We start from the raw sequence: 57,671 nt of genomic DNA on the forward strand, positions 1-57,671 counted from the left end.
GTGGTGATCAAGCCCAGTACCACCCGTTGGTCTCGCCCGTTAGCCGCAATTTTAGCTAACGGCTCAAACCCGCCAGAGCGTTCGTCGTCGTATTCCAAGAAGTACCCGTCGATGTGTAACTGGGCCAGGTAATCGGCCACGGGATCGTAGGCCCCCGCCCCGGCCCAGTTAGAATCGTAGTTGCCCCGGCACACGTGCATGGTCAGCGTCAGGTCGGCCGGCTTGTGGTCGGCAATCGCGTTGATGGCCGTGACCGCCGCTTCACATAACGGCTTGAGGTCGGGATTGATCACCTTGTCGGAGAAACTGGCCCACATCCCCCACGACGTGTCGTCGAGTTGGAGGTACCGGCACCCCAAATCGTAGAAGTGCTGGATGGTGTCCTGATAGGCCTGGATCTCATCGGCAAGAAACGCGTCAAAGTCGTGATGGTAATACTCATCGTAAATTTCGGCGTCCTCGTTGGGGAACAGGACCGATGGGCTGGGGATGGTTTGCTTGGCGGTCACGTCATCCGGGACGATGCGGTTCAGAAACTCGAAACCCTTGAAGAACGGGTGGTCCGGATTGTACCCGATCTTTCCGGTAATCTTGATGCCGCCTTTCCGTGTTTCCTGCCCGTTGAAGATGAAGCCGTGGTCCGGCGTGAAGAAGTCGGCCCCGGTCAAGCCGGCCAGAAAATCGAGGTGCCACCAGCTACGTCGAAACTCGCCGTCGGTCACGTCCGTCAAGCCTAAGTCGACTTCCTTGGCCACCAACCGTTTGATTTCGGCGTCTTCCACCTCAGTCAACGCGGCTTGGTCCAGCTTCCCGGCGGCAAAATCGGCGCGGGCCTGCTTGAGGCGCTCGGGCCGTAAGAAGCTCCCGACGATATCGAAACGGTTGGGATAAGTTACTTGAGTCGTGGTTGATGCTGACATACGATCATCCTCCTTGAAATTCGTGCTGAGTCAGTGTGCGTTTTCGTGATGGAACGTCATGGGATATGAGGTGGCTTGGGTTAGGGGTAATAGGATTCAGGGGAATTTTTGCGTCGCCATCTGCGGCTGCTGAAACGTGCTTACCAGGGGCAACGGGTTCCGCTTAATCCCGATAACGGCTTCATCCCCAAAGACCGGGGATAAAGTCGTTATCGGCCTTAATGCTCGCCCGCTGACCGCCCCTGGACGCACTCTACAAAAAAACGCCCCCGACTAATCTCTTAGTCAAGGGCGAAATTCTCGCGGTACCACCTTAATTTTTACCCAGCTCACGCCAGATAACTCACTAAGTACAGCCAAAGCTATACTCGGGTTCGCTAATGGGAACCAGACCAATACCGCTTAACCTTAAGGCTCACCGGTATATCGCTCAAAGACCATTCTTCACGCTTGGACCGTCACCCCTTCACATCACCCAGGGGTTCTCTTGGCACGGTCGGCAGCGTTACTCATCTTTTCACCGCGAAATCTCATTTAGTTTTCATTGCTGTCTCATTTGAATGTCATCAATTTAAAACTTATTGACCACGCTGTCAAGCGTCTCTCGACAAAATCCTAACTGATCAATCGGGTGATTCCCCCGCATAAACCGCGGCCCTAAGCCGTTAGGACCACTCCCCAATCATTTTAAATTTATTTTGCTTTCCCGGGGGTCACGGGATTCTGGGGCGTGACAATCCCCGCCGAGCTGGCCACTACCCACCCGGGGGTGCCCAGCTTCTTAAACGCCGCGCTGGTCCCGGTCACGATCACGCCAGCAAACTCTGCATTTGCCAACGACCGGTAGCGCTGCGCGTACTGACCGCCATATCGGAAAAGGGAAAAGTCATTAAACGTCAGCTCCCGCGGATAACGTTGGGCCGCCGTGGTCAGCTTCTGCCGAAAGTCGCGGTATTGGCGCGGCGTCAACCGCCCCGTCACTTCGTCATCCTGATTACGGGACTGAACGCCCAAAAAGTCATTGTCCAGCGTCACGGCCCCGCGCGGTAACCCGATCCAGAACCAAGCAGCGGTCAGTCCGGCAGGCAGCTGTTGGCGGATTTCCCGGTAGGTCATGGGCCGCTTAAAGGTAAGGGCCACCTCCCCCACCATCCGTTGCGTCCGCGCGACCTGACCAAGTTCCTGGGTCTCCGTGATGGCCTGGGTCCGTTTTTCCCGCGTCGTCAGGTGTTGATTAAAAAACTCTGGTATCTTCTGCTGGGTCTCTACGTCGTACAGCCCGCCCTGCGGTCCCCGCGTCGCCTGGTCGACCACCGGACTGGTACTGCCCCGCAACGCATAGTTCGCGACCGCCGGGGACCAGGCGACCGACTGCCCGGCGATACGTTTGTAACGGTGGCTCATGACCTGGCCCCCAAACGCCGTCGGGTTTACCAGGTAATGATCATTGGCCAAAATGTTCGGGGCCTTGACCTCAGCGATGGTCCATAAATAGTCACTCCGACGCTGCGAATCTCGCCCCGTCAGGTGTTGGACCAACTGGTACCCCCCCACCAACATCATCAAACTCACCCCTAACGCCACCAAAACGGTGAAAACCCACCGTTTGCGCTTGACCCGGCGAGCTAAGGTCGTTAAATCTACTTCAGTTTTCATGCTGCTGACTCCTCATCATTTTTTCTAGTTTTCGGTGCAAACGATGTAACCGCATCTTGATGGCGGCCACCGTGGTCTGATTCAAAGCGGCTAACTGTTTGATTGAGTGCTGCGCCAGGTAACGGTCCACCAGCAGGTCTCTGTCACGGGGCTTCAAGCGGTGTAAGGCCGCGGCCAGTTCGGGTTGCGCCGTTAATGCGGCCGCATCGCTGGGCGCACTGGTCGGCAGTGCCGGTCCCAAAAACTGGGTTACCAATTCCTGATAGCGCCGGTGCCGCCGATACCCATCCAGGTAAGTCGACCAGGCCATCCGGTACAAGTACGGCCGCAGTTGATCACGCGGTAGGAACAGGTCGGCCTCGAGAACCTTCACAAACACGTCCTGAACCACGTCTGCGGCGATTTCCGGGTCCACGCCCCGATGACGCAGATAATGCCGCAAATCGCCCGCTAGCTGGTCAAGCAGCTGCTCATATTGTCGTAAATCCATGGTTCCTCCTCCCCCTACCCGAACAACGAACGACTGACGGAAAAGTAACGGTCTGGGACCAAAGTATACGAAGAAGTGGGGCTAACGGGGGAAAAACGCAAAAACGACGGGCAACTCGTTAAATTTCGGCAACCCCACGGAGCGTGGCGGTCCCGAAAAGCCATTATTTTGGCCGAAAAAAAAGCCCCCTGCCAGTGGCAGGAGGACTTCAGAACTTGCTTTAGTTGTTGGTAAGACCGTACTTCTTGTTGAAACGGTCGACCGCACCATCGGCTTGAGTAAACTTTTGCTTACCCGTGTAGAATGGGTGAGAATCGGAAGTGATTTCAACCCGGATCAATGGGTAGGTGTTACCGTCTTCCCATTCAACCGTTTCGTCAGACGTTGCCGTCGAACCGGACAAGAACTTGTAACCAGTAGAAGAGTCTTGGAAGACAACTTCCCGGTATTCTGGATGGATACCCTTTTTCATAATGTAATACGCTCCTTTTGCCCTAGCCCATTGACTGGACCAGAGATTGATTTTAATCGTCAACCGTCACATTATAGCATGAAACGGCCTACTCAGCAATGCCTAATCTTGACCGTCCTCAACTAAAGTGGCTGCGCTTTGAATACTCACGTCGGCATTCAGCGCCGTCAGTTTTTGAACGATCCGATCGTAACCCCGCAAAATGTTGTCGGCGTTATCGATCACCGTGGTGCCCTGCGCCATTAATCCGGCGATGACCAACGACGCCCCCGCCCGGATCTCGCCGGCTTGGACCTCGCTACCCACTAGATGGGTCGACGGATCGACCACAATCATGTCGTTTTCGGAGCGAATATTGGCGCCCATCTTCCGCAACTCGGCAATGTGCTTGATGCGTTTCGGGTAGATGGTGTCGATGACCACACTACTTCCCTTGGCGCACATTAACAATGGCGTTAAGGGTTGTTGCAGGTCGGTCGCAAATCCCGGGAACGGCATGGTTTTGACCTGAATCGGCTTTAAATTTTCTGAACGCGGCACAAAAATACTGTCCTCGTCGATTTCCAAATTAACGCCCATTTCGATCATCTTGGCCGTAAAGGACTCCAAGTGTTCGGGAATCACGTTTTTGACCACGACCCCGTCACCAACGGCCGCCGCCATGGACAGGTAGGTTCCGGCTTCGATGCGATCGGGGATGATCGTGTGGGTGTTCATCGCCCGCAACGTGCTGACCCCTTCGATGCGAATCACGTCGGTCCCGGCTCCCCGCACGTGGGCGCCCATGTTGTTCAAGAACGTTGCGATATCAATGATTTCGGGTTCTTTCGCGGCATTTTCAATCACCGTGGTGCCCTCGGCTTTAACCGCTGCCAAAATAGAATTGATCGTGGCACCGACCGACACCACGTCCAAAAAGATCCGGGCACCGTGTAAGCCGGCGGGACCGGTGGTGATGTGGACGGTATTGTCCCGTTCACTGACCGCGGCACCTAGCGCCTTAAAGGCCTTGATGTGCTGGTCGATTGGCCGCGGCCCGATGTTATCCCCACCGGGAAAACTCAAGGTCGCGCGTTGAAAGCGGCCCAGTAATGAGCCCATAAAATAGTATGATGCACGTAAACTCTTAATTGCTTTACTTGGTAATGGGGCCTCCACGATTTCCGTTGGGTCAATAGTCAGGACCCCGTCTTCAAACGTCGAGTGGACGTTCATGGATTTTAAAATCAGCATCAAGTTGTGCACATCCAAGATATCCGGAACCATATCAAAACGAACCGGCGTGTCCGCTAAAATTGCGGCCGGGATGAGTGCGACTGTGCTGTTTTTGGCGCCACCAATGGTAACCTCTCCGGTTAGGCGTTGGCCGCCATGAATTATCATTTTTTTCATCGTGATGCGATCCTCACTTAAACTTATCTCTCATAGATGACTCCATACAGTCAGCTATAATGATAAATAATGCGCGGCAAAAAGACAACCGTTTCCCGAGATTTCACCAAAATTGTAATATTGCGAAGCACAAAAGCCGAGCCGAAGCGGCTAAAAATCGGGTTAAAGCGGTTACACGGCCCGAACAACCGTTAAATTCTGAGAAAATGATGATAAACCGGTGGCCGGGTTTTTGTCGCGGGTTCCAGAATTAGGGTTTTAATGAGACGTTGAACGTCCCGCTACCTTCTACTATACCCGGCTGACCTTTAAAGGAGCCTAAGCGACGCTCGGTTTGATTTCCGTATGGCCGGTAACTTACCTTGCAGCGGGCGGAATCTACAAGGAAGTCATTTAGTGACCCCAACGTTACCGGATTCGTCAAGAATAAACGGATCAAACCTGATGCCCAACAATTTAAACAACCGCAAGCAAATTAGCCAATAATCAATCGTTATGACACAAAAGAGGCTAGGCGTCGAACAAAAACTGTCCGGCTCCTAGCCCCTTCATTTAACTTAAATCAATCGTGTTAGTCTTGAACTTCCTTGCTGGCCGCCGCGATAAAGTCACGGAACAGACCTTCGGGACGGTTCGGCCGAGAGAGGAATTCTGGGTGGTATTGTGCCGCCACGAAGAACTTCTTTTCTGGCAATTCAATCACTTCAACCAGGTGATCGTCAGGTGACGTCCCGGAGAAGACCAGCCCCTTGGCCGCCATTTCGGCACGGTACTGGTTGTTGAATTCATAACGGTGACGGTGACGTTCCTGGATAATATCCTGGTTATCGTACGCCTTAGCCGCCACACTACCCTTCTTTAACTTGCAAGGGTACAAGCCCAACCGTTGCGTCCCGCCCATTTCGTGGACGTCGGCTTGGTCGGCCATCAGGTCAATGATCTTGTGTTGGGTGTCCGGATCCATTTCCGTGGAGTTCGCGTCCTTGTAACCCAGGACGTCGCGCGCAAATTCGATGCTGGCCACTTGCATCCCCAGGCAGATTCCCAAGAATGGCACGTCTTGTTCCCGAGCGTACCGAATGGCCGTAATCATCCCTTCGATCCCCCGGTCACCAAACCCACCGGGCACGATGATCCCGTCGGTGTCGCCCAACAGGTCAGCGACATTGTCCGCCGTAATCTTTTCGGCATCGATCATCGACAAATCAATCTTGGCATCTACCGGGTAACCCGCGTGTTGTAAGGCTTCGTCGACGGAAATGTAGGCATCGTGCAAAGCCACGTATTTCCCAACCAAGGCAATCTTGATGGTCCGCTTCAGGTTCTGCATGTGATCGACCATCTTGGACCAGGCGTTCATGTCGGCCTTCGGCGCATCGACCTTGAAGTGGTCTAAGACCAGTTGGTCAAACCCTTGTTCCTGTAACCGCAATGGAATCGAGTAAATCGTCGGCACGTCCATGGATTCAACCACGGCCGATGGCTTCACGTCACAGAACAACGCAATCTTTTGCCGCATGTCGTCGGTGATTGGCTTTTCCGTCCGCACCACTAAAATGTTCGGTTGAATCCCGATACTCCGGAGTTCCCGCACGGAATGTTGCGTTGGCTTGGTCTTCATTTCGTGTGCCGCGTGTAAGTAGGGCACCAACGTGGTGTGAATGTAGACCACGTTTTCGTCGCCGACTTCACTCTTCATTTGGCGAATGGCTTCCAGGAAGGGTTGGGATTCAATGTCCCCGACGGTCCCGCCAATTTCCGTAATCACGAAGTCCGCGCCCAGCGTCTTGCCGGCCCGCATAATCTTTTCCTTGATCATTCCGGTGATGTGGGGAATGACCTGCACCGTGGCCCCTAAGTAATCGCCCCGGCGTTCCTTTTCCAAAACTTCCGAATAAATCTTACCAGTCGTCACGTTTGAGTACTTGTTCAGATTGTTATCAATGAACCGTTCATAATGACCTAAGTCTAAATCCGTTTCGGTCCCGTCGTCGGTCACGAAGACTTCCCCGTGTTGGTAAGGGTTCATCGTCCCGGGATCGACGTTAATGTAGGGATCAAATTTTTGAATGGTTACGTTCAGGCCCCGGTTCTTTAACAACCGTCCGAGAGAGGCTGCTACAATCCCCTTACCTAATGATGAAACCACGCCGCCAGTCACAAAAATATATTTGGTCATTGTCTAGCTCCTTGTAAGATTATTTAGGGTCGCTCTGAAACTAATAAAAAGCTCCCTATTCGTTGGAATAGGGAGCTAACCGTTCAGTTGTCCTCACTACAAGTAGCAAGGAGCCCAAAAAATATAGTACCTGGTTTTAAGACTTAAGTCAAGCACGAGTCTCAATTACTTTTGTGAGTCGTCGTCTTCCTCATCGTCATCATCGGCTTCGTCGTCATCGGCGGAGAAGTCCAAGTTATCGGCTTCATCGTCGTCTGGTGCGTCCATCTGGGATAATTGATCTTCAATACCATCCGGAATGTCTTCCGTATCGTCTTCTTCATCTTCATTATCCAAGCCTAAGCCGTTTTGCAACTTGCCCAAGTCCGGTGTGCTGCCACCCGTGGTGTCATCATCATCGTCATCGTCGTTGGCGTAAGTCGTGTCCGTATCATCTTCCGGATCGTCGTCATCGTAATCGATCACGTCGTCATCATCCGTGGTGTCGGCCAGAAAGGCGTTAACCTTCTTGCGCTTCTTCCGCTTAGGTTGGTCCTCGTCTTCTTCGGCGTGGACCGTTGCTTCATCGATGGATTCAAACGGATACCAAGTTCGCAGTCCCCAAAGGTTATCACCCAGAGAAATGAAACTACCATCAACGTTTAAATCCGTATAGAATTGGGACAGCCGTTCCCGAATTTCTTTGTCGCTGTCGCCCAAGTACGTCTGTACGGCGTTTGCCAAGTCGGCAAAAGCCATCACGTCACCATGTTGTGACAAAATGGCGTGGGCAACCTCGATCATTGATAATTCCTTTTTGTTCTGGCCCTCAAAGACTTTTAATTCCAAACTGGTGCACGTCCTTTCCACAGTCTACGAAATATAATACTCGTTTACGCCGTAAAATGCAATCGAATCTTGTAGTTCCCCACTAATTGTTCGCCCGCGTAAAGGAGGTAATCAATCTTGATGTTCCCACTGAAGGGCCGTTCCTTGAAATCGGCCTCGAGGTACGGGGTCACCGTCTCGATGGGCATGATGCCGTACGGGGTGCGGTAACGGGCCGTGACCCGCTTGCCACTGACAAAGTGCAGGCGTAATTCGGCCTCGGCGTTGCGGGTCAAGTGAATCTCACCGTTGGGCGTGAACTTCATGGTCACGGGGACTTGTTCGCCCGTTTCCTGGTTAGGTTCCAGGTAACGGAGATACATGTTGGCGCCCACCTGGACCAGTTGACCATCCACGTCTAACCGGTAATCCGACACGTCTTGGTCTTGTTTAATGTGGGTTTCCAAATGAATCGCGACTGGAACGCCCGCTGAAAGTTGATCCATCTCTCGGTCCTTCCTTTCCATGAGTCATATCAAGCCTAATTATAGTCCATTCCCGGGTAAAAACCTACATATTCTGTTTCTCAATTTTACGGTTTCCCACGGGTCCAACGTCCCGGCGCCGTCCCCGCGACCTGACGTTCGACTCAAAATCTAGTATAATGAAACGATAAGAACTTTTTCAGGAAAGAAGGCCGGTTTGCATGCTGCCCTTGACGTTTTCAAGCGATTCCCTGCAAACACTCGATACCCCCATCCCCGCCGATCAAAAAAATCTGGCGTTTGGGTACACCAACGCGCTCTTGGATTTTGTGGCGGAACTGGGACAACCCATTCTCCACTTCTGGGAAATGACGCCCACGGTCATCTTGGGACTGAAGGATAAACGTCTCCCCGACCTCCCCGCGGCCGTTCGGACCATCCAGGGCCACGGCTACAACTGGGTCTTACGCAATTCCGGGGGCCTGGCCGTAGTGGCCGATGCGGGGATTTTAAACGTCTCATTGTTCAGCCCGCTCACGACGCCGCCCATCAGTGTCGACGCGGCCTACGACCAAATGATGGCTCTGGTGCGCCAGGCGTGGCCGGAACTGACCATTGACCACTTTGAGGTCACCCGCTCCTATTGTCCGGGCGACTACGACCTGAGCGTCAACGGCCAAAAGATTGCGGGACTGTCCCAGCGACGCAACCCGCACGCCATGGTGACCATGCTTTACCTCAGCGTGACCGGTGACCAGCCAAGCCGCGGTCGCTTAGTGCGGGACTTTTACCGCGCCGGACTCGCCGGTCACCCCAACCAATGGGACTATCCGGACATCGATCCCGCCGTCATGACCACTACGGCAGAACTCCTGCAACAACCCATCACGCTAGCCGCCGCTAAGCAACGTTTTATCACGGCCTGTCAGGCGACCGGGGTGCGGGTCGGCCAAGCCAAACTCGCTAGTCTAGTCACGCAACCGCGTTTTACCACCGCTCTAGCGCACGCCACCGCCCAGATGGCCCGGCGGCAACCCCAACTTAATCTTTAAAGGAGGTCTTCACGTTGTCCTACGCAACCGCACGCTTGCCCCACGAAAAAGTGCTTCGCGATCCCGTGCATAACTACATCTATGTTCGTCATCAGGTCATCTTAGACCTGATCAATACCCGCGAGTTTCAACGTCTCCGCCGCATCAAGCAGTTGGGGACCGCCTCACTGGTCTTCCACGGCGCTGAACACACCCGGTTTGCTCATTGTCTGGGCGTCTACGAGATCACCCGCCAAATCTGCGACAACTTCCAACGAAACTACCCGACCAAAACGCCGGGGGATGGGGGGTGGGACGACCACGAGCGCTTGACCGCCCTGTGTGCCGCGTTGTTGCACGATATCGGCCACGGCCCGTATTCGCACACCTTCGAACACATCTTCCACACCGACCACGAGGCCATCACGGCCGAAATTCTCACGTCGCCGGCCACGGAAGTCAACCAGGTCTTGCGCAAGGTCAGCCCGACCTTCCCCGCCGAGGTCGCCAGTGTGATCCAAAAGACCTACCCGAACCCCCAGGTGGTCCAGATGATCTCTAGTCAGATCGACGCCGACCGGATGGACTACCTCTTGCGCGACGCCTACTACACCGGCACGCAGTACGGCACCTTCGACCTCACGCGAATCTTGCGGGTCATGCGCCCGTATCGGGGCGGCATCGCCTTTGCGATGAACGGGATGCACGCGGTCGAAGACTACGTGATGAGCCGCTTCCAGATGTATCAGCAGATCTACTTCCACCCGGTCTCCCGGGCCATGGAAGTCATCTTGGACCACCTGTTAGCGCGGGCCAACACCCTTTACCAGGAAGGTAAGAGCGACGAAAGTTTCATTCCGCACCTCCTGTTGCCGTTCTTTAACCACGAGTTCGACTTACAGGATTACCTCTACCTCGACGATGGCGTGTTGACCACCTACTTCACCCACTGGCGGCAATCGCCCGACGACATCTTGGCCGACCTGGCCCACCGGTTCTTGGACCGTAAGCCCCTCAAGAGTGCCGTCTACACTGCCGAAACGCAACCGTTGCTGACGCCGTTACGGCAGAAAATCGCCTCGGTGGGTTTCAACACCGACTACTACACCGCCACGGACAACAGCTACGACTTGCCCTACGACGACGCGTACGACCCCAAGATGTCGCACCCGTTGACCCAGATTGAGATTCAACAACCCGACGGCTCACTACTGGAGCTGTCGACGGTCTCGGACCTGGTCAACGCCCTACGCGGGAAATTCACCGGCGATCAACGGTTCTTCTTCCCCAAGGAGATGTTAAACCCCGGTGACGACGCGCCCGAGCTGTTCCAACCAATTTATGATGACTTTAGTCGCTACATTCAAAACAACCAATTAATTCAACCAAAGGAGCACTAACTTTATGTCCATTAAACTGATTGCCATCGATATCGACGGCACCCTGCTAAACGAAAAGAACGAACTCGCCCCGGCCACGATCGACGCGGTCAAGGCCGCCAGCGCCCAAGGCATCAAGGTCGTCCTATGCAGCGGTCGGCCCCTCACTGGTGTCGCGCCTTACATCCAAAAACTCGGGATCAGTGGGGATGACCAATACGCCGTGACCTACAACGGTGCGGTCGCCCAAACCGTTTCCGGCAAGATCCTGATCAACCACGCGTTAAGCTTCAACGACTACATCGACCTAGAAGCTCTGTCGCGGAAATTACAGGTCAGTTTCCAGATTGAAACGCCCGACTACATCTACACCGCTAACAAGAACATCAATCCTTACACCATCTTCGAAAGTAACCTGGTCAAGATGTTGATCCGTTACCGCGAAGTGGGCGAGATGCCCCGCGACGTGACCGTCTCCAAGGCCATGTTCGTCGATACCCCGGAAAACATCGACCGGATCAAGCCGTTGATCCCTCAAGACTTCCACGACAAGTACTACGTGGTCCAAAGTACGCCGTTCTTCATCGAAGTCATGAACAAAGAGGCCAGCAAGGGAAACGCCCTGCGCGGATTAGCCGCAGAATTGGGCTTAGAGCCCGCTGAAATCATGACCCTAGGTGATCAGGGGAACGACCTGACCATGATTGAATACGCCGGCTTAGGGGTCGCTATGGGCAACGCCATCGACGAGGTCAAGCAAGCCGCCGATGCAATCACGCTGACCAACGCCGAAGACGGGGTGGCTGCCGCTATCCGGAAGTACGCCTTAAAGTAACGACCGGTCAAAAAACAGGTTTGAGAAATCAAAAGATTTCTCAAACCTGTTTTTATTTGCTCACGTCGTGCTGGGGCTGTGGTTGCGTCAATAACCGGTACGCATAGCGGCCCATCACGACCACTAAAGCCAGCGTCCCGCTAATGACCAGCCAATGGGGCATGGTATCGCGATTGTCTTCTAAGAAGAAGCACAGACCCATTAATACCACGACAAGCACTAAGTTGAGGTTACACCAACGTTTCATGAGGAATTCGCCGCCAAATCTATGTATAGTTTAAAGTTAATTTGTATATTTCAAACCAGATATAGTCTATCACAGAAATGATTTTCGTAAACCCCCAAATTAACATTTTTGCCCCCTACCACCCGTAGCGTGCCAAAAAGGCCCCCGCAAACCGAAATTTGCGGGGGCCTTTCAGAATTTAAGTTAAAAGGTCAAAGAAGAAATTACTTCTTCAGTGGCGTCCATTGCCACTTCGTGAATTCTTCGATATCGTGACCTTCGTCACGGGTAACCTTAAAGTGCTTAGCCAAGATTTCATCCATCTTAGCGTCGAAGGCCTTAGCGGCAGCTTCGTCGATCACACCCTTGTTAACTAAGACGCTAACGGCGTCCTTAGCTTGGTGGAACCGGTCAAGTTCGGAGTATACCCGCATGTCGTAAGCGGTGGTGATATCACCATCTTCACGGTAACCATGCACGTGTAAGCCTAAGTGTTGACGTTCGTAGAACATGGATTCGATCAAGTCTTCGTAACCGTGGAAGCCAAAGACAACTGGCGTCCCGGAAGCACCGAATAATGCGCTGAACTTGTCATCAGACAAGGCACGTTCTGCGTTCAATTGACCGTTCTTGTTTTGCAAACGACCTAATTCAACCACGTTGACGTAACGCATCTTAACGGCTGGGAAGGCATCGTTGATCAAGTGAAGCGCAGCCAAGGTTTCGATGGTTGGTTCTACACCGGCAGAAGCAAAGACGATATCAGCATCTTCGCCTTCAGCAACCGTAGAAGCCCAGTCGATAGCCTTGATTCCTTCAGTAGCCAATTCTTCAGCTTCATCAATGGAGAACCATTGTTGACGAGGTTGCTTGGAAGCAACGATGTGGTTAACCTTTTGACGGTCCTTGAAGGCCCGGTCAAAGACGGCTAACAAGCTGTTCCCATCGGCTGGCAGGTATTGGCGAACGAAGTCAGACTTCTTTTCAGCCAAGTGAGTTAAGATACCTGGATCTTGGTGGGTGTAACCGTTGTGGTCTTGTTGGAATACAGTGGAAGTGGAAACCAGGTTCAATGATGGGTAATCATTGCGCCAGTCTTCAGCAGCCGCTTGGCGGATCCACTTGAAGTGCTGAGTGATCATGGAGTCGACAACGCGCAAGAATGATTCGTAAGAAGTGAAGACCCCTTGACGACCAGTCAGCGTGTAGGCTTCTAACCAACCTTCAGCTTGGTGTTCGGATAATTGGGCATCCAAGATCCGACCTTCTGGGGCTTCGTATTGGTCATTTGGTTCCTTGACCTTGCTTTCCCATTGACGGTTGGTGATCTTGAACATTTCCCAAAGACGGTTGGACATGGTTTCGTCAGGGCCAAAGATCCGGAATGAAGATGGGTTCTTGGTAGCCACACCGGCGAAGAACGTTGATAAGACGTTCATATCCATGTTCCGGTTGCCGTCTGGTAAGTTCGTCCCACGGTTGCTTTCGTTGATGTCGTTAGCGTAAGACTTCCAGTCAGGTAAGTCTAATAATTCTGGCTTTTCGCCACGCGCACGGCCACCGTTAGCTAATGGGTTAGCAGCCATCCGCTTGTCACCCTTAGGGGCAAAGTCAGCGACTTCTGCCTTCAACGTCCCATCCGTGTTGAATAATTCTTCTGGCTTGTATGACTTCATCCAAGCTTCGAATTCTGGTAATTCGTCGAAGTTGTTTTGGGATAAACCAAGCGGAACTTGGTGAGCACGGAAGGAGTTTTCGATTGGTTCGCCGGCTGGGTTATGCGTAGGACCGCCCCAACCCTTTGGCAAACGAGCCAGAACAACTGGCCATGGTGCAATCGTGCCGTCTTCGTACTTGCCGTTTTCACGCGCATCCTTTTGGATTTGCTTGATGTCAGCAATGGCTTGGTCAAAGACTGCAGCAGCCTTTTCGTGGTAAGTCATGTAGTCGTGGATATCATCGTTTTCGATGAACCGAGGTGACCAGCCTAACCCTTCGAAGAACTTCGTCAAGTGTTCGTCGTCCATCCGAGAGAACAGGGTTGGGTTAGAAATCTTGAAGCCGTTTAAGTCCAGGATTGGTAAAACAGCACCGTCGTTCTTAGGGTTCAAGAACTTGATGGAGTTCCACGCCGTCATAGCTGGACCAGTTTCAACTTCCCCATCACCAACAACCGTGAAGGCAATTTGGTCTGGGTTATCTAAAACGGCACCAGTTGCGTGAGAGAGTGAGTAACCTAATTCCCCACCTTCGTGAAGGGAACCTGGGGTTTGGGCAGTCATGTGAGAGCCAATACCACCTGGGAAGGAGAACCGCTTGTATAAACGGGACATCCCTTCAAGGTCTTGGGTGATTTCTGGGAAGGCATCCGTGTAAGTTCCGTCCAAGTAAGAGTTGGTTACCATTACTTGGCCACCGTGACCTGGGCCACCGATGTAGAACATGTTCAAGCCGTACTTGTTGATCAGACGGTTAGCGTGCGCGTACAGGAACGTTTGTCCTGAGATCGTACCCCAGTGTCCGATAGGCTTGACCTTAACGTCATCCTTTTGGATTGGTGTGTTAGTAACTGAGAACAGTGGGTTGCTCTTGAGGAAAATCATCCCACCGGAGAGATAAGTCGTTGCGCGCCACCAGGCGTCAACTTTTTCCAAGTAAGACTTGGAATCGAAATCTACTGCCATGAATTTACACTCCTTCGTCTGCTAGTTAACATCAATGTCGTCATGTTATCCGTAAATCACATAACTTTAATTTGCATTCTTTCATCATACGGAATTTTCACGAAAAGTCAACTACTTTGTAAATTGATACGGTCCAATTTTAAATGATGGTGGCCCCCATTCAAAACCTGCCTCACCCCGACCGGTCGCGCTAAACGGCCGTCCGGCGCTACTTCGTCGTCCGTCAATTTGTCTGCTGGGGCCTTAATGGGCGCCCAATTTAGCGGTCGTCTCTTAATCAATTTTTTAATTAAGGGGACGGCGCTAACCGTTCACAGTATATTTATAGCATAGTTCAGTCACTAAACCAAAAGAAAGCTCTTAGAATTATCTTTATGACGCAAGAAATCCCGTCGTTGCAACAAAAAAAGAAGCTCAACTGGGCTTCTTTCGTGACTAATCTTCGTCTAAGTTGACGAAGGTGCCGTATTTTAAATATTTATAATGCAGGTGCATGTTCGACACCTCAAACGGCGTGCCGTCGTCCATGAAGAAAATTCCCTCCATCACCCCGACCGGTTCCACCTCGGTCAAGTTCAATAATTTCTGATCCTCGTGACTCGACGGTTGGGCCCGAATCGACAAGAAGGACTTGGTCACGGACTGGTCTTGCGTCTCCTGTAGGTAGTTAAAAATCGAACTTTGGACCACGGCCGGCGTCAGGGCCGGTAAAATCTTGATGGGAATATACCCCGTCTCGATGATCACCGGTTGGTCATCAAAGAGGCGCAGGCGCTTGATGCGGTAAACGAATTCCGCGTCATTTAAAAACAACTCCTGTTGAATCTCCGGACTCGCCGGGACCACCCGGTAGTCGAGGAGCCGACTTTGCGGTTGCTCACCGTTTACCTGAAAACTATCCGTGATGCCTAGGTTACGCCCCTCGTAGCGAAAGGCCGACTGATCCTTCAGGTACAGCGGATTAATGAACGTCCCCGAGCCGCGCTTCTTGAAGATAATGCCTTGGTCCACCAGCACCCCCATGGCGCGTTTGATGGTGCTCCGGCTCACCTGGTAACTCTCGCTCAGACTCCGCTCATCCGGTAATTTCTTGGTGGTAAATTCCCCGCCACGAATTCGTTTTTTGATATCGTGCATCACATTTCGATAAACTAAATCTGGCATTCGTTACTCTCCTCAGGGCTTTGCGTCAATTTCCATCCCGATAGTATACCAGAGTTTAGGGCCGCGGAACATCTTTTCTTGGTCACCGGCGTCTCGCTCCGTTACCGAACGCTTCGCAGATAGCCCCGCCAAATCCAGCCGCTATGCTGTCCGTCCTGGCTTTTAACGTGGTAGTAAATCGCTGCGGTGTGCCGATAACGATCATAGATTTTCTGGTGGGCGTCCGTCAACCAGACAGTTCGCTGGGTCCGTCGATGCGTCGCGTACCGCACCCGCAAATGTCGCGAGTACCGGGCATCTTGCGTCACGTGATACCGGTGCGTCCCCATCTTTTGCCGCCACACGACCCGCACCGAGTTCGCCCGGCGTGCCGAATACTGGTCGGCCGCTGCCGTGGGCATGGTTAAACCAATACCCACCACTAACAGACCAATTGTTCCGATTTGAATTGCTCGCATTCCTTGGACCTCCTACCCCATTTTGCCGGCCAATCTCCGAATCACCGTTCCCCAACGATTCTCTCGGTGCTATTAGTCAGCTGTTGTCCCTAAATGCTGTTGCTACTGAACTGAGTGTAGCACGAACTAGTTAAGCCGGGGTTAAGAAAGAATTCGGTGGTGCAAAAAAAGCAGCGCTCCCGGAGGACCGCCGCTTCACTAAACCAAGGTTAAAATAATGCCGACAATAATCAGACCGAAGCCGGCCAGAAAACTGAACCGGGCACCGGGGGAGACCCGAATCGGCGAATTTTTCACCGTGGCGACGTCGTGCACGTCGACCTTTTCACCGGGCAGGGGATCCTGTCCCTTCTTACGTCGGTGCCGCCAACCCGTAAATAGGTGGCCACGAGCGAGGACCAAGACCGCCCCCACCACGACTAACGCCAACCCCAGCATGAAGAGTAGGTTGCCAATTACCATGAGTTGCATGCCCAGAACGTGGGCGACTAAGCCGATAAGCACGCTCGCGCCAATCACGCCGGTTCCCCAGCGTTGCCAATTTTGTTGCATGCCGACCGCCTCCTTCTTTGAGAAAAAGAGCTTGGGACCTGGCCCCAAACTCTTTTTTAGTTGATTTTTGAAATGCTTTTGGTGCTGAGACTCAGTTGGCGCCGCTTAATCCCGATAACGGATTTATTCCCAAAGGCTGGGGTAAATTTCGTTAGCGCCATCTGCGGCCGCCGAAACGTGCTTACCAGGGGCAACGGGTTCCGCTTAATTCCGATAACGGGTTCATCCCCAAAGAACGGGGATAAACCCGTTATCGGCCTTAATGCTCGCCCGCTGACCGCCCCTGGACGCACTCTTACTGAAACGTGCTCCTGACGGGCAGCTGGCTCCGCTTAACCCCGATAGTGGATTCATCCCCTAAGCCCGGGGATAAATCCACTATCGGCCTTAATGCTCACCAGCTAAACGCCCTTCGTCGCACTCTACTGTTCTCTACTGCGGAAACGGTTCTTAAATAACGGACTGACCGGCCGATTTTCGTTGATTCGCTTGATGGCTTGCCCAATCAGGGGACCGACCGAAATCTGCTCGATCTTTTCAATTTGCTTATCAGCGGTTAATTGGATGGAATCCGTGACCACTAACTTCTTGATTGGCGACTGCTTGATCCGTTCGATCGCCGGACCCGACAGAACCGGGTGCGTACAACTTGCGTATACTTCCAGCGCACCGGCATCCATCAAGGCCTTCGACCCTAACGTAATCGTGCCGGCCGTATCGATCATGTCATCGATCATGATGCACCGTTTGCCCTTAACGTCCCCAATGATGTTCATGATTTCGGCCACGTTGGCCCGGGGCCGCCGCTTGTCGATAATCGCAATTGGGGCCTTCAAGAATTCGGCCAAGGCCCGCGCTCTAGTCACCCCACCATGGTCGGGTGAGACCACGACGGCGTCTTCGGCTAAGCCGTTACGCAAGAAGTAGTCCGCCAGTAATGGGGCCCCCATCAAGTGATCCACGGGAACGTCGAAGAACCCTTGAATCTGCGCCGCATGCAAGTCTAAGGCTAAGACCCGCGTCACGCCGGCCGTTTGGAGCATGTTGGCGACCAATTTGGCCGTAATGGGTTCGCGGGACCGGGCTTTCCGGTCTTGCCGCGCGTAACCGTAGTACGGAATGACCACGTTGATGGTGGCCGCGCTGGCCCGCCGTAAGGCATCAATCATGATCAACAATTCCATTAAGTTGTCATTTACCGGTGCCGACGTCGATTGAATCACGTAAACGTGGCATCCCCGGACACTTTGTTCAATGTTGATGCGAATTTCACCATCACTAAACCGGTCCACAGAAGTTTTTCCTAATTCGACACCCACTTCGTTAGCGATTTTTTGAGCCAACGGTTTGTTCGAATTTAACGCAAAAATCTTTAATTTAGGATCGAAATATTGCGTAGCCATAATTTCCTCCAATAGCAAAAGCTGCCTGAATTACTACCATAATTTTAGGTTATCCCGTGCTAAAACACAAGATTTTCCCCCGGTTATTCTTCGCCGCGGTATGGAAGTTTTTGATAATAGTTCGGTTTGTTGGTTTGCCGTTGCCGGGCAATCGCCATGTCGTACTGGTTCACGGCGTCGGTAATCGTAGAGCCCGCCGCGATGAAACTGTGGTCCGCCACGTCTAACGGGGCGACCAGGTTGGAGTTCGAACCGATGAAGGCATCGTCGCCCACGACCGTTTCGTGCTTGTTCTTGCCATCGTAGTTGACAAAGACCACGCCGCAACCTACGTTGATGTGCTTACCTAATTTGGCGTTCCCCACGTAGGTCAGATGACCGACCTTGGTGCCTTCACCAATCGTGGCCTTCTTGACTTCCACAAAGTTCCCCAAGTGAACCTTCGGACCGATGTGAGATTCTGGCCGCAAATGGCTGTTTGGACCGATATTCGACCCACTGGCCATGTCGGAGTCTTCCAATAAGGAGGAGGTAACCGTGACGTGGTCGGCTAACGTGGCGTTGCGCAGTTCGGAGTGCGCCCCGATGTAGCAGTCATCACCAATGACCGTCTTGCCCTTCAATAGGACACCGGGTTCGATGATCGTGTCGGCGCCAATCTTCACGCCGGCATCGATGTAGGTGGTTTCTGGGTCGATCAGCGTGACGCCGTCTTGCATGTGTTGTTTGTTGATCCGTTCGCGCATGATCTTGGTGGCGGCGGCTAAGGCCACGCGGTCGTTAACCCCCATGGATTCGTCAAAATCACTCATCCGGTAGGCGCCAACGATGTCACCCTGTTGCTTCAAGATTTCGATAACGTCGGTCAGGTAGTATTCCCCCTGAGCGTTGTCGTTGGAGATTTCGTGTAAGGCCTTGAAGAGCTTTTGGTTGTCGAACACGTAAACCCCGGTGTTGATTTCGTGGATTTCTTGTTCTTCGGAATTGGCATCCTTTTGTTCCACAATCTTTTCCACGATGCCGATGTTGTTCCGCACGATGCGGCCGTAACCGGTCGGGTCCGGGGCCTTCGACGTTAAAATCGTGGCCGCGGCGTGCTTAGCTTCATGGTAGGCAAATAAGTCTTCAAACGTTTGGGCTTGGAACAACGGTGTGTCCCCACTGACAATCAGGGTGGTTCCCTGTTCGTCCTTTAAGATGGGTTCCGTCTGTAAGACCGCGTGGCCCGTTCCCAATTGCTTGGCTTGTAAGACGTATTGCGTCCGGTCGCCTAACGTGGCTTTGACCTCGTCGGCACCGTAGCCCACGACCGTGACCACCTTGTCCATGTTGGTCTTTTCCACTTGGGTCAGCACGTGGTCGACCATGGCTTTCCCGCAAACGCGATGCAAGACCTTATACAACTTCGACTTCATCCGGGTCCCCTTGCCGGCTGCCAGAATGATTGTATTTCTCGTACTCATGTCTACTATCTCCTATTTTTGTGGATTATTTTCTTCGCCAAAGATCTGCGTGAGGTAGTTCCCCGGTGTGACGCGAATTTCATCATCTTGTGTTTGAACCTTGACCAACGACGTGTACTTCGAGACCGGCCGTTGCCCGTCAAAGTCGCCTTCCGCAAACACGGCCACGCCGGCTAGTTGGGAATCGAACTCATCGACTAGAGACCGCAGTCCCCCGACCGTGCCGCCGCCCTTCATGTAGTCGTCGACGATTAAGACGCGCGACCCGGGTTTGACACTGCGCTTGGATAACGCCATGCGTTCGATCCGCTTGGTTGACCCCGACACGTAGTTGACACTGACCGTGGAACCTTCCGTAATCTGCGAATCGTGCCGCACGATCACGAACGGCACGTTTAGGTAGTTGGCAACACTTTGGGCCAACGGAATCCCCTTAGTGGCGACCGTGACCACCACGTCAACGGTTTGGTTCAGGTATTGGGTGGCGAGAATCCGCCCAATTTGCCGCAAGGCGGCTGGCCGACCTAAGATGTCGGACATGTACACGTAGCCCCCGGGTAAATACCGGTCGGCGGCGGACAACTCATCAATCATGTCGCCCACAAACTGTTCGGCCTCTTCCCGTAAAATGTAGGGAATGAACCGGGCCCCCCCAGCTGCACCGGGAACCGTTTCAAGTAGACCAGTCCCCCGCATCTGAAAGGTCCGTTTCAGAATCGTCAAATCTTCGCTGATGGAAGACTTCGCTGACTCATAACGCGACGCAAAAAACGTCAGGGATACAAGTTGATGCGGGCGTTCCAATAAGTAGCGGGTCATGTCGACCAACCGGTCACTTCTTCTGACTTTCAACCTATTCACCTCAATTGTTTTCTTTCGGACTAATTGTATGCTTCATTTTAGCATAAATGTTCGGGTTTTTCGTGATATTTCCGTGAGAAATCCAACTTTATGGCGGAACTTCGTGGAACTTTTAGTTAAGCCCGAACACCATTCCCCGCTTGCTGGCGCAAATGGTAGCGCTTTGCTTAAATATAAAATATTTTATCCTTACGGGTTTCACTCGCCCGCCCTCCGGCCATCGTTCTTAGCACTTCCGGACTACTCAACCACCTCCTCCAAGCCGTGACTGCATGTTCAGGCCAAAAAACTGACCCCACGTTATCCAGAAACAACGTGAGGCCAGTTCATGATTTAAGTTTAGCGTTACAGATTATCGCCCTTGGCCCGCAGGAGTTCGCCTAACGCGGGTTGTTGGGTCAAATCAATGTGGTTCTTCTTGGCGTAGGCGTCCACGGCGTCTTGACCGTAGAGCTTAGGGTCCAGTGGCATGAAGGCCGTTTCGATTGGATCGTCGTCCTTGATGATGGCGTTGACCACGATGGGCTTCGTGTTGCCGTTGGCCTGGAGGTCCTTAATCTTATTAAAGACGTTTTCGACGTCGACCTTGTTGGTGACCGTAAACCCGATGCCACCGAGGCCCTCGGCGACCTTGGCCCAGTCGGCTTCCGACAGGTCCACCCCGTACAGGTGTTGGCCGGTCGCCACTTGTTCGTTATAGATGAAGCCAAAACGGTTATTGGTAAAGACCACGTTGATGACCGGCAACTGGTAACGGGCTTCGGTAATCAGGTCCGGCGCCACCATGGCAAAGCCCCCGTCACCGGAGAACGACCACGCCTGGGCACCCTTGTCGGCGTTCAACGCCCCGGCCAGCCCGGCTGGTAAGCCGTAACCCATCGTGGCAAAGAGACCGGATAAGGCGAAGCGTTGTTGCTGATCCATCGGCAAACCCCGGACGGCCCACTCGGACACGTTCCCGGTATCGACCCCGTAAATATCCTTGGGACCAACCAGCGAAGCCACCTTGCGCATCACGGTTTCGGGAGCCAACCCGGCGCTGTCGTCCTGTGCCAGTTGGGTCAAGTAGGCATTCCAGTTTTGCTTGTTTTGGCGGTTAGCCGTCAGCCAATCCGTGACCGGTAAAGTTTCCCCCGTCGCGACCATGGCCTGTAAGAACTGCTTGGCGTCACTGAGCACGGCGACGTCGACCGGCACCATCTTGCCGATATCAAAGGAATTGTCGTTGACCTGAACAATCTTGATATCCTTCGGCCAGAATTGCGCGAACGGGAACTCGGACCCCAAGAAGAGGATCAAGTCGGTGTGCTGTAGGGCTTCAAACCCGGACTTGGACCCTAGCCGGCCAAACGTTCCAATGGCGTTGGGATGGTCGGTCGGGATGACGCCGGTCGCCGGCACCGTGTTCAAGACCGGTAGATTGAATTGTTCACTGAACTTGACCAGTTCGGCCCGGGCGTTCAGTAAGCCCCGCCCCGCGTAGACCAGCGGGTGCTTAGCGGCCTTCAAGAGCTTTAGCGTTTCGGTCACAGCCTGAGGATCGATGACCTGTTTGAAGGAATCGACTACCACGTTTGGCGTCTTGACCGGTTCGTAATCAATTTCCTTGGCCGACAGGTCTTCGGGAATGATGACCACGGCCGGTCCCTTTTGGCGGTAGGCCTCGCGAATCGCTTGGTTGACCACGTAAGGTAACTGTTCGGCCGTGGTGACCGTGCGGTTGTACACGGCGACGTCGCTAAACATCGGCGTTTCGTCCATTTCTTGGAAGTAGTTGGTGTTCATGGTTGGTTGGGGAACTTGTCCCACCAGGGCTAAGACGGGCACGTGGTCCATCTTGGCGTCGTACAGCCCGTTAAATAAGTGCGTGGCCCCCGGACCCGCCGACCCAAAGGAAACGCCGATCTTACCGGTATACTTGGCGTCGGCCGCGGCGGCTAAAGCGCCCACCTCTTCGTGGCGCACCTGGATATACTTGACCTGGTCCTGTTCGAGATACAGGCCTTCAACGGTATGGTTGATGGAGCCACCGGGAATCCCGTACACGTGGTCCACGCCCCAAGCAGCTAACACCTTGACTAATGCTTGTCCCGCAATCATCTTTGTCATGTTAATCGTACTCCTTACCGAAATTGCGCCACGCCTTTAGCTAAACTGGTTTAGACGCTGAATTAAGTTTATGAGGCTATCATAACGGTTCTTGTCCGCAATTGCTAGCATCTTTACTTACTTTTTGTAAGTTATTGATTTCACAACTAGAAAAACGCCCAACCACCGGAGTTAGACCGCGTGGTTGAGCGTTTGGAATCGTTTAATTTTTAGCCGCCGTTTGGGCGTGTTGCCAGCCCAAGGCGATAAAATAGAAGAGGGCTTCGATGGCTGCGATGAAAAACGAGACCGGGTAATTGGTCACGTAGCTGAGGGCCAGGCCACTCCAGACCCCGACCAGGGCCAGCAGAATGGCCAGCCCCATCATTCGACCCACGGAATGGGCGAAGTACTTGGCCGTGGCCGCCGGTAAGGTCAAGAGGATGAAAATCAGTAACGACCCCACGATTTGGGCCGCCACGCTGACACTCAACGCCAACAGCACCAGGAAGGTCACGGATAGCGTATTGGTCCACAAGCCCTTGACCAGCGCGCCGGTGTGGTCAAACGAATCGAACTTCAAGAAACGGTAGATCACCAGCACCACGATCAGCACCAGAATCGACAACACCAGCATCTGGGTCACGTCGCTACTGCTAATCCCGATGACGCTCCCGAATAAGATATTGGTGGCGTAGCTGGCGTTGGTGTTGGCCAGCGACAGGAACAGAATCCCCAACCCGATGAACAAAGCTGAAATGGCGCTGGTCGCGGCTTCTCGCCGTTCGGCCCGGACACTTAACTGCCCCACGATGACCGAACTGACCACCGTAAACAGCAACATGCCACTCAGCGGCGTCCACCCGGCAAAGATGCCGAAGGCCGCCCCGGAAAATCCGATTTCCGACAGGGTATGGGTCAGAAACGACATGTTCCGGGCAATCACGAAGACGCCCATGATCCCACAGATCACGGCGATAATCGTGCCGGCCGCGAACGCGTTGCGCATAAATTCGTAACTAAACATGTTCGGCCTCCCCCCGCCAAACCTTCTGGTCGGTCAACTGGTCAATCGCGCCCTGTTCGGTCCCCTGCGGCGTCAACATCAAGAATTGTTGGGTGTAGCGCCGGGCTAACGGGATATCGTGGGTCACGAACAGGACAGTGAGATCCAACGTCTGGTTGATTTGTTGAACTAGGTCCAGTAATTCAGTCTTGGTGACCGGATCCAGACTGGCCGTGGATTCGTCCAAAATCAAGAGGTTCGGTCGTTCGACCAACGCCTGCGCCAGGTAAGCCTTCTGCTTTTCGCCCCCGGACGCTTGGCCGATTGGGCGGTTCGCCAGCTTGGTCAGGCCGGTCTGCTTTAACATGGCCTCGACCCGTTGGCGTTCGCCGCGACTCAACCACGGCAACTTCCAGCCGGTCAGATTTAAGCCCACGAAGTCACGAATGGTTAAGGGATATTCCGAATCGATGTTGCGAAATTGGGGCACGTAGCCGATTTGCACGGCGTTAACGCTGGGCAGGTAGTTGACCTTCCCGGTCGTGGGCCGCAGCTGGTGCAGAATCGTCCGCATCAGGGTGGTCTTCCCCACCCCGTTTTCGCCGACGATACTCCAGAATTCGCCCCGGTTAATGGTGAGGTTTAAATCGTTAAAAACGGGGTGACCCGGAAAGGTCATCCCCAGATGTTCAAGTTGTAAAATGGGTGTCTTCGACGTCACGACTGACTCCTCGCTTCCTGTTGAATCCGTAGAACTTGCCGGTACTGGCTGGTCATCCAGGTCAGATAACTCTGATCGATTGGCTTGGTTTCGGTCACCTTGACCACCGGCACGTGATACTGGCGCGCCAGATTGACCATGGTGGTCACATTCTTGCTGGAGTTTTGGGTATTCTCCACGAAAAACGCAATCTTGTGGTGCCGAATCTGCGCCGCTAGCTGGGTAATGTCGGCCGGCGTGGGATCGCTGTCCTCTTCGATGGCTTGGGCAAAGTGACCGTCGCTGACCCGGTAACCCATGGCACTTAGGGCGAGGTCAAAGACCGGTTCGCTGACGGCGACTTGCTGCCCGTTAGCGTGGCGTTTGATCTGCTGAGCCAACCGGGGTAACGCGCGCAACTGCCGTTCATAGGCTTGGCCGCGCCGGGCGAACGCCGCGGCATGCTGGGGGTCCAGACGACTAAACTGCCGGACTAGTTGGCGGGTCATCTGGGTCATCAACTGAGGGTCACTCCACAAATGGGGGTTCGCGCCCATCTTGCGGCCCACCAGGTTGCCCAGATTGAGCACCTGAATGTCGCTATGACCGTTGGCGGCCACCAACCGTTGCATCCAGCTGTCGTAGCCCAAGCCGTTTTGAATCACCACGTTGGCTCGCGCGACCTTCTTGGCCGTGGCAATGTCGGGTTCAAAGCTTTCCGGGTCGACGCTGGGACTGTTGATCACCGTGGTGACCGTCCCGTCGTTGCCCAGAATCTTCCGGGCCGCCTCACCGTAAAAGTTCAGTGACGCGACCACGTGAATTCCCGTTTGTCTTGCCGAGGTCGTGGTTTGCGTCCGGCAACCGCTCAGGTCCAGACTTAACACTACCATTATTATCAGGCCCGTCAGCCATCCCAACCGTCGCACGGACTTCCCTGCTTTCTCTCTACGAATTTGTAAATGATAACTATTACCATTTACCAGTTTACCGAAAAATGAAAGCTTGTCAATCACTTTTCGCCGGAATTCCCCAGGTAAGGCGCCAAAAAGGTCGCGACGGTCTGGTCGTATTTTGCGGGATCCGCCGCTCTAGTCGCGATGTGCCCGGCGCTGGGGTGGCGGTAACGTTGCTTCGGACCGGCCGCCGCCTGATAGAGGATATCCAGATTTTCAATCGGAACGGTCTGGTCGTTGGCCCCCTGGATGAAGAGAATGGGCAGGTCGGTGTGCCGCAATTGTTCGGCGATGTCGCCGTCTTGAAGCCGGTAACCCGCATCGAGGCGCGAGTATTGGTTTGCCAACGTCATGGTCGGGGTCGCCGGCACGTGGTACTTGTGCCAGAGCCGGTAACGTCCCTCCGAAAGGACCGACGCGTACCCGGAATCGGCCACCACGGCCTTAACGTTAGCCGGCAGATCTTCACCCGCCGTTGCCAGGACCGTCGCGGCCCCCATGGAAATCCCCATCAGTACGATTTGCACGTCAGCGCCTTGCCGGTCGATCACCTGACTGATCCAGCCTTGATAGTCGTGCCGGTCCAGCCAACCGTAACCGATGGTGGTCCCGTCACTATCCCCGTGCGCCCGCGCATCGGGCATCAACACCTGGTAGCCCCACGCGTGAAAGACCTGGGCGTAGGGAATCATTTGCTCGCGGGAATGGCCTAGGCCGTGTGCCAAGATGGCGACCCGGTCACTGGGCTGCTCGGCGGGAATGAACGACGCCCGTAACGTGAGGCCATCCTGACTGGTCTGGGTCCATTCTTGGAGGGGCTGCTGGAGGTACCAGGCGTTGTCCGCCGCCGTATTCTCCGCAATCGACCGCTGCTTGGATTTTTGCTTGCTGCGACTGAAGGACTTCATGCCCATCTGGTAGACCGCCAGGGTACTCCCCACCAGGCTGACCAAACTCGTTGCCGCTAACGCTGCCGTAATCCCGAACCACTTTTTTGTCGTCATCACCGAACACTCCTTTTGACTTGCTTAATTACTTCCTACCATACCCGAAATTCGACGGGGTTGCCAAGGGGTATCCCGGAAAATTTCGCGAAAAAAACAATTCCCAAACTGCCAATTGAGGCGGTTGGAAATTGTTTTGATTGGGGCTAAATGAAACGGCTAACTTATATATGTACTGACCTGAATTACAATTCCTAAAACGGCGTGGTACTCGTCGTGGTGTACCACGCATTATGCGTCAGATAAGTCGTGTAAATCCAAACCGTATACGGGGCACTCATTTGGTAACCCCCGTTGCCGTTAGAAACGTCAAAATTCCCTAGGGTCCAGTGACGTTTACCGCCGAAGTTTTTCCATTGAGGCTTAACGTAGGTCGTATCATCGCTATTACGGGTGCCGAAGCAATAATAGCCGTGTTGCCGCTTCGCTATGCTGTAATATTTGGCCTTAATCTGGCTGTGATGCCATTGCCCCTTCAAGCGAGATTTCCAAGCCAGCTGAACCGCATGACGCGTAAAGTGTAACCGATGATAGGTGTAGTGACCACTACTATATTGTCGTGAATACCAGTACTTATGGTGCCGCAAAACATACGGATTGGTGGCTAGTTTGGTTTTAGCGTTCGCCGTGGTCGTGGGCGCCACCGCAAAAACACTAGCAACTAACATACCAGCAAATACGCCGGCGTAGCGGGATATTTTCATGTCTAGAACTCCTCTCTGATAATCTTAGTATAGCGCTTTAGTCTAATAATGTAATCGCTTAATAATTAAGATAACAGCCATCGATTGGTGAAAACTAAAAACCGACCCGTGAAAATCTGAAGACCTTCACGAATCGGTTCTATTTTTACAGTTTAAGGTAACGGTCGCACCAAATACACCTCGCGGCAGAAGCCCTTCATGCCGTTAAAGACCCGTTGCGCCCGGGATTGCTTGCTACACAGACCAAAGACCGTGGGCCCGGTCCCACTCATCTGCGCCGCGTCCGCGCCAAACTTCATCATTTGGCGTTTCAACTGCGTGATTTCGGGATGCCGCTTGGCCGTTAACGGCTCCAAGGCGTTGCCCATCACCGCGCACATCGCCTCGATGTCCTGTTCGCGAATCCCGCGCAACAACGCCTCGATGTCCGGATGGTCCAAATCGTCATACCGAATCCGCTGCAGGATACTGGGCGTTGAGACGCTGACCTTGGGCTTGGCTAAAACCACCCAGGCCGCCGGCAGTTTCGACAACGGCGTGATTCGCTCGCCGCGACCGCGCACGTGGGCCGTCCGCCCGTACACGCAGTACGGCACGTCCGAATCGATCTGCAGGCCCAGCTTGGCCAATTCTTGCCACGACAGTCCCAGGTCCCACAGCTGGTTTAAGCCGCGTAAGACGGCGGCCGCATCGGATGAGCCCCCGCCCAGTCCGGCGGCGACCGGAATATTTTTCTTGATACGAATGTTGACCCCCTGCTTGACCTGAAATTGGGTTTGCAGTAAGTGGGCCGCTTGAAAGGCCAAGTTGCGCTGATCGTTGGGTAAAAACCCGCTATCCGACGCTACCCGGATTCGTTTATGGTGGGTCAACGTCTGGATTTCGACGTAGTCCGCCAAGTCGACCGAAGTCATCACCATGTTCCACTCCTCCATACCATCCTGATGGTGGTACGGGGTGTCGAGCCCGAGATTTATCTTGGCCGGTGCCTTTTCAATCAGTTGCATGAGCTCACCTGAATTCCTGGTAGGCTTACCGCCCTACCGTTGTTCTGAATGTAATTAAGCCCATTATACTATGGAAAAGTGCAAAATAAAAAGGCCTTATCCGGCCCAATTATTATTCATCAAAGTCGACTTCGATGTTTTTGGTTAAAATATCGGTATAGCTATAAGAAACGCGTTCGAATGAATTTTCGTTCTGGTCAAGATCCACCACGAAAACGGCGGGGTAGGTCTCTCGAAGAATTCCATGCCGTTCGGTTGTTTTCTTTCGACCGGCTTGAGCGATGACCATCAATTTTTCGCCAATACGCCCATCCAGTTTGTTCTTAATGTTCGCTAAACTTGTTGGCATGCACTTCACCTCTGTGAAACATGATACCATAGTTTCACAAGAAATGCAAATTATACCACAACCGGTTCGCAAGCGCAAGAATCAGCCAATGGTAAGGGTTACATCAACCCGTCAGCGTGAAAAGCGTTGACTAATTCAATGAAATTAATCAACGTTAACCGTTCTGGCCGCAGTTGCCGGGAAATCTCGACCTTATCCAGGACGGCTTCGATCCGTTCGCGCACCTCGGGTTGTTTACCAAAAATCCCCTGCAGGTTGTTCCACAGCGACTTGCGCCGGTGGGCAAAGCAGCCCTTCACGAACCCGTACAGCGCTTGGTCGCTATAGGGTTCCACGGGTAAGGCCGCCCGCGGGGTCAGGCGAATGATGGCCGAATCCACGTTGGGTTGTGGAATGAACGCGGTCCGAGGCACGTTGAAGGCCACTTCCACGTGGGCGCGGTATTGCATGACCACGGACAGCGACCCGTAAGCCTTGGTCCCGGGCTCGGCGACTAACCGATCGGCCACCTCGGCTTGCATCATGACCACGATTTGGTCGAAGGTCACGTTACTCTTCAGCACGCCCATCAGGATCGGCGTGGTGATGTAGTACGGCAGGTTGGCCACTAACTTAATCGGGTGGCCCGGTTCAAATTCGTTTTGAATGACCTCGGGCAGGTTGGCCTTTAAAATGTCCTGGTTAATAATCTTGACGTTGTCGTAAGGCATCAGGGTCTCGTCGAGGACTGGCAGCAGGTTTTCGTCGATTTCAAAAGCCACGACCCGCCGTGCCCGCCGCGCGAGTTGTTCGGTCAATGCCCCAATTCCGGGGCCAATTTCGATGACGTTATCGTTGTCGGTCACGTCGGCCGCACTGACGATGTTGCGTAAAATGTTCAAATCCGACAAGAAGTTTTGGCCCAGGCTCTTCTTGGCCACTAACCGGTAACGGTTCAGGATGGCCTTGGTCCGGGCCGGGGAGCCAATTTCTGGCACGTCGTTATTCATGAAATTCCTCCTTCGATGCTGCGTTCAGTTGGGCGATGGCGTGGGCGAACGTTGCCGGTTGGATACCAAACATCCGCAAGCGTTTCTCCAACTGCTTGCCGTTGACGTACCCAATCTGCAACAGTTCCCCCAGTTGCTCGCGGCGTTGCTTGGCGCCCGCGCCCCCAATCAAGCCTGCCGTCATCAAATCGGCGTGGGTGATCAGTTCCGGGGCGGCATCAGTCTCGGTATACACGTGGTCGAGGGCCGCGCGAATCGCGTCCGGCGTGGCATGTTCCACGCCCAACGACCCGCCCGCCTTGTCCGGTCGGCCTTCCTTCTTGGGCAGGAAGGCGTGCTTGGCGTTGGGGACGGCCTCGGCCACGATCTTACGAATCTTCTCCCCGGAAAAATCCGGGTCGGTGAAGATGATCACGCCGCGCTGGTCGGCCAATTTTTCGATCAACGCCAGGGTGTCCTCGTCGATCGCGGACCCGCGGGTTTCGATGGTGTCGGCGTTGACCGCGCGGTTGATGGCCTTGGTGTCGTCCTTACCCTCAACCACCAGCACTTCTTTAATCTTTTTCAATATGGTAAAACTCCTCTGCGTTGTGGTAGGTCGCCGCGGCAATCTCGTCCGGCGTGGTGTCGCGTTCCTTGGCAATGGCTTCGACCGTGTAGCGGGTGAAGCCCGGTTCGTTCTGTTCGCCACGATGGGGTTCCGGCGTCAGGTACGGCGCATCGGTCTCGACCATCATCACGTCGAGTGGCGTCGCCCGCACGGAATCGTGGACCTCGTGGGCGTTCTTGAAGCTTGCCACCCCGGAATAGGAGATATGCATCCCCAGATCTAAGAACTTCTTCAACCATTCGGGATCGCCGTTAAAGCTGTGCATGACCCCACCAATGTCTTGAATCCCGGCTTCTTTGATGATGCGGTAGGTGTCGGCAAAGGCGTCACGGTTGTGGACCACGATGGGCTTGCCGACCTCCTTGGCAATCGCGATTTGGCGGGCAAAGACCTTTCGTTGAGTGTCCTGTGGGGACGTATCCCAGTGGTAGTCCAACCCGATTTCCCCCAATGCCCGCACACGGTCGTCGGCCAACTGACTTTCCAGTTCGGCTTCCTTAGCCGGCGTGTAGTTCTTGGAATCCTCGGGGTGCCACCCCACCGCGGCCACCAATTCGGGATACTGGTGCGCCAACTTGATGGCGTCGGTATTCAGCTGGGTGTTGGACCCCACGATGGTCATCTTGGTGACGCCCAAGTCGGCGGCGCGCTGCAAATACTTGGGCACGTCGGTAATAAATTCTTCACTGTTTAAATGGGTATGTGAATCATAGATTTGCATGGATACTCTCCTTTGCATGAAATGTTCGTGAAACGTTGGCATAGCCTTACCAAAGTCGTGGAAACGTTATGACATGAACACATAGCAAAAAACATTATAGTCGTCGCGACAGTCACTGCTCTACTAATTAATCTAGTGGAATCCAGTAAGGTAGCCCCGCCGCTATCACATCAATTGTCGATTTAATCTGCCAGTGTACAGCCTGGAGGCGAGCAGGGGCTCAGCCAGCGAAATTGTGGTTAGTCGACGTTCTTGGTCGGCTTACCACAAGGTCGATCTTCAAAACTCGCGACTCTTGCGAGGTTCGAAGTCGTGCCCGCAGGCGTTCCAGCCCCTGAGCGCCGGAGGGCGACAACCTTATCTAACACTCAAAAAACGCGGGCCGGCGTCTTTCGATTCGCCGCCCGCGTTGTGCTTGACGTTATTCGACTGATGATCCGTTGACCAGGTTTTGTGGCACGATTGCCAGTTGCACCTTGCCGTCGTGTTCGGCCGACAACAACATGCCCTGACTGATCTGGCCCCGCATCTTCCGGGGTTTCAAGTTGGCCACGATGATGACCTTCTTGCCCACTAACGATTGTGGTTCTGGATACCATTGCGCGATGCCGGACAGGATCTGCCGTAAGCCTTGGTCGCCCGCATCTAGTTGGAACCTCAGGAGCTTGTCGGCCCCTTCAACGTGGTCGACCGCCTTGATTTCCGCGACCCGTAGCTCGATCTTTTCGAACTTATCGAACCGGATTTCCGGCTTGTTCAGGGTCAGCTCGGTGTCCCCACCGCTTGCCTGTTCCTGCTTTTGCGCCTTGGCGGCCATCGCGGCCCGTCCCTTAGTCTTTTCCGACTTAGTCATCTGGCCCTGAATAAAGTTAACTTCCTCTTCGGTGTCTAACCGCGGGAAGATTGGCGTTCCCTTAGCCACGACCTGCTTGCCAACCGGTAAGTCGGCCAGGTGCAAACCTTCTAAGGCTAAGGTTGCCGGGTCTAAGCCCAGTTGCGCAAAGATTTCCTTCGGGGCGTGAGTCATGACCGGACTGATCAACGTGGCGATGACCCGCAGACTAGCGGCCAGGTGCGCCATGACGGCGGCCAATTGGTCGGCTGCGGCGTCATCCTTGGCAAGTTTCCACGGTTCCGTCTCGTCGATGTACTTGTTGGTCCGGGCCACTAACTTCCAGATTTCGGCTAGTGCGTCGGCGAAGTGCATCTGGTCCATCAATTCGTGGTAAGTCTTGATGACGTCGGCGGCCGTTTGTTCTAAGTCCGCGTCAAAATCGGTGATGCCGGCCTTGAAGGTTGGTAGCTTGCCGTCTTCGTACTTGTTGATCATGGCCACGGTCCGGTTCAACAGGTTCCCCAGGTCGTTAGCCAAGTCGTAGTTCAGCCGGTTCACGAAGTCTTCGGGCGTAAAGTTCCCGTCGTTTCCGTAAGGCATCGCGCGCATCAGGTAATACCGCACGGCGTCGAGGCCGTAACGGTCCACCAGCGTTTCGGGGTAGATGACGTTCCCGGTGGACTTACTCATCTTGCTGTCCTTCATTAGTAACCAGCCGTGAGCGAAGAGTTCCTTGGGTGGCTTGATGCCTAAGGCGTGCAGGACGATTGGCCAGTAAATCGAATGGAACCGGACGATTTCCTTACCCACCATTTGCACGTCGGCCGGCCAGAATTTCTTGAACAGGCTTTCGTCGTCACTAGTGTAGCCTAACGCGGTGATATAGTTGAGCAACGCGTCGATCCACACGTAGACCACGTGCTTGGGGTTACTCTTGACCGGAACACCCCAGCTAAAGGTGGTCCGGGACACGGCCAAGTCTTCCAGGCCCGGCTTGATGAAGTTGTTGACCATTTCGGTCATCCGCGATTCCGGTTGGATGAAGTGCGGGTTCTGGTGGTAGAAATCTAATAACCAGTCGGCGTACTTGCTCATCTTGAAGAAGTAAGACTGTTCCTTCACCAGTGAAACTTCGTGACCGGACGGCGCCTTCCCGCCGATCACCTTGCCGTTATCGTCGTGGTAGACTTCGGCCAATTGGGTTTCGGTAAAGTATTCTTCGTCGTCTTCGGAATACCAGCCTTCGTATTCGCCCAGGTAAATATCGCCCTGCTTTAACAGGCGTTCGAAAATTTCCTGTACGGCGGCCACGTGTTCGGCGTCGGTGGTCCGGATAAACTTATCGTTAGAGATTTCCAACGTTTTCCAGAGCTGTTTGATTTGAGCAGCCATGCCATCGACGTATTCTTGCGGCGTCTTGCCCTGTGATTGGGCCTTGTCTTCGATCTTCAACCCGTGTTCGTCGGTCCCGGTCAGGAAAAAGACGTCGTAACCGTCGCTGCGCTTGTAACGAGCGACCGTGTCACAGGCAATCGTGGTGTACGAGTTCCCGATGTGAAGCCGGCCGGACGGGTAGTAAATCGGCGTGGTGATGTAAAAAGTGGGTTTGGTTTCTGCCATAAAATAAAGCCTTCCTTTGCTGCAAACTATTTCCGTAAAAGTTCGGGTTAGATTTCGCTTAAATTCTCATTTAGTATAGCATAATCCCCGGTCAAGCCATAGCTGTGGCCGGGGATTTCTTGACTGCCGCTGATTTAAAAGAGGTCCAATTGCTGCGGGGCCAAATTGGTCCAGTGCAACTGTAAAATCTCCTTTAACCGTAAGGCGTTCGGGGCGGCATCGCGCCCGGAGTTGTTGTTGAAGATCACGCTGACGTTTTGCGCCTGCGCGGCCAACTGCCGCACCAGTGTCGCAATCGACTGGAGCTCGGCTTCACTGTACTTGTACAGCGTTCGGGTCTTGCGCCAGTTAGCGCCCTGATTGAACCAGCCTTGCGCGTTACGGCCGTGCAACCGGACCACCGCCAGTTGCGGGGTGGTCACCGTGGCGACTAACGGAATCCCATCGTTTAAATTATGGGGTTCGTCGGTCACCACGTTGGTCAACTTGAGCGAGGTCAGATACGCCATCACGTCGGTCGTCAGTCCCGGCGTGGCGAACCAGCTGGGACTGCGAAACTCCACGGCCAGCGGTAAGTCACCCATGGCTAACCGGACCTGCCGCAGATATTCGATGTTGGCCGTGGTGCGGTTAAAGTACGGTGGAAACTGTAACAGAATCGTTTGTAATTTCTGCTGAGCCACCAACGGCGCCACCATTTCGCGGTAGTGCGTAAAGGTCGCCTGCACCTCTTCGGCGGTCACCGGGTGCTGGCGTTGGCCGTGGGTGGTCATGACTTGGTTGGCCTTCAAAATAAACTGAAAGCCGTCCGGCACGCTGGCCTGCCAATTCGCCACCGTGCTGGTCCGGGGAATCCCGTAAAACGGGGTGTCCAATTCGACCAGTGGCAGGTGCCCCGCATACTCGGTGAGGGTCACCGGCCGCTGCTCGCCGCCAATCAAGGCGGGATGCTCCGTCCAGGTCGTTAAACCGATACTAATCATGGTTGCCCCTCCTTACGCTATCCCTGACTTACTTGAATTTCTCAAACTGCTTGATCAGTGCGGACTCCGACTCGTCCAGATGCCCCTTGAGCTGCCCAATCAAGCGGTGGCCCGCCATTCGGTCGTTGTAACGAATGCCCGTCACGCATAAATCGATCAGGATAAACAAGATGACCACCAGGCCCGCCTTCTGGCGCGTGAACCCCACGTTAAATAGGGAAACCACACCCTGGCTAAAGCCCAGTTGTAAGATGCCGTAAATCACCAACGTGTCCGGGACGAGTTGGAGGACGCTCAACCAACGTAACCGCTGGACCAACCGGCGAAGTTGGGTCATGATTTCTGCGCGACTCATCGACTCACCTTCAAACCTGAAGCTCGGTGAAGAACTGGGTCGCATCGGCCTGAACCATGTCGATGGGCATCCCCAGTTCCAATTTTTCTTGGTTGATCACCACGACGGGCGCCTGGGCGTTGCGGTAATCCAATAGTCCGGCGAACGGGTAAACCCGCATGGAGGTCCCCACGATGACCACCAGGTCGGCGGCCCCCATGGCGGCCACGGCCCGTTGCACGTTTAACGTGTTGAGGCCCTCGTCGTATAAGACCACGTTCGGCCGCAGCCAACCGCCGTCAACGTCGTGGTGGGGGTCCTTGAGGTAGTCGTGCCAATCGACCTTAGCGCCACAGACCTGACAATAAACGTTGTACAGGTTCCCGTGAAATTCCACTAAGTGTTGACAGCCCGCCTCACGGTACAAGTTATCGATATTCTGGGTGATCACCGTTGCGCGGTTCTGCTGCGTCAGCGCGGCCTGCTTCTGGTGAATCACGTTGGGTTGGGCTTTGGGATAATACAAATTTTGTTTGACGTAGTCGTAAAAGGTCTCAGGTTCCTTCGCCAGACACTCGTGACTCAGATAATACTCCGCGTTGCGGTGGCCGGTGTACAACCCGTTTTTCGACCGGTAATCCGGAATTCCCGATGGGGTCGACACCCCCGCTCCCGTCAAGAAGACGATGTGGGTCGCGTCATCAAATAACTTCTGTAAGCGTGCTTCCATCGATTACATCCCCCTTACTCAAAAACCGTTACCGTAAAATATACGGCATCTTCAATAATTTAAATAAGTCTTCGACGGTCATGTCGTAGATCTTGGTGTAGTAATCCGGCGTGTCTTCGCTGGGTTTCGGGGCCGACAAGACGAAGGCGTTTTGGTTGTCCGCCCGGTTAAAGCCGACGTACGCCCGGCGTTGCGTAGTCTTGTCGTGCATGTCGGAGTGGTAGAGTTCAAACATCTGCCGTACCTGTAGGCTCAACTGCCGCTTGGAAACCACACTGGTCAGCGTGGTGAACTCGGTGTTGTGCAGGGCCGGTAAGTGCCAGGCTTCCAACTGTTCGTCGAAGGCCTTGAACAACTTGACCACGTTGCGCCGGAAGGTAAACGGTGACGTGACCGGCTTGGCCATGATCAACGCGTACAACTTCTGGGCCGCCGCCAGGCTGATGGGGTAGTCCTGCTCGAATTGTTTCAAGATGTCAGCGTGGCCGTCGCCGAAGAAAACCAACGCGTCTAACAACGTCAAAGTCCGCAACGTCATTTCGTCGTCGACCGGGTTAGGTTCCGGCTTGATGGTGGCTTGGACCCCCTTGAGGTACAGGTCCTCGATTTCCGGCGTGATCAGGCCGTGCTTCCGTTGTTCACTGACCACCACCACGTGACTGACAATGTCGTAGAGTTCGGTCCCCATGATCATCAGTTGTTCGTCGAGCTGGTCGTTGCCCGTGGTCAACGAGAAGAAGACCTGCGGGAAGCCGGAAAGAATCATCAACAGGTGGAGCAGTTCGTGGGACGCCGTGTAGTTGGGCGCCGTCAAGTCCGCCACCTGAATCAAAATATTCTTGCCGTCTTGGACCTGTTGGGCCTGGTCGTGACGGACGTAACCAGCCTGCAACTGGCCGATAAATTGCACTTCCACCTTGCCGGGGTAGATGTCGTTAACTTTATTGATTAAATCTTGAACCTCTGGCGAAATTTGAACGTCTTTTGCTTCCATAATTAAATTAATCACCCGTTTTCTGTGAATTTGCTGCCCGTACCGCCCGTAAGGCGGCCCGGGCTTGAGCGGTGGTGGGCTGAGTGGCCGTTAAGCGTTGGACCACCGCCGGCACCTCGGCAGGAGTGGCCCCCACCGAAAGTGCTAAGGATTTGAGTTGTAAGTGCATGTGCCCCTGTTGAATGCCGTCCGTGACTAACGCCCGCAAGGCGGCCAGATTTTGGGCCAAGCCCACGGCCGCGGTCAGGCGCATCAAGTGGCGTGCATCGGTCACGTGGGCCAATTGTTGGTTGATGGCCACTAACGGGAAGACCCGCGTGGCGCCCCCCACAAAGCCCAGGGCTAACGGGAGGATCAACTCACCGTGCAGGACGTCGCCATCGAGCCACCACCGGCTTAATCCCCGGTAATGGCCGTCGCGGCTAGCGTAGGCGTGCGCCCCGCTCTCCACGGCGCGCCAATCGTTACCCATCGCGAGCACCACGGCGTCAATCCCGTTCATGATGCCCTTGTTGTGCGTGGCGGCGCGGTAGGGATCGACCTGGGCGAAATCGCTGGCGGCACAGAGCCGTTGCGCCACGGTCAACCCATCCAACGTCTTAGTCTTAACGTTAGCGACCGGAATCGCACACCGGGCCGTCGCTAGACTGTGCGTGGCGTAGTTACTCAGGATACTCATCAAGATATCCGTCTCGTGGTGGGACCGGACATAGTGGGCCACCGCCTCGGCCATGGTGTTGACCAGGTTGGCCCCCATGGCCTCCCCCACGTCGATAAAGAGATCCAGCGAGACCCAATCGGGGGGCAATAACCGCACCCGAATGGACCGCGCCCCACCCCCGTGAGTGGTCAACGAGGGGTGGGCCGCATCGGCCACCGCTAGCAGGTCGGCTTGGTGGTCGAGAATCCAGGCCTGCAGTTCGGCCGGGTCGGCCACCTTCTGGCACACAATCTGGCCCATCAGTTCGCGCTGGGTCACCTGCGTCGTCATGCCCTGTTGGCCATCATCGAGCATCCGGCCACCGTTACTGGCCGCCGCGATCACCGAGGGTTCCTCGGTGACCATCGGGACCGCCACGGTCTGGCCGTCGACGTGCAGGTTGACCGCCACGCCTTCCGGTAAGCCGTAGGTGGTCAGGTAGTTTTCAATCAGTTCTTCGTCGGTCGCTTGCCGTTTCTGAGCCACCGTCGCGAGTTGGGCCAGGGTTAAGTGACTGGCTTGCGCCAAGCGGTCGCGGCGTTGCCCGTAAGGCAGGCGGTAAAAGGGAACGGTCATGTCGAACCTCCTAACGTTGGCTGAGGTACTCGGAAATGATGCCTTCGCGCACGCCACTTTCGGAAAAGACCACGCGATCGGAATCCAACATTTGCAGGAGCGTGACCAGGGGTAACATCCCGCCTAAAATAATGTCGGCCCGTTCCGGTTCGAGACCAGAAATGCGTTTTCGTTCCTTGAGCGGGACCCGAATCAGGCGTTCGAAGGTCCGCATCACCTGGTCGGTGGTCAGACGGTAGCCGTGAATGTTTTCGACGTGCAGAATTTTCTGTTGTTGGCGGTTCATCCGCGCTAGCGTCCGGTTCGCCCCGCCTAGCAGGACCAGCGGAAGGTGTTTGGCGTCGTTTAACCACCAGATATCCCGTAACCGTTCGCGTAAGAAGACCTGCGCGGAAAAGAGGTCGACGGCCGTGACCCGGTCGTCTAAGCGAAATTGTTCGGAGAGGTTGACCGCCCCGAACGGCACGCTGATCAGGTTAGCGTCGCGCCCGTCCTTCACGTGGACCAGTTCGCAACTGGCCCCCCCGGTGTCGAGCAACAGGCAGTCCTTGACCTTGAGGCGGTTGACCGCCCCCAGGTAGTCGTAATAGGCCTCCTGGTCGCCGGAAAGGACCTCCAAGTCGATGTGCGTGGCGGCCTTGACCTGCGACAGAAAATCAGCGCGGTTGCGGGCCTGCCGCACGGCCGCTGTAGCGATGCCCCGCACGATCAGGTTCGGCAGGTGTTCGTAATACGGCCGAAACGACCGCAGCGCCGAAATCGTCCGCGCCATCGCTTTGGGCTGTAAAATCTTTTCCGGCCCCATCCCTTCGGACAGGCGGCTATCGACCTTGACCCGGTTGACTTCCCGGTAAGTGCCGTCGTCGCGTAATTCGTTGACCGCTAGGCGCACCGAATTCGACCCTAAATCCACAATCGCTAAATTCTGCATGGTCAGTCCCCCGTTTTTTTAACCGAAGTAGTCGATCCCAACGGCGTGCCGAACTTCACGGAGCGTTTGGGCCGCCACTTGGTTGGCCTTTTCGCTACCTTGTTTCAGGATGTCGTAAACGCCGGCTGGGTCGGCCGCAAAGTGTTCGCGCCGTTCCCGAATGGGTTTCAATTCGGCTTGCAGCACGTCGTTTAAGTACCGTTTAATTTTAACATCACCCAAGCCACCGTGCTGGTATTGCGCCTTCAAATCGGCGACTTTGGCCTGATCATCGGCAAAAATATCCAGGTAGGTGAAGACCGTGTTGCCTTCGACGTGACCGGGATCTTCCACGTGGACGTGTTCGGGGTCGGTGTACATCGACATGACCTTCTTTTGAATCGTGTCGGCATCGTCGCCTAGGTAAATGGCGTTGTTCAGCGACTTACTCATCTTGGCGTTGCCGTCTAAGCCGGGGATCCGCCCGAGGCCCTTGGCTGGGAAGTAGCCTTCGGGTTCCACCAGGATCTCTTGACCGTAGATGTTGTTAAAGCTCCGCACGATTTCGCGGGTCTGTTCCAGCATGGGTTCCTGGTCGTCACCCACGGGCACCGTGTCGGCCTTAAACGCGGTAATATCGGCTGCTTGGCTGACCGGGTAGATGAAGAAGCCGGCGGGGACACTTTCGCCAAAGGCCTTTTGCTTGATTTCGGTCTTGACGGTCGGGTTGCGGTTCAGGCGTGAAACTGTGACCAGGTTCAGGTAGGTCATGGTCAGTTCGCTTAACGCCGGAATCTGGGATTGGACCAGAATCGTCGACTTAGCGGGGTCAATGCCCACGGCCAGGTAGTCTAACGCTACTTGGAGTAAGCTGTGGCGAATCTTTTCGGGATCACGCGCGTTATCGGTCAGTGCTTGGGTGTCGGCAATCATGATGAAGGTGTCGTAGTCGCCGGTATTTTGGAGCATCACCCGGTTTTTCAGCGAGCCAACGTAATGACCGATATGAAGCTTACCAGTGGGGCGATCGCCCGTTAAAATCACGTGTTTGTTTGTCATAAAAATCTTCCTTTCTATTAAAAAGCGCCCCATTGACGACTGTCAATAGGACGCTCATGCGCGGTACCACCTAACTTGTGACCACTTAGAGTCACCACTTTCAGCCGTTAACGGGGCCACCGCGAGTTCATCGTCGTTTTTAAACCGTCTCGACCCACTTCGACCGTGACGCCGTTGCAGCAGGTCGGCGCCTCTCTGAGATTAGTCTACTCCATCGAAACTCATGCCTACAGTTTAGTGGATTTGGGCGCGAAAGTAAACTGAAATCCCGGTGGAAATCGGCTGGGTGAATTTTACTAGACTAAACTGGCGTCTTCCGGCCTCACCCCAACTGGCTGGAACGGGGCCGGAAGCACTTAGTCCGCCAAGCTAATCCCTTAAAGTCCCCGCAATTTCACCAACGGTCTTTGATTGACAGCGCCCCGAAATGTGACTAAACTTGTTAAGCAATTTAGCCAATTCTAACGAAGGAGGCGGTCATCTTGACCACCAGCGAACAAGCACACGAGCAACACCGCGTGGACGACGTGGTTCAACAAATCGGAACCCGTATCGACCGCACCACGAGCGAGTATAACGACGCCCACAAAGAGTTGCGCAACGTCTTAAAGAACTATACCGAAAACACCTCGGTCAACTGGTTTGAAGTCGATGACCGTATCGAAACCAGTGCCGAACTCCAACAGCAACGGGCCCTGGTCTCCCGCCTGACCGAAAACCAAAACATCATTAAAGACCAATTGACCACCTTTCAAGAACTAAAAAAGTCGCCCTACTTTGGCCGCATCGACATCCAAGATCCCGACGAAACGACGCCCGAATCACTCTACATCGGGACCGCGTCGTTCGTTGACGATGACGAAAACTTCCTGGTCTACGACTGGCGCGCCCCGATTTCCAGTATCTACTATAACGGGGTCCTGGGGCAGGTGGCCTACGACACCCCGGCCGGGCCCCAACAGACCGACCTACTCAAGAAACGTCAATTTCTGATTCAAGACAGCCAAATCCAAAGCATGTTCGACACCAACGAAACCGTGGGTGACGAGATGCTCCAACACGTCCTGGGCGAACAAAACGACGCCACCATGCAAAACATCGTTGCCACCATTCAACGCGAACAAAACGACATCATCCGCGACGTTCACAGCGACCTGCTGGTAGTGCAAGGCGTCGCCGGTTCCGGCAAAACTTCCGCCATCTTACAGCGGATTGCCTTTCTGCTCTACCACAGTCGCCGCGACCTCGAGGCCGATCAAATCGTGCTGTTCTCGCCCAACCGTCTGTTCAGTCACTACATCAGCGACGTGCTCCCCAGCCTGGGGGAACGCAACATGCGCCAGGTCACCCTGGCCGAATTTCTGACCCAGCGGTTCCAGGGACTCAAGGTCCAAACGCAATTTGAGCGTTACGAAAGTGACCAGCAACACCCGGTCCACTTGGCGCTGCGAAATTTCCAGGAAAGTGCCGCGATGATGGACGCGGTGGCCGATTACGCGAAACGGTGCCCGGCCGACGACCTGCAATTCACCGACATCCGCTTCAACGGTCGGGTCTTCTTTGACCACCAAGAGATTCGCGACATCTACCGCCAATTTCCAGCGGCCTTACCGGCAGCGGAACGCTTCTTAAAGACCAAGAACGTCCTCGAAAAACGTCTCCGTAAGCAGATTGCCGCGGAAGCCAAGGCCGACTGGGTTCGCGACACCATCGACCAACTCAGCGACGAAGACTACCACAACCTCTTGGGCGCCAAGCACCTGGGACAATTTGAACAACTCGACGACGAGATTGACTTTATCGCCCGGCAAATCGTCCGTCGGCGGTTACGCCAGGTCGACGACGCCATTTATAACGGCTACTTCCTAGACGTTTACAGCCAGTACACCGCCTTTTTGAAGCAGTGTCCCTTACCGGCGGACGTGGCGACCGACCAATGGCAACGCGTCATCGACCGTTACCAACACGACATCGAATTTCACCGGTTGGCGCTGACCGACGCCGCTCCACTGCTCTACCTGCGTGACCTGCTGATCGGTGGCGGGATGAATCACCAGATGCAGCACTTATTCGTCGACGAAATGCAGGATTATTCGATTGCTCAGTTAATTTACCTGCAACACGCCTTCCCGCGCGCCAAACTCACGCTCTTGGGCGATAGCGAACAGGCCCTGTTCAAGGCCGTCGAATCGCCCGAATCCATTCTCAAAAAGTTGGGGACGGCCTTACACGCCAAGCACGCGCGACTGATCACCTTACGCCGGTCGTACCGTTCGACGTTACCCATCACCACCTTTGCCAAGGCGCTACTGCCCGACGGCGACCAGATTGAAGCCTTCAACCGCCCGGGCGACCTGCCCAAGGTCGTGATTCGCTACGACGATGCCGCGGCGTTTAAGGCCCTGGCCCACGAGGTGCAAACGGAGCTGGCCACCAGCGGCACCGTGGCGATTCTGACCAAGAACACCGCCGAAGCCAAATACGTGTACCAGGAACTCCACGCCACCATCGACCTGACCCGGTTGACCGATACCGACCGCTCATTGCCTAAGGGCGTGGTAGTCCTCCCCATCTATCTGGCTAAAGGACTGGAGTTTGACAGTGTGATTGCCTACAACGTCTCGGCGCAAAATTACCCCGACCAGCAATTCACCGGCACCCTGTACACGATTGCCTCCCGGGCCATGCACCACCTGACCCTGCTTAGCATCGGTCCGGTGTCACCCCTCGTGGCGTCGAAGAATATTCCGCAAAGCGACTTGCAAATTGAACATGAATTGTTGAACTAAATTAAAACGGCCATCAGAAATTTTTCATTTCTGGTGGTCGTTTTTTTGATCTTAATTAATGATGAATTTCGGGTCTTGGTGCTGATTGACCCGGACGACATTTTCTGCCACGATAGTCGCCATGGCATCCCGTGCTTCCACAGTCGCGTTTCCCACGTGGGGGGTCAAAATCACGTTATCGAGTTGTTTAAACCCATCAGCCACGTGAGGTTCGGCTTCATAGACATCTAGTGCCGCTCCCGCCAATCGGTGCTGCTGCAACGCCGTCAACAAGGCGGCTTCGTCAATGATAGGACCTCGTGCAGCGTTGATGAGGTAGGCCGACGATTTCATTTGCTGAAATTGTGCGGCACCTAAGAGATGGTGCGTTTCAGGGGTTAACGGACAATGTAACGTTACCACGTCACTTTGTGCTACCAAGTCGTCTAGCGACACAAAGCGTGCGCCTAAGCGTTGCTCAACTGCGGCATCGAGTTGGTGACGCTGGCTATAGACGATTGGCATGTCAAACGCGTGCATGCGTTGAGCCACTGCCTGACCAATGCTTCCCATTCCTACGATTCCCAGTGTCTTACCGGCTAGTTCGTGACCCAAGAAGAACAACGGGGCCCACCCGTCAAACCCGGTCGTATGCATGAGCCGGTCACCTTCAACCATGCGATGCGCTAGCGTGATGATCAGTCCGGTCGTGACTTCGGCCGTCGAGGTAGTCGACACTCCCGGCGTGTTGGTGACTGGAATTCCCTTCGTTCGCGCATAAGTCGTATCAATATTGTTAAAGCCGGCCCCGTAATTCGCAATTAATTTCAGTTGGGGATCTGCATCAATCACATCACGATCCACTTGCGTTGACAAAGGGGTAATCAAGTAATCTTGCCCCTTAATTCGGTCGATCAGTTCTGATTTAGTAATCAATCCAGGACCATCATAAGTTTCAATTTCTAAGTTAGCCGCCTTCAAGATAGTCAAGGCAACTTGGGGAATTGGGGCAGTTACTAAAACACGAGTCATCCATCGTCACTCCTTCACGAAATTCGTCTTATCACCACTCATGATAGCGCTTTTTTGACTGACTGTAAGCCCAAGTTGCTTATCTTTCACCATAAATAAAAGTGGCCCACCTCAACGGGTAGACCACTGTCAAAATTTCTATTTTTCCAAGCTCCCACTCTGCAACAACATCAACGTTTGCAGCGTCGCCGGGTAATAATCCTTAGCGGGTAACGTCGTGGTCAACGTCTTAGTGGCCTGGCGGCTTAGGGCCTGATCACCTACCACCTGAGCGGCATAGGCGACCGGGGCACTAAAGGCCTGATTGGCGTACTTTTCGGTCGGTTTTCCCGTTAAGGTATACCCCGCCTTGATCTGGGATTGCTTGGCAAAAAAGCGCAACATTTTTTGGACGACCTGCCGGCTGATCTGGCTTTGCGAAAGCTGATAATCGTACGCCACTCGCCAGGGGATGCGACACGCGTTAAACCCGTATTGGTCATCGTGCACGGAAGCCACCTGCTGGGCCCGCACCGTCCCTAAGCGCCGAGACGGTCCGCTGACCGTCACAAAATCGGCCATGAGGCCCGTGGCGTGCTGGCGACTCAACGCCTGCAACGTGGTTTGACTATGCTGGGCGACCCGCGTCCAACTGCCGTCGCCGGTGTAGCTCGCGAACTTCCGGAAATACGCCGTGATCAGATCCGACGGTCGCACCAGGTTTCTGGTCTTGGCCGCCGTCGCCCAGTTCCCTACTTTGGGTAGTTGGGTCACCGCGTTGATCTCCTGTCGTTTGATGGCCCGAATCAATTGCTTGGCCAACTGACCGTAATTCAGGTCGCCGTGACTATGCCAGTGTTCGTCGGCCAGAATCAATGCGTAGGCGATATCCAAATCCCCGTCGGTCGCACTGGTCTTTTCGGCCGCGGTACTGACCATTTGTCCCCCCCGTTGGGTCTGGCGCCACGCCATCAGTGGATTGGTACGGCTGATTCGGTGGGCGAGATAGTAGCGTGTCAGTTGGTCGAACGTCTTTTGGTTGGCGAACCCCTGCTTAGCCGCCAACACCGTGATCAGCATGCCGTACCCCTGCGCTTCCGATAGGGTCTGCACCGTGCCGGTACTCGTGGTTTGAACGTAACGTTGAGTCCTGGTTCCCTTAAGGTAGGTCCGCTGCCAGGTCTGATAATGGGTCTTAATCGTCGTGGGGCTGACCGTGGTCGTGGTTTGGGGCCGTTGCGTCTTATAGATCGCCGCCCCCACCGCGAAGGCCACCAGGATAATCAGGGCCCCAATCAGCCATTGATATTTATGTCGTCTCACTACCGCGCCTCCTAAAATCGTTGCGTCTTATACCAGTGGGTGTGCCGCTGGCCGGTCACCTTATCGCGGGTCATGTCGGCCATCGCGGCCACCGACACCACGATAAACAATTGCGCGTAAGTAAAGTACGACGCTAACGTGTACAGAAAATTCGTGACCGTGGCCTGCCCGTAATCGCTGGCCAACGCGATGTTCATCTGAACTAGATAGAGGTAGAACATCAACACCCAGTTAATCAGAAACAGAGTGGCGAGCGGCCCCCCGAGCGTGACTAACTGGTGCACGCCGGGAAACGCCAATTGCGCGGTCGCCAGCAGGACGTTGAGCAGAAAAATCGTATTCGAAACCACGATGGCGGCGTTGAACCAGAAAAAGGTACAGACGTAGTAAAAGACTTCCAGTTTGATTCGCCAGGGGGTCCGGTCGAACAAGTGCTTAACGTTGTCCATGATGACCTCGTAGTTACCCCGCGCCCAACGTTTACGCTGGTTATAGTAGGCAAACAGGGTCTCGGGTTCCTGCTGAAAGGCCTCGGCCCGGTGCGCCAAGGCAATCAGTTTGCCCGCCCGCATCAGGCTAAACGAAATGGCCGTGTCTTCGGTCAACGCCCCGTCGTTCCAGCCACCGATGCTTTGAACGATCTGTTTGTTAATAATGAAATTGGTCCCGGGAATCCGGCCAATCTTAAAGAGTTGCCACAACCCCGTGTGTTGAATCCGCTGGGTATTGACGATTTCGAGGTTGATACACCGGGTCAAGAAGTTTTGTTGGTAGTTTCGGGTCTTGTTCCGTCCAAAGGCTGCCGCGTACCGTTCAGGGTCTTCGAGGACCTTTTGAATCAAGAAGTACAGCGCGTTGGTTTCCGGTGCCGCATCCGCATCGTACACGCCTAGGTATTCGCCCTGCGCAATCTTTAACGCATCGTTGAGCACCCCGGCCTTGCCCCCACTCCCGGTCCGGTCGATCACGGTCACCTGACGGTCGGCAAACTCGGGCCGCTGGATCAGCGTCCGGACCGCCGCGGCCGTGTGATCCTGACAATTGTCGGCGTAGACCAGTAATTCGAACCGGTCGACCGGATAGTTCAGGTTTAAAATGGCCCGGACCGTCTCCTGAATCACCAGTTCTTCGTTGTGGGCGGGCACCACCAGCGTCACCATGGGATACCGGTCCAGCGCCGGCAGATGGGCCACGTCCGTGTGTTCGAGGTGTTTAAAAATGAAAACGACCCCGCCAATCAGGGTCACCACGGTCATCACCAGGGATAACCAGATTGTTATAATGGCAATCACGTATAAATAATCGAGCACGCTATTTTCCTTTCGTGTTGAAGTGCCGCACCGTTCGTTTAAAAATCAGCCACCAGCAAACTGCTAGTCCACTGACCACTACACCAAATAAAATGGTGACCGTTAAACTCACGGGGAGTAGCCAAGCAAAGTTTCCCATTCCGTTCCTCCTAGAGATATTCCTTCACGATATCCGTCTCCGCACTCCGTTCCAATTGGGCCAACGTGTCGTCGACGCTCCGGTTGGTCACGGTGTCTTGGGTCGAATAGGAGACCTGCCCGATGCGCAGGACCAACGCGTGACGCGCCAAGCCGAACGTTTCGGCAATGTCGTCGATGTTCGTTTTGAGTTTGGTTTTCATGATGGGGGCCGTCTCCGTCCCCAGCATGGGGGACAGAATCACGAACTTGCCCAAGCCAATGTAGTAGAGGTGGTCGACCGTAAAGAGCATCCCCTCGAGGTGCCGGGCCGTGACCCGCAACAACTCGTTGAACCGCGCGTGGCCCAGAAAGTTCACTAAGCTTTCGAGGAAATCGATTTTCACCATGGTCAGGGTGAACCGGTAGTCCTGTTCGTGATAAAAGACCAGTTTCAGCTCCTGCTGCACGTCCTGGCGTAACGCCCGTTCGTTGAGCGCGCCGGTGATGACCTCATAATCCGGCTTTTCCTGCTGCAACTTGGCGAGTTGGGCGGCTAAGGCCTTACGCTTCAGCAACTGGTGATCTAGGAGATACATCAGATACGTGGTCAGTGGCGTGATGGTCACTAACGCGATGGCCGACCAGAAGTACATCTCCCGGGTGTAGGGCATCAACAGCATCAACCCACCGGCACTCATGCTGACAAACGACAGCACCCCACCCAAGATGATATAAGTGGTCCGCCCCAGGAGAAGTCCGAGCCCAAAGGCCCCCGCCACAATCAGGAAGTTGAGCCACGAGCCGTTGATTACGCTTAGGTACAACAGGGCATACTGATAGACGAGGATCAACAACATCCCCACGAAGACTAAATTATCAACGGTTTTTAATTTCACGATTCGGCGCTCCTTTTTTCATAAGTTTCACTAGAGTACCACGGAACGCGTAAAACGTCACTAGTTTACAAATTATTTATAGAATAAATTAATCACGCATACCGTAACCTATCTTCTTAACGCCCCAGTTAGAACGCATCTTACGTCGGTCAATTAACGGAAACTGGTTGAATAGCCCCGCCGCGACACCTTTTACAGAATCAACACCATTTCTTTACATAGGGTTGTTATGCTCAACCAAGACTCACAACCTATGAGGAGGAATTTTCATGAAAAAACCGATTCGGACACTGCTCACCTTAGTCCTAACCACGACCAGCCTGGGACTGGTCCAACCGTTGGCCAACGCCCACGCCGAAGCGGTGCAACCCGCCACGACCGGCCGGCAAATCAAGTTAAGCGGGGCCGCAAACGTGCGGGACCTAGGCGGCTACGTCAACCGCGACGGCAAGCACGTGCGCGCCCACAAACTCTTACGCTCGGCCTCACTGGCCAAACTTACGGCGGAAGACGGACAGAAGCTGGTCAAGACCTACCACGTGAAGACGGACGTTGATCTGCGGTCGGCCGAAGAAGCCGCACAGCAACCCGATGCCAAAATCAAGGGCGTGACCTACCAGTTCAATCCGGTCGTCCCCCACATGAACACCACCGATTTCATGCAGGGTGACGGCGTTAAAAACATGGAAACGGCTTACCGGAACTTCGTGTTGAGCAAGGACGGCAAGAAGGCTTACCGCCAACTCTTTAAGACCTTACTGAAGACGCCGAAGTCCCAAGCCGTCCTCTACCACTGCTCCGCGGGGAAGGACCGGACCGGGGTCGCTACGGCGCTGATCCTCTCCGCGCTGAAGGTCGACCGGGCCACCATCATGAACGACTACCTGCTTTCGAACCGTTACTTAGCACCAAGTAACCAGCAGATTTTAGCGCAAGCCACCGCCTCTGGGGCCCATGAAGCAACCTTGGCGTCGCTCACGGCCGTTCTCGGCGTCCAATCCTCTTACCTGAACAGCAGCTTCAAGGCCATCAACACCAAATACGGCAACGTGACCAACTACCTGCACAAGGGTCTGGGCCTGACCACGCACGACCTGACTCAGCTACAAAAGACTTACCTGGCAACGCCTAAAGCACAATTCCGTTAAACTTTTCGGGGCCGCAAACCTTGCCGTTCGCGGCCCTTTTATTAACATATTTTTAGCAAATTGGTTGAGTTGCCCCTTATCTTTACACAATCCACATCATCTCATTACATAGACTTGCTATCCTAGCACTGTATCCAAATAAGAGGAGGAGTCAAGTTTATGAATAAACGTGTCAGTACCTTACTATCCGCCCTGCTGGTCACCACTGCTTTGGGTTGGCAACAACCTTTAATGAACGTGGAGGCCGCTACGCACCACGCGACCACCACCAAGACCACTAAGGCCAAGACCGGGAAGCACGCCAAGGCCACTAAGGCTAAAAAGACGGCATCCACGTCCAAGCACATCAAGTTACAAGGAGCGTCTAACGCCCGGGATCTCGGCGGTTACGTTAACCAAAAGGGTCAAAAGATTAAGGCGCACCGTTTAATTCGCTCCAACAGTTTATCCAAACTGACGAAATCCGATCAACAAAAGTTGACCAAGACCTACCACGTCGCAACTGACGTCGACTTGCGGACCCTCGCCGAACAAAAGAGTAGTCCAGATGTTGCCATGAAGGGCGTCAAGTTAGTCAAAGCCAACGTCTTCAAGAACTTCGCCGCCTTCCCGGACTTCTCTAAGAAAAACGCCGGGGTCAAGATGATGGAAAAGTCCTACCACGATGCCATCACCACGGCCCAAGGACGTAAGGCTTACAAGAGTTTATTCCACCAACTCCTGACTAACCCCAAGAACAATGCCGTTCTGTGGCACTGTTCCGCCGGTAAGGACCGGGCCGGGATGGGGACGGTCTTCGTTCTCTCCGCACTGAACTTCGACAAGAAGGCCATTGCCAAGGATTATCTGAAGTCCAACACCTACTTAGCTAAAGACAACCAAGCTAGCCTGGCCAAGCAATTAGCCGGCTGGAAGGCTAGCGGCAAGCCCGTTACCGCAACCGTTAAAGGCAACTTTGAAGCCATGAACGGCGTCCAAATGGCCTACTTGAACACCATGTACAAGGCCATCGATGCCAAGTACGGGAACATGCACAACTTCTTGCACAAGGGGCTGGGCTTATCCAACACCCAACTCAAGCAACTCCAAGCCAACTACTTAACCGCCGCTAAAAAATAAAGTATCTACAGATAGCGCTGCTCCGTTCCTTGGGAGCAGCGCTATTTTTGTCGTCTGAAAAACCGTGTGGGGCTGCCCCCACACGGTTTCGGTTCACACGATTTAAGGTTGCGTCGCCACCGGCATCCGTTTCAAAGCCGGTTTCAGGAATAACGGCGCTAAAATGGTGGCCAGAATAATTACCAAGATCATGGCCGAATAGCTGGTGTTACTCATCAAGCCCGCTTGGTGACCAATCTGGGCGGTAATCAAGCCCATCTCACCGCGGGCAATCATCCCCGTCCCAATCACGGTACTACTGATCCAGGAGAACTGACTCAGCCGGGCGCCTAACCCGCAACCAATCAATTTCGTCAGGCAGGCCAGGACGGTCAACGTAACAATCAGGCCCATGTTTTCCCCCAAGTGCGCCAAGGTCATATTCAGCCCCACGCTCACAAAGAACACCGGAATAAAGATGGCGTTACCCAGAGGTTCCACGTGATCGGCCAGAGTATGGCGGTACGGCGTGTTGGCAACCGCAATCCCGGCAAAAAACGCCCCGATGGCGCCACTGAGACCCACAATATCGGCCAACCAGGCCATGCCCAGACAGATGACCATCGACATGATAGTCACGCTGGACGCCATCACCAGCCGCTCACTCAGGTGCATCAAGTACGGCGCAATCCATTTGACCAACAGGTAGGTGCCGCCGAAAAAGGCGACCTGTTCTAGCAGAACCAAGCCTAACGCCGGTTGACTACCCGCCGTTTGGATGCCTTGACTGGCCAACAGACTAATCATCAACGACAACAGGATGACCCCGATAATGTCGTCGGCCACCGCCGCGCCTAGAATGGTGGCCCCTTCGCGGGTGCCCAAGGCGTGGTATTCCTTTAACACGGCCACCGAAATGGAGACCGAGGTGGCCGAGAAGATGACCCCGATGAACAACGCCTCGAGGGCCGAAAAGCCCCACCACCAGGAGACGGCACCCATGATGACGACCGGAAAAATCACACCCGAGGTCGCCACGATAATGGCCGGCTTCAGGTACTTGACCAAGAGTTTCAGGTCGCTCTCCAAGCCACCCAAGAACATCAAGATCACCACCCCAATGTCGGAAAATAACGACACCAGGCTATTGAGCTGAACCCAGTTCAACATGGCCGGACCAATCACGATACCAATCAATAATTCCCCAATCACCGCGGGGACGCCCAGCCGGTTGGCAAAGTTGCCGGCTAAGGTCGTTAACACTAAAATCAAACACAGAGTTCCCAAAAAGGCCACGGGCAGCCCCTCCTCATTTCTTAAGTTAGTGTTTATGATACGCCTCTTCGCGGCCATACAAAAGGGCGTGCCGTCACCGCGACACGTCCTTAGATGGTCTTGTTTAATTGGTGCTGGTCGAATTGGTTGGTTTAACGAAGCACCCACGTCAATTGAAGTAGGTCAAGTCTGACGCTAACGTTGGGTACGCCAGAATACTCTGGTTGATGGCCACTGGGCCGAGCTTCTGTTGGATCACGAAATCCAGGTAATTAATCACCTGTTCCGCTTCCATACTCAGCACAGCCGCACCCACGATGCGTCCACTCGCCCGTTCAATCACGACTTTGATTCGGGCATGGGGGTCCTCAATCCGTTGGTAGCTGTACCAATGGGTGATGTCCAAATCGTTGACCCGGTAAGTTGCCGGATCCTGCTTAGCTTGGGTCGGCGTCACGCCCAATTGGGCCAACTGACTCTTCCCGTAAACCACCGACGGAATAACGGGATAGTGGATTGGTGCCGCCGTCGGGTTGGTCAACGCGGTCACCAGGTACTGCCCTTCGTAGCTGGCCACCGGCGTCAACTTCGGTTGTGGCCGGTCCACGACGTCACCAATGGCAAAGATATGCGGATTAGTAGTCTGCAGATGACCATTGACCGTAATCCCATGCGCCGTGGTGGCCACGTCCACCTGGTCCAGGCCCAATCCTTGGTCGACCGGCACCCGCCCGGCCGAGGCAAAGACCAGTCCCGTGGTCCAGCTTTCGCCCAACTTGGTTGTGACCTGGTACTGGTCACCATCGGGTGCAACTTTCACGATGTCGGTGTCTAAGCGCACATCGATGCCCGCCGCGGTCAACCGGTCCAGTAAATCGTGGACCAAGTCCGCATCAAAGGCCCGTAACGGCCGATCGCTATGATGCACCAAATGCACCCGCCGACCAGCCGCATTGGCGATGGTCGCCAGTTCGACGCCCACGTACCCGGCCCCCATGAAGGTCACGTCTTCCGGTAAGGTGTCCAGGTCCAAGAAATCGGTACTGGTTCGGAGCCATTCTTGACCGTCAATCTGCGGCAACCGTGGCGTTTGACCGGTGGCAATGATGACGTTAGTGGCGTTCAACTGGGTATTCCCAACCTGCACGGTACCGTCGGCGTTAAAGTGCGCCGCACCGTGAAAGTGAGCAATACCGGCAGCTTTTAAGCCCGACTCGGTTCCGCCCGGAATCATGCTGGTATAGGCCCGTTTCTTGGCCATCAACGCCGTCCAGTCGATTTGCGGCACGCCGTTTAGCCCGTGCTCTTGTAAGGCCTCACTGCGGGCTTGCGCCTCGACTGCCGCCATCAGAATCTTCTTAGGATCACACCCGCGGTTAGGACAAGTACCACCCCAGAGATCCTTTTCCACGACCGCTACCCGTTGCTTTTGTGCGTGTAAGCCATAAGCCGCTGCGAGACCCCCGGGGCCACCCCCGAGGATTACCGTATCAAACTGTTGCATGACCCCATCATCCTTTCCAAACTAAGTCCACTTTTGATTTTAGCACGACCGGTAGCGTTTTCTAAGGATTTGGCTTGTGAGGACATTTTGACCCAATTTAACCGTAAAATGGTGTACAGTAATCTGTGACTAATAGGATGAATCATTGCGACCAGTCAGTCATTCGACCCGTTCGTGATCCCCACCAGGTTAAGATTTAGCCGTTAGTCTCGCAACCAGCTCATTTCGAAAGGAAGGTCTTCATGACTTTTTATACCTACGGCTACCTCACCACCCATCATCAGACCTGGCAATATCTCCGGCTGGGCATCATCATTGCGTTACTCATCGTTTTCATCGGGTTATTCGTGTACTACCTCCGTCACCGGTGGAACGTCAAATATAAAGATCTCAGTGTGATTACCGGGGTCATCATCCTGCTAGTCCTGGGCTTTCAGGTCAATGGTTTGGTCACCTTACATACGAACAGTGAAACGGCCGGCGCCATTACCTCGACCGTCCAGGAGGTTGCCAAGCGGCTGGACGTTAAACCGCAAACCATCGCGGTCAACGCCACCACGACCACGTCCAACCTCCTGTTTAAAACGCCTAAGGGCTATTACCGGGCCGACTATAACTCGGACGGTTCCGCGTTCGTCCTGGAACGCTTAACGTTACATCACCCGAAAGTCACGCTTACAAAGGAGTAACTTTATGTTTACCTATTCAGATGTCGCCTTGAAGCTGTTCATCGGCTTCGTTTTTATGACCTTATTAATCAACTTTACCGGTAAGGGAAACCTGGCCCCCACTTCCGCGATCGACCAGGTGCAGAACTACGTCTTAGGGGGCATTATCGGTGGGGTTATCTACAATTCATCGATCACCATCATTCAATTCGTCATTGTGCTACTGGTCTGGTCCCTTTTGATTCTAGTGATGCGCTACCTGAAAATCCACGTGCGACCCGTGGGGAAGTTTATCGATGGCGGACCCATCACCATCGTCCGTAACGGTAAACTGCTCGTGCATAATTGTCTCAAGGCCAACCTCTCGGCCAAAGAAATCGACTTTAAGTTACGAACGGCCGGCGTCTATCAGTTGACCGACGTCAAGCGGGCCATCGTCGAACAGAACGGTAGTCTGACCATTTTGCGCCAGGGCGAAGGCTCGATTCGCTACCCCATCATCATCGACGGTCAAATCGACCAGGACGTGCTGGAACTGATGAATCACGACGAAGATTGGTTGATGACCCAATTAAAGCAACAAGGTATCACGAACGTCCGCGACGTCTATATGGCCAAATACGAAAACCACGTCTTAGACGTGACCCGTTATGACCGGACTTAAGGAGGTCCTGAACTTGCCTGCAGATCAGTTACACGAAGCCTGGGACGTTTACGACCGGCAACTGCGCGTTGTGGGCCGGCAACTGCGTGCTAATCCCGTCACGCCGGGGCACTACCACCTGGTAGTCAACGCCTTTGTCTTTAACCACCAAGGACAAGTCTTGTTACAACAACGTTCCCTCGATAAGTTAAACTTTCCCGGTTACTGGGATACCTCGGCCGGTGGTGCCGTCAAGGCCGGCGAAACCATCGAGGCGGCCATGGCCCGGGAACTACGCGAAGAGCTCGGCCTAGCCGTGCCCATCACCGCGGCGGACAATTACCGCCTCATGCCCCACAGTCATTGGATCAGTGCTTGGTTTGCCGTGACCACCGACTGGACTGTTAGCGACTTCACACCGCAACTAGAAGAACTCCAGCGGGTGGCCTACTTTTCCTTGCCCGCGGCGCGACAACAATTGACCCAGATTGGGTTTGACAACTATCACCTCGAACTTCAACAAGCTTGGGCGCACCTGCAACTCAGTGCCGCACAACCTTAATTCTCAAAAAGTCCCCCGTTGGTCATGCTTGGCTAGCGGGGGACTTTTTAGTGACTGATCTAATTGAACGGCTTACTTCGTTGCGACCGTTGTTGGTGCGGGAACGGTCACGGTCGTACCGGTCGCTTGATAAAGCTTGCGGTCCGGTTTCGGTGCCGTTAACGGGTGGTTAGCGGCCGCCATGTCCTTGATGTACTGGACAAAGACGTCACTATCCGACCCAATCGAACCGACGACCGGCGTATTCTTGAAGGCGAAGAAGTCATCCCCACCCCCGTGAATGTAGTCATTGATGGCCACGCGATACTTAGTCGTCAGACTCAGTGGCGTCCCATCGGTCTTGTACATCTTTAAGACCTTGTAGTGTTGTTGACTCCCGGGGTTGTCGGTGTAGGTATACTTCAGCCCGGCAATTTGCAGATAAAAGGCTGGATTAGAATATTGTTCGTTCAGGGCATCTTGAATCTGTTGTCCCGTCATCTCCACGACCTGCAGGATGTTTCCAAATGGTTGGACCGCCATCGCCGCGCCCCAGGTGATTTGCCCCTGCGCATTCGGCGTTAAGTCGGCCCGTACCCCACCGTTGTTGGTCATGGCAAAGTCGGCTTTGACGCCGCCCGCCTTGTTGGCTTCGTAGAGTTGGCCGTCCACCACGGTTTCCCCAATCTGGTTCTCCATGGTCTTGGTGTTGCTGTGGTAATCGGTAATGGGTTGGCTGGAGGCCGCCTTCCCAATGATCACGTTGACCTTAGGCCCGACCCGTTTATCGGCGTCCTTGGCAATCGCAGCCACCTTAGCCACGGTCTTGACCTTGGCGTCGGCCTTAGCAGAAAGCACCGGGTACACGTGCGCCTTCAAATCCACGAATTTCCCGGTCTTCGGGCTGACGTAGGCCTGCGCATCATCGTAAGCCCGCCCACTAAAGAGGGCTTGCACCACGCGGGTCTTCCCCACCATCGCGTTAGCGTATTGGTGGGAGTGAGCCGCCACGTACAACCCAACGTTGTTCTTCGGATCGATTCGGTTGAGCTTGTGCAAGATATCAACGACCGGCCCCGTGGTCTTCCCGTCACGGGTTTGCACCGCCGTATGGGCCATGACCACCACGGCCTTAACACCCTGTTTATTCAGGATGCGGTCATACTTTGCAATCGACTGGGCTTCGTCTAAAATCTTGTACTTGGCCGTATTCTTGGCGGGCGTGATACTGGTTAAGCTCCCAATTTCGAGCCCAATAAACCCAATCTTGGCCGTCTTGCCGTGGGCCTTGATGGTCCGAACCATGTAGGGTTGATAGCCGAAAGGTACCTTGCCGTTCGACCGATTGACCACGTTTGACACCACGATCTTCATCTTGGTCGGTTCGTTGGGATAATTCTTGACCAACGAATCCGCACTGGCCGGTGCCGCCTTCCCCCGCAGAATCCGGTTGAATTCGGGTAAGCCACGGTCAAACTCGTGGTTGCCCAGCGTCCCAATCTGAAACTTCATGGCGCGTAACGCGTGCATGGTCGATTCGTGGGCCAACAACGATGAATCGGCGGGCGCCGCACCGACCATGTCCCCGGCTTCGATCCGAAACGTGTTCTTGGAATGGTGGACGCGCTTGAACTGGTGTTGGGCTTGATCTAAGTAAGCCGCCAGCCGGCCGACCGTTCCCGTATTAGGATACGGATGGGACCCGATATAGGCCGTCCCCGTGGTATCCAGGCCCCCGTGTAGGTCGTTGATTCCCAACAGTTGGACGGGAATATCCGTCTTGTCATAACGATTAGTCCGTTGATACTCCGGTTGCTTTAACGGCGTGCTGTAAGTGTCCGGCTGCGCAGGGTCAGGGGTCGTCGTTTGGGCGAAGGCTAATTCTGGCACCGTGGAAACACCGCTGGCCACCATTAAGGGAATCATGACGCTGATTACTAGTTTCCGAAACCCGTTTGGTGTAGACATCTTACAAGATCCTCCCTAGAATTCCTAGTCTGTGATACGGTCTTTACTTTACCAGCGTCACCACTAATCCCCAACACATTTGAGACTAAGTTAAGCGGACCATTAGTGAACAATAGCTGTAACAAGTATTTTTATTGTACGGTTATTCATCAAGAGACCGACCATGAACAAAGTCAACGTTTGGTAAAATCGGCATCTTAGTTAATCCCCCAAACGTAGCTTAGTCACCAATCAACGACCCCCGGCCGCCAAAATAGGGGGCTTTTAAGCGGTTCGGCCTTTGCGGGAGATTGTGCTGCGAGAACGCCACTAGTATCCGGTTTTCGGTTAACGCTTGCTAATTTTTTCGCCAAACTTTCTGGTTGCAATATATCTAATAGATACATATACTAAGTAAGCACTTCAGTTAGGAGACCCATGCCCATGTACGAATTATTTATCTTAGGTCAACTCATGGATCGCCCCATGACCGGCTATCAACTCCGTAAGGCCCTCAGTTCCACGGTCGGCCCGGAGCTGACCATCAGTTTCGGGGCCCTCTACCCGCTGCTGGACAAACTAGCAGCCGCGGGCACCCTCACCCTGGCCTTCAAACCGACCACCACCAAGCGGCCCCAGAAGGTCGCCACCCTCACCCCGGCCGGCCGCGAGCGCTTCTACACCCTGATTTCCGCGCCCGTCGCGCACAACAAGCAGACCCAGCTGACCTTTCAGATGAAGGTCAGCTTCTTACACCTGTTACCGCCCGACCAGCAACGCACCACGTTACGCGCGTTTCAGACGTTTGCCACCGGTCAGCTCAGCCAATTGGCGACCCAACGGGCCCAATTGGCGCACAACCCTCATATGGTCGCGGCCGATATCCAAGACGCCCTGCGCGTCAACCAGTTACAAACGGTCCGGGCCCAGGCGCAAGCCGACTGGGTGACCGCCCAACTTAATCAATTGACAAAGGAGTAACTCAATTATGCCTACCGCTTCTCTCGCCAACGACCCCCACATCCAAAAGCACCGCTGGTGGATCTTGGTCGCCGTCTGTTTATTCATCTTCATGTCCACCCTCGATGCCAGTATCGTCAACATCGCCTTGCCGGTGGTGAGTCACGATTTGGCCATCCCCATGAACCAAGCCGAATGGGTGGTCTCGATTTACCTGATTATTATCTGTGCGTTATTGCTCTTATTCGGTAAACTCGGCGACACCCACGGGAAGGTCCGCATCTTTAAGATCGGTGCCATCCTCTTCACGGTGGGCTCACTGCTGTGTGGCTTTAGCTTCGGCCTCCCGTTGCTACTGGCCTCCCGGGCGCTTCAAGCCGTGGGGTCGGCCATGACCATGAGTACCAGTAACGGTATTATCACCGAGGTCTTTCCCTTCAAGGAGCGGGGCCGTGCGCTGGGGACCATCGGCTCGTTCGTGGCCCTGGGCAGTATCGCCGGCCCTGGAATCGGTGGGTTGATTCTGGCCCATCTCAGCTGGGGCTACATCTTCTGGATCAACGTGCCCATCGGTATCGTCGCTATCCTGGTCGGCCAACGCATCCTGCCTAAGGACCTGGTCGCCCAACCGCAATCCATCGATTGGCTAGGTGCCGGCCTCTTTGCCGTGGTGATGGTGACCATCTTCACCGGCATCTTCGTGGGCCAAGAAGTAGGCTTTGGTCATCCCCTGATTCTGGCCCTCTTTGTGGTCGGCCTCATCGCCCTACTGATTTTTGGCTACCAAGAACTGCACACCGCCGACCCCATCTTGGCGCTACCGCTGTTTAAAAACACCCGGTTTGCCGTCAGCGTATTGTGTGCCTTTCTGATTTTCGTGACCAACTTCTTCTTTAACGTGATTGCGCCCTTCTACCTGGAAAACGCCCGGGGCCTGCCCGCCAACTACGCCGGATACGCGCTGATGACCTTTCCCATCGTCCAGGTGATCGTGGCCCCGATTTCCGGCACCATTTCGGATAAAATCGGACCGGAACTCCTGACCTTCATCGGCCTGGTGCTCATCGCCATCAGCCAGGTCGGCTACATGCTGGCGACCTTGGCAACCCCACTGTGGGTCTTCATGG

The 57,671-nt window shown here is 54.4% G+C and carries 53 protein-coding genes (2 of these 53 cut by a window edge); 11 read left to right on the plus strand and 42 right to left on the minus strand.

Annotation, left to right across the window (positions count from 1 at the left end; translation table 11 throughout):
- The 8 genes from FD38_RS03775 to FD38_RS03810 all read right to left on the minus strand — a co-directional run.
- Positions 1-920 carry the 5' portion of a 5-methyltetrahydropteroyltriglutamate--homocysteine S-methyltransferase gene (locus tag FD38_RS03775; RefSeq protein WP_057731296.1) on the minus strand. Its footprint begins 205 nt before the window's first position, so 920 of the gene's 1,125 nt are visible here — the first part of the coding sequence; the start codon lies at positions 918-920; its stop codon lies off the left edge, out of view.
- Between the two features lie 693 nt (positions 921-1,613).
- Entirely contained in the window at positions 1,614-2,576 is a 963-nt protein-coding gene (locus FD38_RS03780) for an anti sigma factor C-terminal domain-containing protein (RefSeq protein WP_057731298.1), read from the minus strand.
- Positions 2,566-3,066, minus strand: a complete 501-nt coding sequence (locus FD38_RS03785) for an RNA polymerase sigma factor (RefSeq protein WP_057731302.1) — start codon at positions 3,064-3,066, stop codon at positions 2,566-2,568. The genes FD38_RS03780 and FD38_RS03785 overlap by 11 nt, the downstream gene beginning before the upstream one ends.
- 220 nt (positions 3,067-3,286) lie before the next feature.
- Positions 3,287-3,538 (minus strand): type B 50S ribosomal protein L31, encoded by a 252-nt coding sequence (locus FD38_RS03790; protein ID WP_057731304.1) that lies wholly within the window; start codon positions 3,536-3,538, stop codon positions 3,287-3,289.
- 102 nt (positions 3,539-3,640) lie between these two features.
- A complete protein-coding gene (locus FD38_RS03795) occupies positions 3,641-4,930 on the minus strand; it encodes a UDP-N-acetylglucosamine 1-carboxyvinyltransferase (protein ID WP_057731307.1) in 1,290 nt (429 codons plus the stop codon).
- Positions 4,931-5,501: 571 nt separating this feature from the next.
- Positions 5,502-7,109, minus strand: a complete 1,608-nt coding sequence (locus tag FD38_RS03800; RefSeq protein WP_057731309.1) for a CTP synthase — start codon at positions 7,107-7,109, stop codon at positions 5,502-5,504.
- Positions 7,110-7,274: 165 nt separating this feature from the next.
- On the minus strand, positions 7,275-7,937 hold the full coding sequence (gene rpoE, locus FD38_RS03805) for a DNA-directed RNA polymerase subunit delta (RefSeq protein WP_057731312.1): 663 nt from the start codon (positions 7,935-7,937) through the stop codon (positions 7,275-7,277).
- Between the two features lie 44 nt (positions 7,938-7,981).
- Positions 7,982-8,422: a YwiB family protein gene (locus FD38_RS03810; protein WP_057731315.1), complete on the minus strand. Its 441-nt coding sequence runs from the start codon at positions 8,420-8,422 to the stop codon at positions 7,982-7,984.
- Positions 8,423-8,622: 200 nt separating this feature from the next.
- Between FD38_RS03810 and FD38_RS03815 the strand changes: the two genes are divergently transcribed.
- From FD38_RS03815 to yidA, 3 genes are read left to right on the plus strand one after another with little or no spacing between them, the layout of a single operon-like run.
- Positions 8,623-9,453 (plus strand): lipoate--protein ligase family protein, encoded by an 831-nt coding sequence (locus FD38_RS03815; RefSeq protein WP_057731317.1) that lies wholly within the window; start codon positions 8,623-8,625, stop codon positions 9,451-9,453.
- 14 nt (positions 9,454-9,467) lie between these two features.
- Positions 9,468-10,832 carry an HD domain-containing protein gene (locus tag FD38_RS03820; protein ID WP_057731319.1) on the plus strand — a complete coding sequence of 455 codons (1,365 nt, stop codon included), beginning with the start codon at positions 9,468-9,470 and terminating at the stop codon, positions 10,830-10,832.
- A 4-nt stretch (positions 10,833-10,836) separates the two neighbouring features.
- A complete protein-coding gene (yidA, locus tag FD38_RS03825; protein ID WP_057731322.1) occupies positions 10,837-11,646 on the plus strand; it encodes a sugar-phosphatase in 810 nt (269 codons plus the stop codon).
- A gap of 52 nt (positions 11,647-11,698) precedes the next feature.
- On the opposite strand, the gene FD38_RS03830 is transcribed toward yidA, so the two are convergent.
- The 27 genes from FD38_RS03830 to trpS form a co-directional block, all read right to left on the minus strand.
- Positions 11,699-11,893, minus strand: a complete 195-nt coding sequence (locus tag FD38_RS03830; RefSeq protein WP_057731325.1) for a hypothetical protein — start codon at positions 11,891-11,893, stop codon at positions 11,699-11,701.
- 203 nt (positions 11,894-12,096) lie between these two features.
- On the minus strand, positions 12,097-14,556 hold the full coding sequence (locus tag FD38_RS03835; protein ID WP_057731328.1) for a phosphoketolase family protein: 2,460 nt from the start codon (positions 14,554-14,556) through the stop codon (positions 12,097-12,099).
- A gap of 435 nt (positions 14,557-14,991) precedes the next feature.
- Positions 14,992-15,720 carry a GntR family transcriptional regulator gene (locus tag FD38_RS03840; RefSeq protein ID WP_057731331.1) on the minus strand — a complete coding sequence of 243 codons (729 nt, stop codon included), beginning with the start codon at positions 15,718-15,720 and terminating at the stop codon, positions 14,992-14,994.
- Positions 15,721-15,821: 101 nt separating this feature from the next.
- Positions 15,822-16,178, minus strand: coding sequence for a hypothetical protein (locus FD38_RS03845; RefSeq protein WP_057731333.1), 357 nt, complete (start codon positions 16,176-16,178; stop codon positions 15,822-15,824).
- A gap of 198 nt (positions 16,179-16,376) precedes the next feature.
- Positions 16,377-16,730, minus strand: coding sequence for a DUF3899 domain-containing protein (locus FD38_RS03850; protein ID WP_057731336.1), 354 nt, complete (start codon positions 16,728-16,730; stop codon positions 16,377-16,379).
- Positions 16,731-17,152: 422 nt separating this feature from the next.
- Positions 17,153-18,133 (minus strand): ribose-phosphate diphosphokinase, encoded by a 981-nt coding sequence (locus FD38_RS03855; protein WP_057731338.1) that lies wholly within the window; start codon positions 18,131-18,133, stop codon positions 17,153-17,155.
- 83 nt (positions 18,134-18,216) lie between these two features.
- Positions 18,217-19,596 carry a bifunctional UDP-N-acetylglucosamine diphosphorylase/glucosamine-1-phosphate N-acetyltransferase GlmU gene (gene glmU / locus FD38_RS03860; RefSeq protein ID WP_057731341.1) on the minus strand — a complete coding sequence of 460 codons (1,380 nt, stop codon included), beginning with the start codon at positions 19,594-19,596 and terminating at the stop codon, positions 18,217-18,219.
- Between the two features lie 12 nt (positions 19,597-19,608).
- Complete coding sequence (gene purR, locus FD38_RS03865) at positions 19,609-20,448, minus strand: pur operon repressor (RefSeq protein WP_083485262.1); 840 nt, start codon at positions 20,446-20,448, stop codon at positions 19,609-19,611.
- 354 nt (positions 20,449-20,802) lie between these two features.
- Complete coding sequence (locus FD38_RS03870) at positions 20,803-22,566, minus strand: thiamine pyrophosphate-binding protein (protein ID WP_057731344.1); 1,764 nt, start codon at positions 22,564-22,566, stop codon at positions 20,803-20,805.
- Positions 22,567-22,768: 202 nt separating this feature from the next.
- Positions 22,769-23,572, minus strand: coding sequence for a metal ABC transporter permease (locus FD38_RS03875; protein ID WP_057731345.1), 804 nt, complete (start codon positions 23,570-23,572; stop codon positions 22,769-22,771).
- Positions 23,565-24,230, minus strand: coding sequence for a metal ABC transporter ATP-binding protein (locus FD38_RS03880; protein ID WP_057731485.1), 666 nt, complete (start codon positions 24,228-24,230; stop codon positions 23,565-23,567). Before FD38_RS03880 ends, FD38_RS03875 begins: the two co-directional genes overlap by 8 nt.
- 38 nt (positions 24,231-24,268) lie before the next feature.
- Positions 24,269-25,144: a metal ABC transporter solute-binding protein, Zn/Mn family gene (locus FD38_RS03885; RefSeq protein WP_083485263.1), complete on the minus strand. Its 876-nt coding sequence runs from the start codon at positions 25,142-25,144 to the stop codon at positions 24,269-24,271.
- A 119-nt stretch (positions 25,145-25,263) separates the two neighbouring features.
- A complete protein-coding gene (locus tag FD38_RS03890) occupies positions 25,264-26,211 on the minus strand; it encodes an alpha/beta hydrolase (protein ID WP_083485264.1) in 948 nt (315 codons plus the stop codon).
- A 194-nt stretch (positions 26,212-26,405) separates the two neighbouring features.
- The gene (locus FD38_RS03895; RefSeq protein WP_057731351.1) at positions 26,406-26,915 is read right to left on the minus strand and encodes a hypothetical protein; all 510 of its coding nucleotides are present in this window, start codon (positions 26,913-26,915) and stop codon (positions 26,406-26,408) included.
- A gap of 152 nt (positions 26,916-27,067) precedes the next feature.
- Positions 27,068-27,922, minus strand: coding sequence for a 4-(cytidine 5'-diphospho)-2-C-methyl-D-erythritol kinase (gene ispE / locus FD38_RS03900; protein ID WP_057731354.1), 855 nt, complete (start codon positions 27,920-27,922; stop codon positions 27,068-27,070).
- Positions 27,923-28,034: 112 nt separating this feature from the next.
- Positions 28,035-28,271 (minus strand): Veg family protein, encoded by a 237-nt coding sequence (locus FD38_RS03905; protein WP_057731357.1) that lies wholly within the window; start codon positions 28,269-28,271, stop codon positions 28,035-28,037.
- Positions 28,272-28,369: 98 nt separating this feature from the next.
- On the minus strand, positions 28,370-29,260 hold the full coding sequence (gene rsmA, locus FD38_RS03910; RefSeq protein ID WP_057731359.1) for a 16S rRNA (adenine(1518)-N(6)/adenine(1519)-N(6))-dimethyltransferase RsmA: 891 nt from the start codon (positions 29,258-29,260) through the stop codon (positions 28,370-28,372).
- Positions 29,253-29,828, minus strand: a complete 576-nt coding sequence (gene rnmV, locus FD38_RS03915; RefSeq protein ID WP_057731362.1) for a ribonuclease M5 — start codon at positions 29,826-29,828, stop codon at positions 29,253-29,255. The genes rsmA and rnmV overlap by 8 nt, the downstream gene beginning before the upstream one ends.
- Entirely contained in the window at positions 29,815-30,591 is a 777-nt protein-coding gene (locus FD38_RS03920) for a TatD family hydrolase (RefSeq protein WP_057731364.1), read from the minus strand. The genes rnmV and FD38_RS03920 overlap by 14 nt, the downstream gene beginning before the upstream one ends.
- Before the next feature lie 421 nt (positions 30,592-31,012).
- On the minus strand, positions 31,013-33,046 hold the full coding sequence (metG, locus tag FD38_RS03925; protein ID WP_057731367.1) for a methionine--tRNA ligase: 2,034 nt from the start codon (positions 33,044-33,046) through the stop codon (positions 31,013-31,015).
- Positions 33,047-33,180: 134 nt separating this feature from the next.
- Entirely contained in the window at positions 33,181-34,029 is an 849-nt protein-coding gene (locus FD38_RS03930) for a DUF72 domain-containing protein (protein WP_057731371.1), read from the minus strand.
- 28 nt (positions 34,030-34,057) lie between these two features.
- Positions 34,058-34,384: a hypothetical protein gene (locus tag FD38_RS03935; RefSeq protein WP_057731373.1), complete on the minus strand. Its 327-nt coding sequence runs from the start codon at positions 34,382-34,384 to the stop codon at positions 34,058-34,060.
- 10 nt (positions 34,385-34,394) lie between these two features.
- On the minus strand, positions 34,395-35,093 hold the full coding sequence (locus FD38_RS03940; protein WP_057731376.1) for an NAD-dependent protein deacylase: 699 nt from the start codon (positions 35,091-35,093) through the stop codon (positions 34,395-34,397).
- A gap of 28 nt (positions 35,094-35,121) precedes the next feature.
- A complete protein-coding gene (locus FD38_RS03945) occupies positions 35,122-36,087 on the minus strand; it encodes a hypothetical protein (RefSeq protein ID WP_057731378.1) in 966 nt (321 codons plus the stop codon).
- Positions 36,088-36,094: 7 nt separating this feature from the next.
- Entirely contained in the window at positions 36,095-37,363 is a 1,269-nt protein-coding gene (locus FD38_RS03950) for a hydroxymethylglutaryl-CoA reductase, degradative (protein ID WP_057731380.1), read from the minus strand.
- A gap of 10 nt (positions 37,364-37,373) precedes the next feature.
- The gene (locus tag FD38_RS03955; protein WP_057731382.1) at positions 37,374-38,294 is read right to left on the minus strand and encodes a Ppx/GppA family phosphatase; all 921 of its coding nucleotides are present in this window, start codon (positions 38,292-38,294) and stop codon (positions 37,374-37,376) included.
- Positions 38,295-38,312: 18 nt separating this feature from the next.
- Positions 38,313-39,332 (minus strand): tryptophan--tRNA ligase, encoded by a 1,020-nt coding sequence (gene trpS / locus FD38_RS03960; RefSeq protein WP_057731385.1) that lies wholly within the window; start codon positions 39,330-39,332, stop codon positions 38,313-38,315.
- 482 nt (positions 39,333-39,814) lie between these two features.
- Here trpS and helD point away from each other — a divergent pair, with 482 nt between their 5' ends.
- The gene (gene helD / locus FD38_RS03965) at positions 39,815-42,121 is read left to right on the plus strand and encodes an RNA polymerase recycling motor HelD (protein ID WP_057731387.1); all 2,307 of its coding nucleotides are present in this window, start codon (positions 39,815-39,817) and stop codon (positions 42,119-42,121) included.
- 51 nt (positions 42,122-42,172) lie between these two features.
- Here the strand turns inward: helD and FD38_RS03970 are convergent, their stop codons facing one another.
- The 4 genes from FD38_RS03970 to FD38_RS03985 form a co-directional block, all read right to left on the minus strand.
- Entirely contained in the window at positions 42,173-43,132 is a 960-nt protein-coding gene (locus FD38_RS03970) for a 2-hydroxyacid dehydrogenase family protein (RefSeq protein WP_057731390.1), read from the minus strand.
- A gap of 138 nt (positions 43,133-43,270) precedes the next feature.
- Positions 43,271-44,434: a family 8 glycosyl hydrolase gene (locus FD38_RS03975; RefSeq protein WP_057731392.1), complete on the minus strand. Its 1,164-nt coding sequence runs from the start codon at positions 44,432-44,434 to the stop codon at positions 43,271-43,273.
- 11 nt (positions 44,435-44,445) lie between these two features.
- Positions 44,446-45,744, minus strand: coding sequence for a glycosyltransferase family 2 protein (locus FD38_RS03980; RefSeq protein WP_057731394.1), 1,299 nt, complete (start codon positions 45,742-45,744; stop codon positions 44,446-44,448).
- Between the two features lie 149 nt (positions 45,745-45,893).
- Positions 45,894-46,760, minus strand: a complete 867-nt coding sequence (locus tag FD38_RS03985) for a diguanylate cyclase domain-containing protein (protein WP_057731397.1) — start codon at positions 46,758-46,760, stop codon at positions 45,894-45,896.
- A gap of 269 nt (positions 46,761-47,029) precedes the next feature.
- On the opposite strand from FD38_RS03985, the gene FD38_RS03990 reads away from it, so the two are divergent.
- Together FD38_RS03990 and FD38_RS03995 are read left to right on the plus strand one after the other, a co-directional pair.
- Positions 47,030-47,908, plus strand: a complete 879-nt coding sequence (locus FD38_RS03990; RefSeq protein ID WP_057731400.1) for a tyrosine-protein phosphatase — start codon at positions 47,030-47,032, stop codon at positions 47,906-47,908.
- 159 nt (positions 47,909-48,067) lie between these two features.
- Positions 48,068-49,027, plus strand: coding sequence for a tyrosine-protein phosphatase (locus FD38_RS03995; RefSeq protein ID WP_057731402.1), 960 nt, complete (start codon positions 48,068-48,070; stop codon positions 49,025-49,027).
- Between the two features lie 102 nt (positions 49,028-49,129).
- On the opposite strand, the gene FD38_RS04000 is transcribed toward FD38_RS03995, so the two are convergent.
- Positions 49,130-50,302: a cation:proton antiporter gene (locus FD38_RS04000; RefSeq protein ID WP_057731405.1), complete on the minus strand. Its 1,173-nt coding sequence runs from the start codon at positions 50,300-50,302 to the stop codon at positions 49,130-49,132.
- A 148-nt stretch (positions 50,303-50,450) separates the two neighbouring features.
- Positions 50,451-51,785 carry a dihydrolipoyl dehydrogenase family protein gene (locus FD38_RS04005; RefSeq protein WP_057731407.1) on the minus strand — a complete coding sequence of 445 codons (1,335 nt, stop codon included), beginning with the start codon at positions 51,783-51,785 and terminating at the stop codon, positions 50,451-50,453.
- A 242-nt stretch (positions 51,786-52,027) separates the two neighbouring features.
- Here FD38_RS04005 and FD38_RS04010 point away from each other — a divergent pair, with 242 nt between their 5' ends.
- From FD38_RS04010 to FD38_RS04020, 3 genes are read left to right on the plus strand one after another with little or no spacing between them, the layout of a single operon-like run.
- Entirely contained in the window at positions 52,028-52,474 is a 447-nt protein-coding gene (locus FD38_RS04010) for a DUF3290 domain-containing protein (RefSeq protein ID WP_057731410.1), read from the plus strand.
- Between the two features lie 4 nt (positions 52,475-52,478).
- Positions 52,479-53,117, plus strand: coding sequence for a YetF domain-containing protein (locus tag FD38_RS04015; protein ID WP_057731413.1), 639 nt, complete (start codon positions 52,479-52,481; stop codon positions 53,115-53,117).
- Between the two features lie 13 nt (positions 53,118-53,130).
- On the plus strand, positions 53,131-53,658 hold the full coding sequence (locus tag FD38_RS04020) for an NUDIX hydrolase (RefSeq protein ID WP_057731415.1): 528 nt from the start codon (positions 53,131-53,133) through the stop codon (positions 53,656-53,658).
- 72 nt (positions 53,659-53,730) lie between these two features.
- Here the strand turns inward: FD38_RS04020 and FD38_RS04025 are convergent, their stop codons facing one another.
- Positions 53,731-55,605 (minus strand): bifunctional metallophosphatase/5'-nucleotidase, encoded by a 1,875-nt coding sequence (locus FD38_RS04025; protein WP_057731418.1) that lies wholly within the window; start codon positions 55,603-55,605, stop codon positions 53,731-53,733.
- Positions 55,606-56,028: 423 nt separating this feature from the next.
- Between FD38_RS04025 and FD38_RS04030 the strand changes: the two genes are divergently transcribed.
- Both FD38_RS04030 and FD38_RS04035 read left to right on the plus strand, forming a co-directional pair.
- Positions 56,029-56,565, plus strand: coding sequence for a PadR family transcriptional regulator (locus tag FD38_RS04030; RefSeq protein WP_057731421.1), 537 nt, complete (start codon positions 56,029-56,031; stop codon positions 56,563-56,565).
- A gap of 7 nt (positions 56,566-56,572) precedes the next feature.
- On the plus strand, positions 56,573-57,671 hold the 5' portion of the coding sequence (locus tag FD38_RS04035) for an MFS transporter (protein WP_057731422.1). It continues 335 nt past the right edge of the window; the window shows 1,099 of its 1,434 coding nt (coding positions 1-1,099); the start codon lies at positions 56,573-56,575; its stop codon lies off the right edge, out of view.

The organism is Levilactobacillus zymae DSM 19395 (assembly GCF_001434115.1).
GTDB classification, from domain to species: domain Bacteria; phylum Bacillota; class Bacilli; order Lactobacillales; family Lactobacillaceae; genus Levilactobacillus; species Levilactobacillus zymae.

Bases quoted from the DNA above. Each gene is read 5' to 3' on its own strand.
- FD38_RS03780 (WP_057731298.1), bottom strand. From the start codon at position 2,576: ATGAAAACTGAAGTAGATTTAACGACCTTAGCTCGCCGGGTCAAGCGC.
- FD38_RS03785 (WP_057731302.1), bottom strand. From the start codon at position 3,066: ATGGATTTACGACAATATGAGCAGCTGCTTGACCAGCTAGCGGGCGAT.
- FD38_RS03790 (WP_057731304.1), bottom strand. From the start codon at position 3,538: ATGAAAAAGGGTATCCATCCAGAATACCGGGAAGTTGTCTTCCAAGAC.
- FD38_RS03795 (WP_057731307.1), bottom strand. From the start codon at position 4,930: ATGAAAAAAATGATAATTCATGGCGGCCAACGCCTAACCGGAGAGGTT.
- FD38_RS03800 (WP_057731309.1), bottom strand. From the start codon at position 7,109: ATGACCAAATATATTTTTGTGACTGGCGGCGTGGTTTCATCATTAGGT.
- FD38_RS03810 (WP_057731315.1), bottom strand. From the start codon at position 8,422: ATGGATCAACTTTCAGCGGGCGTTCCAGTCGCGATTCATTTGGAAACC.
- FD38_RS03815 (WP_057731317.1), top strand. From the start codon at position 8,623: ATGCTGCCCTTGACGTTTTCAAGCGATTCCCTGCAAACACTCGATACC.
- yidA (WP_057731322.1), top strand. From the start codon at position 10,837: ATGTCCATTAAACTGATTGCCATCGATATCGACGGCACCCTGCTAAAC.
- FD38_RS03830 (WP_057731325.1), bottom strand. From the start codon at position 11,893: ATGAAACGTTGGTGTAACCTCAACTTAGTGCTTGTCGTGGTATTAATG.
- FD38_RS03835 (WP_057731328.1), bottom strand. From the start codon at position 14,556: ATGGCAGTAGATTTCGATTCCAAGTCTTACTTGGAAAAAGTTGACGCC.
- FD38_RS03840 (WP_057731331.1), bottom strand. From the start codon at position 15,720: ATGCCAGATTTAGTTTATCGAAATGTGATGCACGATATCAAAAAACGA.
- FD38_RS03845 (WP_057731333.1), bottom strand. From the start codon at position 16,178: ATGCGAGCAATTCAAATCGGAACAATTGGTCTGTTAGTGGTGGGTATT.
- FD38_RS03850 (WP_057731336.1), bottom strand. From the start codon at position 16,730: ATGCAACAAAATTGGCAACGCTGGGGAACCGGCGTGATTGGCGCGAGC.
- FD38_RS03855 (WP_057731338.1), bottom strand. From the start codon at position 18,133: ATGGCTACGCAATATTTCGATCCTAAATTAAAGATTTTTGCGTTAAAT.
- glmU (WP_057731341.1), bottom strand. From the start codon at position 19,596: ATGAGTACGAGAAATACAATCATTCTGGCAGCCGGCAAGGGGACCCGG.
- FD38_RS03870 (WP_057731344.1), bottom strand. From the start codon at position 22,566: ATGACAAAGATGATTGCGGGACAAGCATTAGTCAAGGTGTTAGCTGCT.
- FD38_RS03875 (WP_057731345.1), bottom strand. From the start codon at position 23,572: ATGTTTAGTTACGAATTTATGCGCAACGCGTTCGCGGCCGGCACGATT.
- FD38_RS03880 (WP_057731485.1), bottom strand. From the start codon at position 24,230: ATGACCTTTCCGGGTCACCCCGTTTTTAACGATTTAAACCTCACCATT.
- FD38_RS03885 (WP_083485263.1), bottom strand. From the start codon at position 25,144: ATGGTAGTGTTAAGTCTGGACCTGAGCGGTTGCCGGACGCAAACCACG.
- FD38_RS03890 (WP_083485264.1), bottom strand. From the start codon at position 26,211: ATGACGACAAAAAAGTGGTTCGGGATTACGGCAGCGTTAGCGGCAACG.
- FD38_RS03895 (WP_057731351.1), bottom strand. From the start codon at position 26,915: ATGAAAATATCCCGCTACGCCGGCGTATTTGCTGGTATGTTAGTTGCT.
- ispE (WP_057731354.1), bottom strand. From the start codon at position 27,922: ATGCAACTGATTGAAAAGGCACCGGCCAAGATAAATCTCGGGCTCGAC.
- FD38_RS03905 (WP_057731357.1), bottom strand. From the start codon at position 28,271: ATGCCAACAAGTTTAGCGAACATTAAGAACAAACTGGATGGGCGTATT.
- rsmA (WP_057731359.1), bottom strand. From the start codon at position 29,260: ATGAATAACGACGTGCCAGAAATTGGCTCCCCGGCCCGGACCAAGGCC.
- FD38_RS03920 (WP_057731364.1), bottom strand. From the start codon at position 30,591: ATGCAAATCTATGATTCACATACCCATTTAAACAGTGAAGAATTTATT.
- metG (WP_057731367.1), bottom strand. From the start codon at position 33,046: ATGGCAGAAACCAAACCCACTTTTTACATCACCACGCCGATTTACTAC.
- FD38_RS03930 (WP_057731371.1), bottom strand. From the start codon at position 34,029: ATGATTAGTATCGGTTTAACGACCTGGACGGAGCATCCCGCCTTGATT.
- FD38_RS03935 (WP_057731373.1), bottom strand. From the start codon at position 34,384: ATGAGTCGCGCAGAAATCATGACCCAACTTCGCCGGTTGGTCCAGCGG.
- FD38_RS03940 (WP_057731376.1), bottom strand. From the start codon at position 35,093: ATGGAAGCACGCTTACAGAAGTTATTTGATGACGCGACCCACATCGTC.
- FD38_RS03945 (WP_057731378.1), bottom strand. From the start codon at position 36,087: ATGGAAGCAAAAGACGTTCAAATTTCGCCAGAGGTTCAAGATTTAATC.
- FD38_RS03950 (WP_057731380.1), bottom strand. From the start codon at position 37,363: ATGACCGTTCCCTTTTACCGCCTGCCTTACGGGCAACGCCGCGACCGC.
- FD38_RS03955 (WP_057731382.1), bottom strand. From the start codon at position 38,294: ATGCAGAATTTAGCGATTGTGGATTTAGGGTCGAATTCGGTGCGCCTA.
- trpS (WP_057731385.1), bottom strand. From the start codon at position 39,332: ATGACAAACAAACACGTGATTTTAACGGGCGATCGCCCCACTGGTAAG.
- FD38_RS03970 (WP_057731390.1), bottom strand. From the start codon at position 43,132: ATGACTCGTGTTTTAGTAACTGCCCCAATTCCCCAAGTTGCCTTGACT.
- FD38_RS03990 (WP_057731400.1), top strand. From the start codon at position 47,030: ATGAAAAAACCGATTCGGACACTGCTCACCTTAGTCCTAACCACGACC.
- FD38_RS03995 (WP_057731402.1), top strand. From the start codon at position 48,068: ATGAATAAACGTGTCAGTACCTTACTATCCGCCCTGCTGGTCACCACT.
- FD38_RS04005 (WP_057731407.1), bottom strand. From the start codon at position 51,785: ATGCAACAGTTTGATACGGTAATCCTCGGGGGTGGCCCCGGGGGTCTC.
- FD38_RS04010 (WP_057731410.1), top strand. From the start codon at position 52,028: ATGACTTTTTATACCTACGGCTACCTCACCACCCATCATCAGACCTGG.
- FD38_RS04015 (WP_057731413.1), top strand. From the start codon at position 52,479: ATGTTTACCTATTCAGATGTCGCCTTGAAGCTGTTCATCGGCTTCGTT.
- FD38_RS04025 (WP_057731418.1), bottom strand. From the start codon at position 55,605: ATGTCTACACCAAACGGGTTTCGGAAACTAGTAATCAGCGTCATGATT.
- FD38_RS04030 (WP_057731421.1), top strand. From the start codon at position 56,029: ATGTACGAATTATTTATCTTAGGTCAACTCATGGATCGCCCCATGACC.